Annotated in this window: 62 protein-coding genes (2 of these 62 cut by a window edge); 24 read left to right on the forward strand and 38 right to left on the reverse strand. The window is 45.2% G+C overall.

The annotated features are described in order from the left end of the window. The 6 genes from malK to CP943_RS17555 all read left to right on the forward strand — a co-directional run. Window positions 1–349, forward strand: partial view of a malate sensor histidine kinase MalK gene (gene malK, locus CP943_RS17525; RefSeq protein ID WP_023856146.1) — the 3' portion only. 1253 nt of this gene lie to the left of the window's left edge; the window shows 349 of its 1602 coding nt (coding positions 1254–1602); its start codon lies off the left edge, out of view; the stop codon is at window positions 347–349. Further along, window positions 342–1049 carry a response regulator gene (locus CP943_RS17530; RefSeq protein ID WP_020452779.1) on the forward strand — a complete coding sequence of 236 codons (708 nt, stop codon included), beginning with the start codon at window positions 342–344 and terminating at the stop codon, window positions 1047–1049. Before malK ends, CP943_RS17530 begins: the two co-directional genes overlap by 8 nt. A 526-nt stretch (window positions 1050–1575) precedes the next feature. Beyond that, a complete protein-coding gene (gene pssA, locus CP943_RS17540; RefSeq protein WP_020452780.1) occupies window positions 1576–2112 on the forward strand; it encodes a CDP-diacylglycerol--serine O-phosphatidyltransferase in 537 nt (178 codons plus the stop codon). Window positions 2113–2118: 6 nt separating this feature from the next. Next, window positions 2119–2601 carry a DedA family protein gene (locus CP943_RS17545; RefSeq protein ID WP_020452781.1) on the forward strand — a complete coding sequence of 161 codons (483 nt, stop codon included), beginning with the start codon at window positions 2119–2121 and terminating at the stop codon, window positions 2599–2601. Between the two features lie 42 nt (window positions 2602–2643). Beyond that, window positions 2644–3435, forward strand: a complete 792-nt coding sequence (locus CP943_RS17550) for a phosphatidylserine decarboxylase (protein ID WP_039072956.1) — start codon at window positions 2644–2646, stop codon at window positions 3433–3435. 272 nt (window positions 3436–3707) lie between these two features. After that, the gene (locus CP943_RS17555; RefSeq protein ID WP_023856149.1) at window positions 3708–5051 is read left to right on the forward strand and encodes a 2-hydroxycarboxylate transporter family protein; all 1344 of its coding nucleotides are present in this window, start codon (window positions 3708–3710) and stop codon (window positions 5049–5051) included. Between the two features lie 59 nt (window positions 5052–5110). Here the strand turns inward: CP943_RS17555 and CP943_RS17560 are convergent, their stop codons facing one another. After that, a complete protein-coding gene (locus CP943_RS17560) occupies window positions 5111–5344 on the reverse strand; it encodes a hypothetical protein (RefSeq protein WP_023856150.1) in 234 nt (77 codons plus the stop codon). Between the two features lie 245 nt (window positions 5345–5589). Here CP943_RS17560 and CP943_RS17565 point away from each other — a divergent pair, with 245 nt between their 5' ends. The 7 genes from CP943_RS17565 to mnhG are packed head-to-tail and all read left to right on the forward strand — an operon-like array spanning window position 5590 to window position 11356. After that, window positions 5590–7992, forward strand: coding sequence for a Na+/H+ antiporter subunit A (locus CP943_RS17565; protein ID WP_023856151.1), 2403 nt, complete (start codon window positions 5590–5592; stop codon window positions 7990–7992). Then, window positions 7989–8420 carry a Na(+)/H(+) antiporter subunit B gene (locus CP943_RS17570; protein ID WP_003184834.1) on the forward strand — a complete coding sequence of 144 codons (432 nt, stop codon included), beginning with the start codon at window positions 7989–7991 and terminating at the stop codon, window positions 8418–8420. The genes CP943_RS17565 and CP943_RS17570 overlap by 4 nt, the downstream gene beginning before the upstream one ends. After that, entirely contained in the window at window positions 8420–8761 is a 342-nt protein-coding gene (locus CP943_RS17575; RefSeq protein ID WP_020452785.1) for a Na(+)/H(+) antiporter subunit C, read from the forward strand. The genes CP943_RS17570 and CP943_RS17575 overlap by 1 nt, the downstream gene beginning before the upstream one ends. Continuing rightward, entirely contained in the window at window positions 8754–10232 is a 1479-nt protein-coding gene (locus CP943_RS17580; RefSeq protein WP_026580052.1) for a Na+/H+ antiporter subunit D, read from the forward strand. Before CP943_RS17575 ends, CP943_RS17580 begins: the two co-directional genes overlap by 8 nt. A 5-nt stretch (window positions 10233–10237) precedes the next feature. Then, a complete protein-coding gene (locus CP943_RS17585) occupies window positions 10238–10714 on the forward strand; it encodes a Na+/H+ antiporter subunit E (protein ID WP_020452787.1) in 477 nt (158 codons plus the stop codon). Then, window positions 10714–10998, forward strand: coding sequence for a Na(+)/H(+) antiporter subunit F1 (locus CP943_RS17590; RefSeq protein ID WP_003184842.1), 285 nt, complete (start codon window positions 10714–10716; stop codon window positions 10996–10998). The genes CP943_RS17585 and CP943_RS17590 overlap by 1 nt, the downstream gene beginning before the upstream one ends. Continuing rightward, entirely contained in the window at window positions 10982–11356 is a 375-nt protein-coding gene (gene mnhG / locus CP943_RS17595; RefSeq protein WP_023856153.1) for a monovalent cation/H(+) antiporter subunit G, read from the forward strand. Before CP943_RS17590 ends, mnhG begins: the two co-directional genes overlap by 17 nt. Window positions 11357–11392: 36 nt before the next feature. On the opposite strand, the gene CP943_RS17600 is transcribed toward mnhG, so the two are convergent. From CP943_RS17600 to degQ, 6 genes are all read right to left on the reverse strand, one after another. Continuing rightward, window positions 11393–11782 carry a hotdog fold thioesterase gene (locus CP943_RS17600; RefSeq protein ID WP_009329508.1) on the reverse strand — a complete coding sequence of 130 codons (390 nt, stop codon included), beginning with the start codon at window positions 11780–11782 and terminating at the stop codon, window positions 11393–11395. A gap of 16 nt (window positions 11783–11798) precedes the next feature. Then, window positions 11799–12437 carry a two-component system response regulator ComA gene (locus CP943_RS17605; RefSeq protein ID WP_003184849.1) on the reverse strand — a complete coding sequence of 213 codons (639 nt, stop codon included), beginning with the start codon at window positions 12435–12437 and terminating at the stop codon, window positions 11799–11801. Window positions 12438–12523: 86 nt separating this feature from the next. Continuing rightward, entirely contained in the window at window positions 12524–14845 is a 2322-nt protein-coding gene (locus CP943_RS17610) for an ATP-binding protein (protein ID WP_023856154.1), read from the reverse strand. Window positions 14846–14884: 39 nt separating this feature from the next. Next, window positions 14885–15049, reverse strand: a complete 165-nt coding sequence (gene comX / locus CP943_RS17615; protein WP_023856155.1) for a competence pheromone ComX — start codon at window positions 15047–15049, stop codon at window positions 14885–14887. A 14-nt stretch (window positions 15050–15063) separates the two neighbouring features. Further along, complete coding sequence (locus CP943_RS17620; RefSeq protein WP_023856156.1) at window positions 15064–15933, reverse strand: polyprenyl synthetase family protein; 870 nt, start codon at window positions 15931–15933, stop codon at window positions 15064–15066. A 186-nt stretch (window positions 15934–16119) separates the two neighbouring features. Then, window positions 16120–16260, reverse strand: coding sequence for a degradation enzyme regulation protein DegQ (gene degQ, locus CP943_RS17625; protein WP_003184860.1), 141 nt, complete (start codon window positions 16258–16260; stop codon window positions 16120–16122). A 611-nt stretch (window positions 16261–16871) separates the two neighbouring features. Between degQ and CP943_RS17635 the strand changes: the two genes are divergently transcribed. Then, window positions 16872–17093, forward strand: a complete 222-nt coding sequence (locus tag CP943_RS17635) for a YuzC family spore coat inner layer protein (protein ID WP_230368259.1) — start codon at window positions 16872–16874, stop codon at window positions 17091–17093. Window positions 17094–17135: 42 nt separating this feature from the next. Here CP943_RS17635 and CP943_RS17640 read toward each other — a convergent pair whose 3' ends face one another. The 7 genes from CP943_RS17640 to CP943_RS17670 form a co-directional block, all read right to left on the reverse strand. After that, window positions 17136–18356 (reverse strand): EAL and HDOD domain-containing protein, encoded by a 1221-nt coding sequence (locus CP943_RS17640; protein ID WP_020452793.1) that lies wholly within the window; start codon window positions 18354–18356, stop codon window positions 17136–17138. Window positions 18357–18533: 177 nt separating this feature from the next. After that, window positions 18534–19943 (reverse strand): nicotinate phosphoribosyltransferase, encoded by a 1410-nt coding sequence (locus CP943_RS17645; RefSeq protein WP_229029889.1) that lies wholly within the window; start codon window positions 19941–19943, stop codon window positions 18534–18536. A gap of 77 nt (window positions 19944–20020) precedes the next feature. Beyond that, window positions 20021–20572, reverse strand: a complete 552-nt coding sequence (locus CP943_RS17650) for a cysteine hydrolase family protein (protein WP_020452795.1) — start codon at window positions 20570–20572, stop codon at window positions 20021–20023. A gap of 185 nt (window positions 20573–20757) precedes the next feature. Continuing rightward, window positions 20758–21159, reverse strand: coding sequence for a YueI family protein (locus CP943_RS17655; RefSeq protein ID WP_026580054.1), 402 nt, complete (start codon window positions 21157–21159; stop codon window positions 20758–20760). Window positions 21160–21252: 93 nt separating this feature from the next. Continuing rightward, entirely contained in the window at window positions 21253–21501 is a 249-nt protein-coding gene (locus CP943_RS17660; RefSeq protein WP_059231524.1) for a YueH family protein, read from the reverse strand. Between the two features lie 73 nt (window positions 21502–21574). Then, window positions 21575–21796: a spore germination protein gene (locus tag CP943_RS17665; protein ID WP_020452798.1), complete on the reverse strand. Its 222-nt coding sequence runs from the start codon at window positions 21794–21796 to the stop codon at window positions 21575–21577. Window positions 21797–21852: 56 nt separating this feature from the next. Continuing rightward, window positions 21853–22962 carry an AI-2E family transporter gene (locus CP943_RS17670; RefSeq protein WP_059231522.1) on the reverse strand — a complete coding sequence of 370 codons (1110 nt, stop codon included), beginning with the start codon at window positions 22960–22962 and terminating at the stop codon, window positions 21853–21855. 187 nt (window positions 22963–23149) lie between these two features. On the opposite strand from CP943_RS17670, the gene CP943_RS17675 reads away from it, so the two are divergent. From CP943_RS17675 to CP943_RS17685, 3 genes are all read left to right on the forward strand, one after another. Then, complete coding sequence (locus CP943_RS17675; protein ID WP_020452800.1) at window positions 23150–23584, forward strand: Rrf2 family transcriptional regulator; 435 nt, start codon at window positions 23150–23152, stop codon at window positions 23582–23584. Between the two features lie 159 nt (window positions 23585–23743). Next, a complete protein-coding gene (locus CP943_RS17680; RefSeq protein WP_105981198.1) occupies window positions 23744–24640 on the forward strand; it encodes an alpha/beta hydrolase in 897 nt (298 codons plus the stop codon). A 146-nt stretch (window positions 24641–24786) separates the two neighbouring features. Further along, a complete protein-coding gene (locus CP943_RS17685; RefSeq protein ID WP_105981199.1) occupies window positions 24787–26250 on the forward strand; it encodes an esterase/lipase family protein in 1464 nt (487 codons plus the stop codon). On the opposite strand, the gene CP943_RS17690 is transcribed toward CP943_RS17685, so the two are convergent. From CP943_RS17690 to CP943_RS17735, 10 genes are all read right to left on the reverse strand, one after another. After that, window positions 26247–26777 carry an HD domain-containing protein gene (locus CP943_RS17690; protein WP_020452803.1) on the reverse strand — a complete coding sequence of 177 codons (531 nt, stop codon included), beginning with the start codon at window positions 26775–26777 and terminating at the stop codon, window positions 26247–26249. The genes CP943_RS17685 and CP943_RS17690 overlap by 4 nt on opposite strands. 156 nt (window positions 26778–26933) lie before the next feature. After that, on the reverse strand, window positions 26934–27665 hold the full coding sequence (locus CP943_RS17695) for a (S)-benzoin forming benzil reductase (protein ID WP_075212939.1): 732 nt from the start codon (window positions 27663–27665) through the stop codon (window positions 26934–26936). Window positions 27666–27685: 20 nt separating this feature from the next. Beyond that, window positions 27686–28141, reverse strand: coding sequence for a hypothetical protein (locus tag CP943_RS17700; RefSeq protein ID WP_023856164.1), 456 nt, complete (start codon window positions 28139–28141; stop codon window positions 27686–27688). 12 nt (window positions 28142–28153) lie between these two features. Then, entirely contained in the window at window positions 28154–28642 is a 489-nt protein-coding gene (gene essA, locus CP943_RS17705; RefSeq protein ID WP_025809752.1) for a type VII secretion protein EssA, read from the reverse strand. Next, the gene (gene esaA / locus CP943_RS17710) at window positions 28632–31667 is read right to left on the reverse strand and encodes a type VII secretion protein EsaA (RefSeq protein ID WP_025809754.1); all 3036 of its coding nucleotides are present in this window, start codon (window positions 31665–31667) and stop codon (window positions 28632–28634) included. The genes essA and esaA overlap by 11 nt, the downstream gene beginning before the upstream one ends. Then, window positions 31664–36148 carry a type VII secretion protein EssC gene (gene essC / locus CP943_RS17715; protein ID WP_105981200.1) on the reverse strand — a complete coding sequence of 1495 codons (4485 nt, stop codon included), beginning with the start codon at window positions 36146–36148 and terminating at the stop codon, window positions 31664–31666. The genes esaA and essC overlap by 4 nt, the downstream gene beginning before the upstream one ends. Before the next feature lie 36 nt (window positions 36149–36184). Beyond that, window positions 36185–37510 carry a type VII secretion protein EssB gene (essB, locus tag CP943_RS17720; RefSeq protein ID WP_048350242.1) on the reverse strand — a complete coding sequence of 442 codons (1326 nt, stop codon included), beginning with the start codon at window positions 37508–37510 and terminating at the stop codon, window positions 36185–36187. A 14-nt stretch (window positions 37511–37524) separates the two neighbouring features. Further along, window positions 37525–37764: an ESX secretion system protein YukD gene (locus CP943_RS17725; RefSeq protein ID WP_020452810.1), complete on the reverse strand. Its 240-nt coding sequence runs from the start codon at window positions 37762–37764 to the stop codon at window positions 37525–37527. An 80-nt stretch (window positions 37765–37844) separates the two neighbouring features. Beyond that, window positions 37845–38141 (reverse strand): WXG100 family type VII secretion target, encoded by a 297-nt coding sequence (locus CP943_RS17730; RefSeq protein ID WP_003184900.1) that lies wholly within the window; start codon window positions 38139–38141, stop codon window positions 37845–37847. Between the two features lie 333 nt (window positions 38142–38474). Then, a complete protein-coding gene (locus CP943_RS17735) occupies window positions 38475–39884 on the reverse strand; it encodes an alanine/glycine:cation symporter family protein (RefSeq protein WP_023856169.1) in 1410 nt (469 codons plus the stop codon). 182 nt (window positions 39885–40066) lie between these two features. Between CP943_RS17735 and CP943_RS17740 the strand changes: the two genes are divergently transcribed. Together CP943_RS17740 and ald are read left to right on the forward strand one after the other, a co-directional pair. Then, window positions 40067–41305: a sporulation transcriptional activator AdeR gene (locus CP943_RS17740; RefSeq protein ID WP_043054456.1), complete on the forward strand. Its 1239-nt coding sequence runs from the start codon at window positions 40067–40069 to the stop codon at window positions 41303–41305. 110 nt (window positions 41306–41415) lie between these two features. Further along, the gene (ald, locus tag CP943_RS17745) at window positions 41416–42555 is read left to right on the forward strand and encodes an alanine dehydrogenase (protein WP_105981201.1); all 1140 of its coding nucleotides are present in this window, start codon (window positions 41416–41418) and stop codon (window positions 42553–42555) included. A gap of 52 nt (window positions 42556–42607) precedes the next feature. Here ald and CP943_RS17750 read toward each other — a convergent pair whose 3' ends face one another. Both CP943_RS17750 and CP943_RS17755 read right to left on the reverse strand, forming a co-directional pair. Then, window positions 42608–42799 carry a hypothetical protein gene (locus CP943_RS17750; protein WP_234026547.1) on the reverse strand — a complete coding sequence of 64 codons (192 nt, stop codon included), beginning with the start codon at window positions 42797–42799 and terminating at the stop codon, window positions 42608–42610. 55 nt (window positions 42800–42854) lie between these two features. Then, the gene (locus CP943_RS17755; protein ID WP_059231512.1) at window positions 42855–43448 is read right to left on the reverse strand and encodes a sulfite oxidase-like oxidoreductase; all 594 of its coding nucleotides are present in this window, start codon (window positions 43446–43448) and stop codon (window positions 42855–42857) included. Window positions 43449–43551: 103 nt separating this feature from the next. Here CP943_RS17755 and CP943_RS17760 point away from each other — a divergent pair, with 103 nt between their 5' ends. Continuing rightward, entirely contained in the window at window positions 43552–44148 is a 597-nt protein-coding gene (locus CP943_RS17760) for a biotin transporter BioY (RefSeq protein WP_105981202.1), read from the forward strand. A gap of 78 nt (window positions 44149–44226) precedes the next feature. Here the strand turns inward: CP943_RS17760 and CP943_RS17765 are convergent, their stop codons facing one another. Further along, a complete protein-coding gene (locus tag CP943_RS17765) occupies window positions 44227–45555 on the reverse strand; it encodes a Na+/H+ antiporter family protein (protein WP_025809768.1) in 1329 nt (442 codons plus the stop codon). 152 nt (window positions 45556–45707) lie between these two features. Beyond that, window positions 45708–47198, reverse strand: coding sequence for a leucyl aminopeptidase (locus tag CP943_RS17770; protein WP_023856174.1), 1491 nt, complete (start codon window positions 47196–47198; stop codon window positions 45708–45710). A gap of 165 nt (window positions 47199–47363) precedes the next feature. Between CP943_RS17770 and CP943_RS17775 the strand changes: the two genes are divergently transcribed. After that, the gene (locus CP943_RS17775) at window positions 47364–47840 is read left to right on the forward strand and encodes a divergent PAP2 family protein (protein ID WP_003184918.1); all 477 of its coding nucleotides are present in this window, start codon (window positions 47364–47366) and stop codon (window positions 47838–47840) included. A gap of 43 nt (window positions 47841–47883) precedes the next feature. Here the strand turns inward: CP943_RS17775 and CP943_RS17780 are convergent, their stop codons facing one another. The 4 genes from CP943_RS17780 to CP943_RS17790 form a co-directional block, all read right to left on the reverse strand. Continuing rightward, window positions 47884–48549, reverse strand: a complete 666-nt coding sequence (locus tag CP943_RS17780; RefSeq protein WP_023856175.1) for a 3D domain-containing protein — start codon at window positions 48547–48549, stop codon at window positions 47884–47886. Between the two features lie 133 nt (window positions 48550–48682). Continuing rightward, window positions 48683–49003 (reverse strand): YuiB family protein, encoded by a 321-nt coding sequence (locus CP943_RS17785; protein WP_011198260.1) that lies wholly within the window; start codon window positions 49001–49003, stop codon window positions 48683–48685. Between the two features lie 74 nt (window positions 49004–49077). Then, complete coding sequence (locus CP943_RS22330) at window positions 49078–49206, reverse strand: YuiA family protein (protein ID WP_033155022.1); 129 nt, start codon at window positions 49204–49206, stop codon at window positions 49078–49080. Between the two features lie 189 nt (window positions 49207–49395). Continuing rightward, entirely contained in the window at window positions 49396–50613 is a 1218-nt protein-coding gene (locus CP943_RS17790; RefSeq protein WP_026580067.1) for an NAD(P)/FAD-dependent oxidoreductase, read from the reverse strand. Between the two features lie 357 nt (window positions 50614–50970). Between CP943_RS17790 and yumC the strand changes: the two genes are divergently transcribed. Further along, a complete protein-coding gene (gene yumC, locus CP943_RS17795) occupies window positions 50971–51969 on the forward strand; it encodes a ferredoxin--NADP reductase 2 (RefSeq protein WP_023856177.1) in 999 nt (332 codons plus the stop codon). 34 nt (window positions 51970–52003) lie between these two features. On the opposite strand, the gene CP943_RS17800 is transcribed toward yumC, so the two are convergent. After that, window positions 52004–52204 (reverse strand): hypothetical protein, encoded by a 201-nt coding sequence (locus CP943_RS17800; protein WP_020452822.1) that lies wholly within the window; start codon window positions 52202–52204, stop codon window positions 52004–52006. Between the two features lie 142 nt (window positions 52205–52346). On the opposite strand from CP943_RS17800, the gene CP943_RS17805 reads away from it, so the two are divergent. Beyond that, window positions 52347–52571, forward strand: coding sequence for a cold-shock protein (locus tag CP943_RS17805; protein WP_020452823.1), 225 nt, complete (start codon window positions 52347–52349; stop codon window positions 52569–52571). A gap of 104 nt (window positions 52572–52675) precedes the next feature. On the opposite strand, the gene CP943_RS17810 is transcribed toward CP943_RS17805, so the two are convergent. The 5 genes from CP943_RS17810 to CP943_RS17830 form a co-directional block, all read right to left on the reverse strand. Then, window positions 52676–53155: a GNAT family N-acetyltransferase gene (locus CP943_RS17810; RefSeq protein WP_020452824.1), complete on the reverse strand. Its 480-nt coding sequence runs from the start codon at window positions 53153–53155 to the stop codon at window positions 52676–52678. A gap of 102 nt (window positions 53156–53257) precedes the next feature. Then, complete coding sequence (locus tag CP943_RS17815) at window positions 53258–53623, reverse strand: HesB/IscA family protein (protein WP_020452825.1); 366 nt, start codon at window positions 53621–53623, stop codon at window positions 53258–53260. Between the two features lie 73 nt (window positions 53624–53696). Further along, window positions 53697–54554 (reverse strand): diaminopimelate epimerase, encoded by an 858-nt coding sequence (dapF, locus tag CP943_RS17820; RefSeq protein WP_101561510.1) that lies wholly within the window; start codon window positions 54552–54554, stop codon window positions 53697–53699. Between the two features lie 126 nt (window positions 54555–54680). Further along, on the reverse strand, window positions 54681–55898 hold the full coding sequence (locus CP943_RS17825) for a NupC/NupG family nucleoside CNT transporter (protein ID WP_020452827.1): 1218 nt from the start codon (window positions 55896–55898) through the stop codon (window positions 54681–54683). Window positions 55899–56054: 156 nt separating this feature from the next. Further along, window positions 56055–56291, reverse strand: a complete 237-nt coding sequence (locus tag CP943_RS17830; protein WP_003184941.1) for a YuzB family protein — start codon at window positions 56289–56291, stop codon at window positions 56055–56057. A 271-nt stretch (window positions 56292–56562) separates the two neighbouring features. On the opposite strand from CP943_RS17830, the gene CP943_RS17835 reads away from it, so the two are divergent. Continuing rightward, window positions 56563–56971, forward strand: the start of a protein-coding gene (locus CP943_RS17835) for an NAD(P)/FAD-dependent oxidoreductase (RefSeq protein ID WP_020452828.1). It continues 659 nt past the right edge of the window; 409 of the gene's 1068 nt are visible here — the first part of the coding sequence; its start codon is at window positions 56563–56565; its stop codon lies beyond the right edge, outside the window.

The raw sequence follows: 56971 nt of genomic DNA on the forward strand, positions 1-56971 counted from the left end.
AGCGGTGATACACGATTTAATCACCGTTATCGGGAACCTTCTCAACAATGCCCTGGATGCCGTTTCCGCAACTGATAAGAAAAATATCTCGATTTCATTCCGCCACCATGACGGACAGCTTGATATTGAAGTCACGGATACGGGAGTCGGCATATCCAAGGAGGAACAGCAGAAAATGTTTGATCAAGGCTTTTCAACAAAGGGCTCCAACCGGGGGTTCGGGCTTTATTTCGTCGAACAAAGCCTTGAAAATTTAAATGGACATATCATCGTGACAAGCGAAAAGAATGAAGGAACGACATTCAGTCTCCGCATTCCGTATGAACCAAAGGAGGATGACCATGATTGATGTATTAATTGTTGAAGATGACCCGATGGTAAGAGAGCTGAATAAACGTTACCTCAGCCAGGTAGAGGGATTTCAGCTGAAGGGAATTGCCGCTTCTTTTCAAGAGGCTCTCACCTTCCTCAGGGAAGAGCACATCGATCTGATCCTGCTCGATATTTATATGCCGGGCAGGAACGGCGTCGAGCTGCTCACTGAGATCAGACGCCAGAATCAAGCTGTCGACGTGATCGTCATCTCAGCGGCCAGTGAAATGGATGTTGTTCAAAAAACGCTGCGGTACGGGGCTGTCGATTACTTAATCAAGCCGTTCGAATTTGAGCGGTTTCAAAGCGCCCTAACCGATTACAAACGGAAGCAGCAGCTTTATGCAAGCAACCGGAATATCAGCCAAAAAGAGCTGGATTTCGAACTTTTTCAAAAAAAACGCGCGCCCGAAAAGATGCATTTGCCAAAAGGGCTGACCAAAAGCACGCTGAATCTCATTTGGTCAAGCATCAGATCGTTTGACAGCTTGACGTTCACAACAGAAGATTTGGCCAATCACACGGAAATCTCTCAAGTTTCAATTCGCAAATACTTGAAGTTTCTGGAGGAAATCGAAGTTCTCAACGTAGAAATGGCCTACGGCACGATCGGCAGACCGGTTTTCCAATATAAATTAAATACAAATGACTTGAACGTGATTAACCAATATCTATAACATGTCCCCTCCCCGCCCGCTGCTTCCTAAAGACAGCGGGCGTTTTTTTGTGACGGTCACGCTTGACTTCTCGCATGCCGCCGTTACCGGACAAGGATTTATCGCGCTCGCTGCGCTTAGGGTTCGACCCAATCGAATCCGCTCTGTTCTTCGGCTTCGCTCAAAGCTATCAACAGCATCGGGTCCACGCTTCCCTTCTTTAAAGAAATACCAAGCGTCTGATGCTGATTTCGCCTTGCGTTTGACGATTCCCGCGCTGGCCTGATATATCGGCTTATATTAAAGGAAAACGCGAACCGAACGATAGAATAAGAGAGCGTCTGCTCTCTTATTCATTTTTTTGTTACCTTAACAAAATATAAATTTTTTTGACGCCGCCAGTGTCTTTACCACTTTTATGGTATGATGAAAAAGTCTGGTTATCAATCATTTCAGGAATTTTATTGCAGACAGGAAGCAAATCGTATACAATTTAATATTGTTTAATTTCTATATAAAACGTTTTTATTTAAAGGATGCGAAAACATTGAATAAATCAGTCATACCTTCTTTAATTACGATTGGAAACTTTGTTTCGGGCATCTCTTCAATATTGCTTGCATTCAGAGGGTATTTATTCTTAGCCATTATATTTGTTCTGATCGGCGCTATCTTGGACAGCCTTGACGGCATGGCCGCGCGCAGATTAAATGCCGTCAGCCCGTTTGGAAAAGAATTGGATTCTTTGTCTGATATTATCACTTTCGGAGTCGCCCCGGCCATCATCACCTATTCAATCGTTTTTTATGATGCACCGATCTTAGGCCTTCCTTCGACATTGTTATTCCCTGTTTGCGGAGCGCTTCGGCTGGCGCGATTTAATATTCAATCAGAGAACCAGGATTATTTTACAGGCCTTCCGATCACCGCAGCCGGAACAATTCTGGTTTGCTTAAACCTTTTATCAGAGATCCTTGGCAAAAAGCCGTACATTTTGATTATGCTGTTCCTGTCCTTTCTCATGGTCAGCAAAATCAAAGTCATCAGCCTGAAGGGGAAAAAACTATTGAAGAAAGTGAGCTAGTTTTTCATGGAGTTGGCAAAAGAATTGATTTCCCAATACGGGTATTTTGCGATATTCGGGATGCTTGTTCTCGGAATTGTAGGCCTGCCGATACCCGATGAAGTCATGATGACATTTGTCGGTTATCTGTCTTCTATTCATCTATTAAACTATGAGCTGTCTCTTTTGATCAGCTTTTCAGGTGCGGTATCAGGGATGCTCATCAGTTACTTTCTAGGGAAGAAAATCGGTAAACCGCTGCTCGATAAGTTCGGGAAATGGATCGGTCTGACGCCGAAAAGACTGGACACCGTGCACCGCTGGTTTGAAAAATACGGCCCGTGGACGATTCTTTTCGGCTACTTTGTTCCCGGAATCCGCCATGTGACATGCTATCTGTCCGGCATGAACGAGATGGACATGAAAAGGTTCCTGATTTATGCCGGATCAGGGGCTTTTATTTGGTGTCTCGTTTTTATTACGATCGGATACACAATCGGCGTGATTTAAATACCGCTTGCATCCCGTGTGATCAGTAAAGGAGTGAACAGCTTGAAAAAGCGGCTTTACCGGTTTTTGATCGAGTTGACGAATAAAAAGGGCGTGTCCCGGATGCTGAAAAAGTTTGCTCAGTCAAAGCTCAGCAAACCTCTCATCCCCTCCTATATCAAAACCTTTCATATCAATACAGAAGAGATGCAGGAAGATGTCCGCTCTTTTAACAGCCTGCACGAGCTGTTCATCAGAAAATTAAAGAGCGGTGCACGCCCCCTTCCCGCTGAACCAAACAGCCTGGTCAGCCCTGTGGACGGAGTCATCGAAGAAATGGGCGCCATCACGCGCGACAAGCAATTTACCGTCAAACAAAAGCTCTATTCCGTAGAAGAAATGATCGGGCGATCCGAGATCGTGAACCGCTATATCGGTGGAACCTATATCATCATCTATTTAAGCCCGAGGGACTACCACAGAATTCACAGCCCGGCTGACGGTACACTTGAAACGCAATATTCGCTGGGAAGCGCGTCTTACCCCGTGAATCAAATCGGTTTGACCTACGGGAAATCGCCGCTGACAAAAAACTACCGGATGATTTCCGAATTTAAGCATCAATATGGGTCCGCCCTGCTTGTGAAGGTCGGGGCGATGTATATTAACTCGATCGTGATGCTCGAGGAGTCAAAAGAATGGCGTCAAGGCGACGAAATCGCATATTTCTCTTTCGGCTCGACCGTTATCCTGCTGTTTGAAAAGGATACCTTTATTCCTGATGAGCGCCTTCACCCCTCTCTTCAAGTGAAAATGGGAGAGGCGTTAGGATCTCTTGCCAAAAGAAAATCATAATGCAAAGCCCCCGAAAACAGCTTCGGGGGTTTTTTAAATTGCTGCTTTAAAAAAGCTTTCTCCCCGGACAGGGAATTCCCTTTTTTACCTGGATACGACTCCCTAATAAACCAAAAGACCTATAAATTGATCAAAATCAAGCAGATTCCTCCTCTTTTCCCGCTCTTTTTCGCTTTAATTTAATTATCAATCGATTATTTTAATTTAAAAAACGCACAGAATTGACACTTTTCTTCTACAATTGAACACATACAAACATGGGGGTGTTTTTGATGGAAGCAGCAAAAGATTTGAAACCGATTACAAATCACGGTCATAAAGAAAATAAAAATTTTTTCCAGAAGTTGATCAATTGGAAAATCGGCGTGATTCCGTTTCCGCTATACATTGCGCTTGCGCTGATTATTTTTCTGGCAGCTTACTATAACGAATTGCCGAATGACATGCTTGGCGGTTTCGCGATCATTATGATTCTCGGTATTATTCTCGGGGATGTTGGACAGCGCATTCCGATTTTAAAAGATATCGGCGGACCTGCCATTCTCTCGCTGTTTGTTCCTTCGTTTTTAGTCTTTTTCAAAGTGCTTAACCCCGCATCTATGGAAGCGGTTACGACTTTGATGAAAACGTCGAATTTTCTGTATTTTTACATCGCATGTTTAGTCGCGGGAAGTATTTTAGGAATGCATCGCACGGTTCTGATTCAAGGTTTTATGAGAATGTTCGTTCCGTTGTTGGCCGGGACGGTCGCAGCGGTTGCCGCCGGTATTCTCGTCGGTCTGTTGTTTGGCTACAGCCCTTATGAAGCTTTCTTCTTTATTATTGTACCGATTATTGCCGGAGGCATCGGCGAAGGAATCCTGCCGCTGTCACTCGCTTACTCGCAAATTTTGGGACAATCCACAGATGTATTTGTTTCACAGCTCATTCCGGCCGCTATTATCGGAAACGTCGTTGCCATCATCTCAGCCGGACTGATGAAAAAGCTTGGCGAAAAGCGGCCTGAGCTGAATGGTAACGGCAGGCTCGTCAAATCGAAAAAAGACGATGAAATTTTCAACCAAAAAGAAGAGGAGCCGAAAATCGATTTGAAATTAATGGGTGCCGGCGTTTTAATCGCATGTTCCTTCTTCATTTTCGGCGGTTTGGTCTCCAAGTTCATCGCAATTCCGGGAGCGATCCTGATGATCATCGCGGCGGCTGCCGTAAAATATGCAAAGCTTCTGCCTGCAAGCATGGAAAAAGGCGCACACCAGCTTTACAAATTCATGTCATCAAGCTTCACTTGGCCGCTGATGGTCGGGCTCGGCATTCTTTACATCCCGCTTGATGATGTGGCGTCCGTTATTTCCCTGCGCTTCATCGCCGTCTGCGCTTCAGTCGTCATTGCCATGGTGACATCAGGCTACTTTGTCGGCAAATTAATGAACATGTACCCTGTTGAATCAGCGATTGTCACCGGCTGTCACAGCGGTCTCGGCGGTACGGGGGACGTGGCTATTCTTTCGGCTTCAGGCCGGATGGGGCTGATGCCGTTTGCGCAAATCTCAACGCGTCTCGGCGGGGCAGCAACCGTCATTATGGCGACCGTTTTACTAAGGTTCTTCACCTCGTAAGGGCCGCATAAAAAAACAAAAAGGAGTCTGATCTATACGATCGGATTCCTTTTTTGTTTTCAGCGTTTCTCAACTCTGATATATTCTCTCGGTTTAAAGGGAGCTCTTTCTTTTCCCGTTAAGGACTGATCTTCCGCTCCCGTCTGAAGCGGCGTATAATCCCCGTGATATTGAGGGCCTTCGTCCGTTCCTATCCCCGGAGTCTGTTCACGCGTCATTTCCCTGTTGATCATAAACGCTCCCGCAAAAAGCGAACAAAATAAACTTAAGCTGATAAAAGCTTTCCTTCTCATCTTTCATCACCTCAAATTCATCTTGTTCAAAAAAACTTTCCATTATACAAATGCCGCATTTTTTGTTAAAATTGTTTTCAGGTTCATAAGACCGCATAAACCGCGGTTATCATGAGATCATGCAGCCGATTAAAATTTGAGTTATAATTTGTCTAGGTCACCAGTTCTAAAAAAGTACATAACGTTTGAAAATTTTAGTATGGAACAGAATGTATTTATACATGCTACCTTAAAGGGAGGTTAATATGACGGCTTTACATATTGCAATTTTATCGCCTTTTGCACTCGCCTTTTTGATTCCGCTATTGGCGAAAAACGTCAGAAAGATTCATACAGGCTGGTTTGTCCTGGTTCTTCCTGTTCTATTATTTATTTATTTTTTCCGCATGATCAAAATGACGGCGGATGGCGGAACATTAAAGGCTGTACTGGAATGGATTCCGTCCTTTGGCATTAACTTTACCGCATACGTTGACGGACTCGGATTGCTATTCGCCCTTCTGATTACAGGGATAGGGTCTTTGGTTGTCCTTTACAGCATCTATTATCTATCTAAAGAAAGAGAGCAGCTCGGACCGTTTTACGTTTATCTGCTCATGTTCATGGGGGCAATGCTCGGCGTTGTTCTCGTTGATAACGTCATTGTACTTTATTTATTTTGGGAATTGACCAGCATATCGTCTTTTTTGCTCATCGGCTATTGGTACAAGCGGGAAAAATCAAGATACGGCGCGACAAAATCGATGCTTATCACCATTTTCGGCGGTCTTTCCATGCTTGGAGGCTTCATTCTTCTTTACACGATTACGGGTTCATTCTCGATTAGAGAAATGATCAACCAAGTTGATTTAATTTCGGGCCACGGCTTTTTCATTCCGGCTCTCGTGCTGGTGTTAATCGGAGCCTTCACTAAATCTGCGCAGTTCCCTTTTTACATCTGGCTTCCTGACGCGATGGAAGCACCAACGCCTGTAAGTGCTTACCTGCATTCCGCCACGATGGTAAAAGCGGGAATTTATATCGTTGCAAGATTCACCCCTGTGTTCGCTTTTTCCGGGGAATGGTTTTGGATCGTGTCCCTCACGGGGATTGTCACGCTTTTCTGGGGTTCGTTCAACGCCGTCAAGCAGACTGATCTAAAAGCGATACTTGCCTTTTCTACGGTCAGCCAGCTCGGAATGATCATGTCGATGCTCGGCGTCGGTGCCGCAGCTCTGCACTATCAAAATTTTGAATACTATATGGTTGCAGTAATCGCCGCCGTTTTTCACTTGATCAACCACGCGACATTTAAAGGCAGCCTGTTCATGGCGGTCGGAATCATCGATCATGAAACGGGAACGAGGGATATCCGCAAGCTCGGCGGTCTGATGACGATCATGCCGATTACGTTTACGATTACGCTGATCGGCGCGTTTTCAATGGCTGGTCTGCCGCCGTTCAACGGCTTTTTGAGCAAGGAAATGTTTTTCACCAGCATGCTCAGGATTACGGATTTTAATTTGTATAACGCCGACACATGGAGTTTTGTGCTTCCTGTTCTGGCTTGGATCGGAAGCGTGTTTACGTTTATTTACTGCATGGTTCTGCTGTTTAAAACGTTCGGGGGGAAATATCAGCCTGAAAAACTTGAAAAACAAGCGCATGAGGCTCCACTCGGCATGCTGATTTCGCCGATTGTCCTCGTCTCTCTCGTGGTGATTTTTTTCTTTTTCCCGAACATTCTGTCATACAGCATCATTGAACCGGCTGCATCGTCGATTATGCCGACCCTTTTGGACGGAGACGAAAAATTCAAGGTTCATATTTACATGTGGCACGGCTTTTCATCTGAACTCTACATGACAATCGGCGTCGTTGCTCTCGGCGTTCTCGCCTATTTGACCTTGTCAAAATGGCGGAAGGTCTACGGCCTCTTCCCGGAAAAACTGACGCTCAACAAACTGTACGACAGCTCGTTGTCTGGGCTTGAAAAAGGCTCCAACAAGATTACAAGAACGTATATGACCGGGTTTCTTCGCGATTATCTCGTCTATGTTTTTGTCTTCTTTATCGTGATCATCGGCGGATCGCTCGTTGTTACCGGAGGCTTTTCATACGATGTGAAAGGCAATGCTTCAATCGGCATCTATGAGCTTGTTCTGTCAGCCGTCATGATTGCCGCAACATTTACCACCGTTTTCGCAAGGTCAAGACTGACGGCGATTATCGGGCTCGGCGTCATCGGCTACACGCTTGCGCTGTTCTTCGTCATTTTCAGAGCGCCGGATCTCGCGCTGACGCAGCTGATTATCGAAACGATTTCAGTCGCATTGTTCCTGCTTTGCTTCTATCATTTGCCGAAGCTCAGATTCAAGCCGAAGTCGGCTAAGTTCAGGGTAACAAATGCGCTTGTCTCGGTCGGAGTCGGAACTGTTGTGACGCTGCTCGCACTTTCTGCAAACAGCCAGCGCTCCCTTGAAAGCATCGCATCGTATTTTATTGAAAACAGCTATAAACTCGCAGGCGGCCACAATATCGTCAACGTGATATTGGTCGACTTCAGGGGATTTGATACATTGTTTGAAATTACTGTACTTGTCATAGCCGCTTTAGGAATATACGGCATGATCAGGCTCAGAATGGGGAAAGGAGGGGAAGAGCATTGAAAAAGGTTCAGACGAATGATGTGATCCTGCAAACCGTTACAAAGATTGCATCCTTTATCATTCTGCTCTTTTCTTTCCATCTGTTTTTTGCCGGCCATAATAACCCGGGCGGCGGTTTTATCGGCGGATTGATGACGGCGTCTTCGCTCGTCCTTCTGCTGCTTGCCTATGATTTAAAAACGGTGCAGAACATTTTGCCCGTCAACTTTATCTATGTGGCGGCCGTCGGCTTATTCATTTCCGTTTCCACCGGAATCGGCTCATTTTTATTCGGCGCTCAGTTTCTTTCCCACGCGTTTGATTACTTTAACCTTCCGCTCTTGGGGAAAACGGAGCTTGCCACCGCGGTATTGTTTGATATCGGGGTTTATCTCGTAGTGGTCGGCGTGACCATGACCATTATTCAGACGATTGGGGAGAGAGAATAATGGAGATTTTAATGTCTTTTATTGTAGGAATTTTGTTTATGGCGGCGACATATCTCTTGCTTTCAAAAAGCCTTCTGAGGGTGATTATCGGAACTGCCGTTCTCAGCCATGGCGTCCATCTGCTTCTGCTGACAATGGGAGGGTTAAAAAAAGGTGCGCCTCCCATTTTAAATGAAGAGTCGTCAACCTATGTCGACCCTCTCCCTCAGGCGTTGATTTTAACGGCGATCGTCATTGCTTTCGGGGTCACCTCGTTTCTCCTGGTCATGGCTTTCCGCGCCTACCAAGAGCTGAAAATGGATGATATGGATCAAATGAGGGGAAATGATCAACATGAATAATCTTGTAATTCTGCCAATACTGATTCCTTTAATGGCCGCAGTTCTACTCATCTTTATGAACAAGTCGATCGTGCTGATGCGTGCATTCAGCGCCATATCTTCCATTGCGGCGATCGCGGCGGCCGCTGTTCTTGTGCAGACCGTCTATACGGACGGAATCCAGACCTTATATCTCGGCGGGTGGAAGCCGCCGTTCGGGATCAGCCTTGTCGCTGATCAATTCGCCAGCCTTCTGGCGTTAACGACAGCCATTATCGGATTTCTGACGGTTCTTTATTCGTTTCGCTCCATCGGGGAAAAACGCGAGCGTTTCTTTTATTATCCCGCGGTCCAGTTCCTGCTTGCCGGAGTTAGCGGCGCTTTCTTAACCGGGGATTTGTTTAACCTGTTCGTATTTTTTGAGGTTCTCCTGATGGCTTCGTATGTGCTGATCGTCATTGGCGGCACGAAGATCCAGCTGCGGGAATCTCTGAAGTACATCGTCTTTAACATTATCTCTTCCGCCCTCTTTGTCATCGGAGTCGCTTATTTATATGCGGTGACGGGCACATTAAACATGGCGGATTTGAGCGTTCGGATCAGTGAATCGGGCCAAACCGGGCTGATCACGGTCATCGCTGTTTTATTTTTGATCGTCTTCGGTTTAAAAGGCGGCATTTTCCCGCTGTATTTCTGGATGCCTGGTTCTTATTATGCGCCGCCTGCCGCTGTGTCCGCACTGTTTGGCGCACTTCTGACCAAAGTCGGCCTATACGCGATCACAAGGGTGTTTACATTAATTTTCACCCAAGACGCGGCTTTTACTCATCAATTAATGGTCTGGCTTGCGGCCCTTACGATCATCTTCGGTGTCATCGGCTCGATCGCCTACTGGGATGTTCAAAAAATCATTATCTACAATATTGTGACTGCGGTCGGTGTGATCTTATTCGGTATCGCCGCCAATACGCCGGCTTCGATCGAAGGATCTGTCTACTATCTGATTCATGACATGATCATTAAAGGAGCGCTGTTTATGCTTGGCGGAGCGCTGTTTGCTCTGACAGGGACAAACAACCTGAAAAAAATGAGCGGCCTGATCAAAAACCATCCGGTGCTCGGCTGGATGTTTATGATTTCAGCTGTTTCATTGGCAGGGGTCCCTCCTTTCAGCGGATTCATCGGCAAGCTGAAAATTGCAGAGGGCGGCTTTCTAAGCGGTGAATTCGTGATTACGCTGCTGATGCTTTTATCCAGTCTGCTCGTCTTGTATTCCGTCATGAAAATATTTATCAACGGCTTCTGGGGGGATGAACAGGAAGATGCTCCGGCCAAAAGACCGCTAAAAGGCTATATGTATCCGGCAGCGGTACTGCTCTTTCTGTCGCTTGCCATCGGACTCGGAACCGAGCTTATCGCGCCGTATTTCCATCAGGCGGCTGATACGCTCGTCAACCCCGAAAAATATATTGAAGCCGTTTTGAAGGAGTAGATCGCATGGCATTACAAATATTGTTGAACTTTATTCTTGCGTTGTGCTGGATGTTTCTGAACAATGACTACACCGCTGCCGGGCTTGTCGTCGGTTATGTGATCGGATTATTCTCGCTCTTTCTGATGAGGCGTTTCTTCCGCCGCCGCTTTTACTTAATTAACATTTGGGCGATCATTAAACTGCTGTTTATTTTTATTAAAGAGCTCGTTCTCGCAAACGTCAGCGTATTAAAGACGATCTTATCCCCAAGGTTAAAAAATAAGCCCGGCATCTTCGCCTTCAAGACAGACCTTAAAGCGGACTGGGAAATCACGACATTGGCGAACCTGATTACGCTGACACCGGGCACATTGGTTGTCGATATCTCTGATGACCGTTCGATTCTTTATATTCATGCGGTCGATATCGATGATGCTGAGAAAGCCATCAGTGATATCCGCATTTCGTTTGAAGAGGCCATTAAGGAGGTAAGCCGCTGATGTTTGAATTTATTTTGCAATTGTCACTCGGCATTTTGGCGGTCTCCACTTTTCTGTATGTCCTGAGGGTCATTAAAGGGCCGAGCATCCCGGACAGAGTGGTGGCGCTTGATGCGATCGGCATCAACCTGATCGGAATTACGGCTCTCGTGTCCATCTTGTTAAATACGACAGCATATTTGGAGGTCATCCTCTTGATCGGTATTCTGGCCTTTATCGGCACCGTCGCATTTTCTAAATTCCTTGAGAAAGGAGAGATTATCGAAAATGATCGAAGCCGCTAAATTGCTTATCGCCGTCTTGGTCCTTCTTGGCGCACTGATATCGTTAGCCGCTTCCTTTGGAACGCTGCGGCTGCCTGACGTATACTCAAGAATCCACGCCGCTTCTAAAGGAGCGACATTGGGGATCATCAGCGTGCTGCTCGGCGTATTCTTTTACTTCTGGTTTCTGCACGGCTTCATTACGGCCAAAGTGCTGCTCGGTATCGTCTTTGTATTTCTGACGTCTCCTGTAGGCGCCCACCTGATCGCAAGGGCCGCCTATAACACCGGCGTAAAAATGGAAAAGAAAAGCGTGCAGGACGATTATGAAGGCAACAGAAATTTTCTGATTAAAAAGAAGGAAGATTCCTATTTATAAAAAGAAAACTCGCCCTAAAAGGCGAGTTTTTTTGGTTTACGATGAAGGGCGGCTGATGACCGCCATCGTGCACCTGGACGTGCAAATCAGGCTGTCTTGCTCATCGCGTATTTCAATTTGAAACACCATTGTTGATTTGCCTACATGCAGAGGCGTTGCGACCGCTTTAACCGTTCCGTCTTTCACCGATTTAATATGGTTGGCGTTGATCTCAAGCCCGAAGCATGCCTGCTCTTTTGGATCGATATGCTGATATGCCCCGATGCTTGCCACCGTTTCAGCAAGCGCAACGGACGCACCTCCATGCAGATAACCGAATGGCTGACGCGTTCTTTCGTCGACAGGCATGACCGCAACACACCGCTCTTTGCTGCATTCCTTCAACTCGATTCCCAACGCTTCAAGAAGTGTATGTTTCGTTTCCATCACAATCGTCCCTTCATCAAAGTACGCCTTCAGATTTCGCGATTAAAACAGCCTCTGTCCGTGATCCTACATTCAGTTTGCTGAATACGGAAGTCAGACTGTATTCGATCGACCGCTTGCTTAAATGAAGCGCATCAGCGATTTCCTGATTTGTATAGCCTTTTTCGACTTCTTTTAAGATCAGGCATTCCCTTTCAGTCAAAAGATCGTGCTGGGTCTGCTGGCTGTTTGACTTCGATTTTTGCTGTGTTATCAGCTGCTTGAAATAATCATAATCGACGACAATTTTATTATCCAGTACCTGATATATGTACTCTATAATCTTTTCCTTCGATTCCGTTTTGCTGATGGCGCCGTGCATGCCGGAACGAATCGCCTCTTCAAAATAATCTTCGACTTCATAGCCTGTGTAAACGATAATTTTGCATGATGAACACGTCTCAAGGATTTTCTTAGATAGGTCCATGCCGTTGATTTCACCCAAATTTAAATCCATTAAGATCAGGTCATACGCAGAAAAATCATGCTTCTTGAGAAATTGTTCGCTGGCTTCAGGGCTGAGGCAATCGACAACAAAGTCCTGGTTCGTTTCAAGAATTGCCTTCGTCCCCTCCATGACAGCCGGATGATCATCGATCACAAGTAATCTTCTCATAATTTCCTCCCTTTTGCGTAACCTTGCCCTATCACCATTTTATAGAAAAAACTTGGCGGATGCCAAGCAAAAATGTTAACTAAACATTACAATTCCATTTCAATGGCGACCCTGAAGCCTTTCCCTTCTGCTGTCTGTATATCCAGACTGCCGTTCAGCGCGCGGACTCGCTCGCGAATGCCCGACAGCCCCATGCTTGCGCTGTTTTGATAAAGCTTGTCCGGATCAAAACCGATGCCGTCATCTTCATAATGAAGAACAACTTTTTCTTTTATGCAGACAAGCATAATCAAAACCTCATTAGCTTTCGAGTGTTTAACCGCATTGCTTAAAAGCTCCTGCACAATTCTGTACAAATTCAGCTGCGTGTCCAGGTCGAGCACCTTTGAGAACCTTTCCGTATTGAGGCGGATCTTATCGATCGATGAGGACTCCTGATGCTGTGCCGCCAGTTTCGAAAGGGCTTTGACCAGTCCAAGATCGTACAACAGCTGCGGCCTCAGCTCCTGACACGTTTCCCTTGTCGTCTGGATGACGGTGGACATTTGCTCATTCATATTGATGAGCCTTTGCCTGATTTGATTCGTACAGACTTTATCTTTTTCAAAATCAGCCAGAAACATCTCGCTTTGATGCTTCAAGGAAATCATGTCCTGCAGCACAGAATCATGAAGATCACGGGCCAAATCAGATCTCTGCTTCTCTTCAATCGCAAACATCAATTTATTCAGCCACGCCGGATTCGGCCCTTCTTTTTTCACATGTTCCAGATGCTCCATCAGCTCGCCGATTTTCAAGACGTTTTCCAGGGAAACACTCGTATAAAACGCCAGCGTCTCAAGCCACGAAATCTCATCGCGCGTCAGCCTAGGCGTATTTAAAACCGACAAACACAGCATGACATAAGAAGTCCCGCCCCGTTCACCGATCTTAATCAAAAATCCGCGGTCGACTTCGACGATTTTGCCGATGTCGGTGATAGCCCTAAAAGCTTCTTTTTCATAAGGCTTCCACACTTGATCGTTTGCATTATTTTCAAGTAACCCTACGGTTCCATCACTCTTTAACTCCAGTACATAAGCCTGACTTACAGGTAAAACATCAAGAATCGTTTGAGACAATTCCCTTAGCACTTGAGCTAACGATGTCGAGCTTCGTATAAGCTGTGTAAACTTAAATACACTATCTTGGTAATTAAATTTTTCAGAAAACCTTTTTAAACGGAAACGAAAATCAAGAATTTCCTTGAGATAAAAAACACCTAACATAATAAAATAGATAAATATAGTGTTTTTAACTGTATTCAAACTATTACTTAATTCTTGTGTTAAAGTAAATACACCTACAGCTGTCAAGCTTGGTAAAATGGCTAACAATCCGTAGTATTTAAAACGTCCCAATAAGAATTCAATGTCATATATTTTGGTAGCAATAAATTGATACACTAATGAGAAAGGAATAATCAACAAAAAAGGAACGACAAACATTGCCGGGAATATATAATCCCCGATAAATACATATGGTATGACATAGAAAATTAAGAACGGAATAAACGCAACAAAATTTGTGATAACGAGTATCCTTAAAAAATAGGCTTGCTCTGAAGCTTTATTTTTTATTACACCATAAATGATAAGAGCAAAGGCTATAATGGTAACAAACAAGAAAGATACCAAGTTAAAGAGCTTAATGGAACTATAAGAAATCTGCAAATTATCACTGAAAATTTCCAATAGCAAATTCAATAAACCCACCGGATATAGGAAAAGAAATATTTTATTATTGAAAAACTCTTTTCCTTTTTCCTTGAAATATTGATAAATATAGTGGAGATACAAAACAGGAACGAATTGAAAAGTTATCATTGTTATATAGATACTTAAACTATCTCCCTTTGCAGATCCCACAGAACAAGAATAAGCTGTTGATGTAACAAGCAGAAAAACAATTAAAATAAAAGCGGAAGCCGAATTTAACCTTTTGTTTGATTTTATTATGAAATAAACACAAAAAAGAGAAAGGAGATAAAACATCATTGGAATGATAAATAGAAATAGGCTTTCATAACTTACCAATTCATATCCGGTCTCTACAAACCCTATCTCTCCATCTCTTTCAACGATCATAGATTTAACATCACTTAATTCATCAGCTAATTTTCCATCATCGGCCCTTAATTTTTCTACACTTTTTCCATTTATCTCTAATATAACATCCCCTTTTTCAAAACCTAGGGATTGGGCTAGTGACCCTTTTTCAATCTCGAATACTTGATATTCATTTTTTTCATTAAATTGCATTGTCATTCCAAGGTAACTAGAATGCAGATTTACATAGATAATATAAGGAACCAAGGAGAGGCTTAGCAAAATAATAATTAAAGATAGTTTGTTATAATTAACACGCATTAATTTTACATCCTTATAGTAGATAGTATAGGAAGAATTTTAAATCCAAAATCCTCCTCCACCCCAACTCTTACCTAATAATCTAATACTGTCAACCACTACTCCTGTTTTTTCTGGGTCTATGCCTAGTAAACAAGCATCCCCATCAACAACTTTTTTTAAAACATCGGGATTTTCCATCAAAAAGTTCACAACATCTTGCATATATAGTCTCCTCTTTAATTGTTATTAAGCAGGGCAGACATCAAACGTTCTTTTTCCATATCCCCCAACTCCAACTCCTCAATCCCCTTCTTAAATTTCTGAATAGCGAGCTGATTCATAACATACATATACTGAGTGACGCCTGCTGCTTTCAATTTCTCTTTATAGCATTTTATTTCTTTATCGGCAATTTTATCCTCAGTTTCAAATGTTTTTAATAAATCAATCGACGGCTGGTTAAATTTTCTTGACAAATATAAGTACGCAAGCGTCCGCTTTTTCTTGGCGATATCGCTTTTTGAATCATAAAAAAGTGCTTTATAATCATTTTCGATTTGTGAAGCAATGCCCAGCTGATATGCGTACTTCTCCACCGCCGGGTCAAATTTGCCCGTGGCAAGCATCGCCCCAAGCACGCATGGCAGAGCCGTCAGTGCCCCGGACTTACGCTTGATCATGTCAAGGCATTCATCTTCAGTGGCAGGCCGGTTGCTGAGATCGTCATGCTGTCCCTGCATCGATTGAAGTATATATTCCATCAGTTTTTCAAAAAACACCGGTTCTTTCGACACCGAACTGATCACTTTAATGCTTATTGTATAAAGCGCAGTCGCCGCATTCATTGCGACTGAACGGTTTATTTTCATCCAAGGTTCATCGGGGCTGTCTTCATCCTCTAAATCATCGAATATATCAAACGCAAGAATCAAAAGTTCTATGCCCGCTCCAAGCGTTTCCGCCGCATCAGTGTCCGTGCCGCCGAAACTTTGGTAATGATAAAAAGCAAGCTCGCTGAAATGCAACTGGTCCTTTGCATCTAGAAAAGCGTGCAGCGTCCGATTTAAGTCCGCGTTGGGAATCTCAACGTCTATAAAATGATTCATTCTTTGCTTGATTTTACTGTGATCTAGACAAAAAAGCTTAGAGATGGTGCTCCCTCCTTTCTTAATATTTTACTAAATCAAATTCCCGATTGACAGAGCAATTTTTTTATTTAACAATTATATAATAATATATCCTTTTTTTGGATTTGTTTGCAAAAAAAAAAGACTTGTCTGAAACAAGTCTTTTTACGAGGTTTTTAGATATGTGTACTTATCGTATTGATCAATGCTTTTGTTAATCTTGCGCAAGGAGTCCTTTGTTTCTCTGATTTCATTCTCTAGCCGCCAAAGCAGTTGTTTTAATTCTTCAATTTGTTGCTTTTCCACCGATTCCACACTCCTTTTGGAAGATCAATCAATTTGTGTATAGTGAACGAGTCATAGGTATTTGATCTGTTAATACAAGTTTAAAGGGAATTGGTCTCTTTTTCACCGAAAAGTTGCATATAAATTCATGCGTTACACCGCAAACTTTAAATAGACCATAACACCCATTCTACACGACTTGCGATTAGTTCTCAATTCCTGATGAAACATAAAATTTTAGTTTGTTTTTAAAGGGATCAAATAAAGATCACTAATAAACCCCTTTAGCACCGCAAGTTCAGTTATTTTTCGTTCGTTTTGCGACATTGAGTCTAAAGTAATAACTAGCGGGGAATAGAAAAACTTGATTGTTCAAGGAACGCAGATCGGGTATGCACCACCGAAAAACACGCAATAGACCGACACGCATTTCGGCCCTTAAAAAAAACCGACCCTTCGCCTTACACCGCAAAAACCGCAATTTGACCCGTAAAAATTGAAACGAGGTGTTCATATTGCTTCCTTCTCATTGCTTTTGGATGCATCCATACCAACATATCCGCTGCCGGCAGGTCTATCCGGAAGTTGAAGCCAGCGCCTTTTCGCGTTCGGCAAAAGAAGCGGAGGGCTTGATGGCTGACGGACAAAGAATTTTAAGCAGGCTTTCAGCATCGCGTGCTTTGGCTCACCAAATCATGACGGCTGCCCAAAGCAACCAAAAAAATACCGTCCTTGCCCTGCTCAGACAAACCGGCGTCCGCAGCCAGCTTGATGCCTCTTTCGATCCCGACGGCATCCGCATCATGCTTATCAGCCCCCGCAGCAGAATATTCCTCCTCCTGCGTTGGTCTTAGCGCAAAAAAAATTCCGATCCCTAAAAAGGAGCCGGAATTTTTTTATAAAAGTTTTTGACACCAATCAACGGCTTCAAGATAGCATTGATACGCTTCATCTTTTGTTAAGCCTTCTGTTTCTGGCGTGCTGTCTTCCCATTCGTTTCGTTCGATCGATTTTGCAAGCCGCAAGATTTTTCGATAATCGTTTTCTTTGCCGAGCAGTGCTTGTCCTACTTCGTCCGTCAGCGGCAGTTCGCTGATGACTTCCGCCAGTTCTTTGTGAAGCAGTGTATCGATAAATGAAAACATGCCTGTCAGCATATAAGAAGCCGGCTGAGGGCGATTCGTTTTTTTCGCCAGCAATTCGCAAAGCTTCGCGCGGATCAGCGAAATCTTGACGACTTCGTTCTTGCTGGAGTTTTGTTTTTTCGTTAAATCCTTAAATGAGAGGATGAAGATCCACCTTTTGATTTCTTTAAATCCGAGAAGCACGATAGCCTGGCGGATGCTTTTAATCTTTTGAATCGGCCGATTGGCCGGAGAGTTCAACAGCTTCAGCAGCTGGTAGGAAAGCGACAAATCGCGTTCTATAATATTTGTGACGTTTTCAATATCAGGCTGATCTTCGCTTAATTCATGCAGCAGCTCATAATAAGCATGGAAATGATATGTAATGTCCTGACCGTCAATCACAGCGGGCTCGCTGAAGAAATAGCCTTGAAACAGTTGAAATCCGTCTTTTACAGCCTGCTCATAATCCTTTCGCGTCTCCACTTTTTCAGCGAGGAACGTCAGACGGTGGTTCCGGCATGATCGAAGGATGCTCTGTCTTTCCTGCCGCGTCGTTTTGAAAAAATCGATCTTCAAAATATCAATGGATGCCAAAAGCTGATGGAGCAAGTCCCTCTCCACGCGATGCTTTAAACAAAAATCATCAAGGGCAATCGTGTAGCCGAGGCTTTTCAAATGCCTGCACCTTTCGATAAGCTCAGGGGTGATCGGCACATCTTCAAGGATTTCTACAACGAGCTGGTCCGGATCAAAATAAGTCGGCAGCCCTGATGCCAAAAGACCTTCGGTAAAATTCACGTAATACCTTTTGCCTTCTGTCAATTTATCGATTCCAATGTTTAAAAAGCTGTTAATCATCAATTCTGTTGTCGCTTGATCACCGTCAATACCGGAAAAAAAGTTTTTCTCGCTTTCTCTGTATAAAAGCTCGTATGCGACAACTTGTTCTTTTCTGTTGAATATTGGCTGTCTGGCAACGAATACCCTCATTCTTCTTCCCCCTAGCGACTGAGGTGCCTTCGCTTTTAAGTATATCAATTAAATGAGCAAATCCCGTCCGCTTAAAAAATCCGCCCAAATATTGAACTTAATATTGAAAAACAGATAATCCCCGAAGAAATTATCTGTTTCAATCCCCAGTTATATTAAAAACTATCGTTTACAGAGTCAACCTTGATCCAGACCTTTTTTCGCCTTGATTTTTGCTTCGTGAATTTGCTGCATCTTGTTGTTCCAGCAAGCTTCGCTTAAATCGACAGGATATTCTTCGGGCTTGCTGATCCGCTTATACTCTTCCCAAAGCAAACTGAGATTTTCTTGAACATACCGCTTAATATCCTGAATGCTCGGATTCTCATAAACAAGCTCGCCTTTTTCAAAGATCGGCTGGTGAAGGTCTTTCGCATCAAAATTCGTCACAAACTTGCTGATAAACGTATGAACGGGGTGAAACATCTTCAGCCGCTCCTGTTCATTGACCTTTTCATAGTCCAAAGCGATATAATCGCCTTCTGAATGATGGTTCAGCTGATTGATGATTCTGTACACCTTTTTCAAGCCTGGAGTCGTCACTTTTTCCGGATTCGAAGAAATTTTAATCGTGTCTGCCATTTTTCCGTCTTCTTCGATGGAAACGAGTTTGTAAACCGCGCCGAGAGCCGGCTGATCATAAGCGGTAATCAGCTTTGTGCCGACGCCCCAGACGTCGATTTTTGCGCCCTGGGCTTTCAGGTTCATAATCGTATACTCATCAAGATCGCTTGAGGCGACGACTTTTGTATCTGTAAATCCGGCTTCATCCAGCATGGCTCTCGCTTTCTTGGACAAATAGGCGAGGTCTCCGCTGTCCAGGCGGATTCCCGAAAATTCAATTTGATCACCGAATTCCTTCGCCACTTTGATTGCATTTGGAATGCCGGAACGCACCGTATCATATGTATCGACCAAAAAGACACATTTTTTATGGGTTTCCGCATATTTTTTAAATGCCGTGTATTCGTCGCGGTAGGCTTGAACAAGCGCATGGGCGTGCGTGCCCGATACCGGAATGTCAAAACGCTTGCCGGCGCGGACATTGCTTGTCGCATCGAACCCGCCGATAATCGCGGCCCTTGCTCCCCACATCGCCGCGTCCATTTCATGCGCGCGCCTTGTTCCAAATTCGAGCGCCGTCTCATCTCCTATCACACTTTTGATTCTCGCGGCTTTTGTCGCGATCAATGTTTGGTAATTCACAATGTTGAGCAGAGCCGTTTCAATCAGCTGCGCTTCGGCCAAAGGCGCTTCGATCCTCATGATCGGTTCGTTTCCAAACACGATTTCGCCTTCCTGCATGGAATAAAGCGAACCGGTGAATCTCATATCTTTTAAAAAGCTGAGAAAGTCATCTTTGAAGCCCAGCTCTTCTTTTAAATAAACTAAATCGCTTTCAGTAAATCTGAAATCCCGCAAAAACTCAATCGCTTTTTCAAGACCGGCAAAAACGGCAAAACCGCTGTCAAAAGGGAGCTTTCTGAAAAACAGTTCAAAAACGGCTTTCTTTTGATCAATGCCGTCGCGCCAATACGTTTCCGCCATATTAATTTGATATAGGTCTGTGTGTAGTGCTAGACTGTCGTCTGTAAAACGGTGTTCCAACCTTCATTTCTCCTTCCTCAATCTGACACTGAGGCTCCCAGGGTGTTTGCAAAATGAGAAAGAGCCCAGTCGTGCCCGTCCGGGTTAAAGCTAGCCACTGCGTTTTGATGAATGACAAGATTAAACCCTTTATTATAAGCGTCTACTGCGGTATGGAGCACGCATATATCTGTGCATACGCCAACGAGGTGCAGTTCTTTAATATCCCTTTCACGAAGCTTCAGCTCGAGGTTTGTCCCGGCAAAAGCAGAGTACCTTGTTTTTTCCATGTAATAGACATTCTGATCATGTTCGTGTTTTCGATAAAGCGCTTCAAGCTTTCCGTATAAATCCTGTCCTGATGTACCTTTTATATTATGTGGAGGAAACAAACGGGTTTCCGGATGATGCGAATCGCCGGCCTCGTGTGAATCGACTGCAAATACGACGTAATCGCCGTTTTGAATAAACGTTTCCGCGAGACGCGTCACGGCGTCTTCGATTTCCCGGCCTGGTTCTCCGCACGTCAGCTTTCCGTCAGCTGCGACAAAGTCATTTGTATAATCTATACATATAAGAGCTTTTTTCATTGCCGCCCTCCCCGCCTTTTGTATGATAGGTAACATTATAACTTATCTAAACGGACAAGTGAATGGCGAATCAAGCGGATATGGCTGCAAAGCCGCGCCAGCAGCGGGTTTTTTCTTTTTCAGAAAAAAACAAAAACCGCGGGTTTTCGCACGCCCTGTGGAAGACGCGTGCGAAAACCCGTGCCTCATCTCTTGTTTAAAACCGACTGCTCAAAGATGTCGTCCTGAACATAAATCGATTCTTTCTCTACAGCCTCGCGCGCTGCGAGGACAAGTCCAAGGGGAGTATCCGATTGCTGGTCGGACACGATGGAAAAAGAAACACCTTGTTTATTGGACTCCTTGATGTAAGGAGATAAATGAGAGTAGTCGATTTCACCGTTCAGCAATAATGTCGCATCCGCTTTTGAGCCAAGCGCATCGATGACTTCGCGGTATGCCTGCGGACGCAGCACTTGTCCTTTCGTCAATGCGATGATAACCCGTTCCCTCAGCGAGCCTAAAAACAGTCTGCGTTCATCCGGCTTCGTTTCGCGTGGTCCATACATTCCCTGCTGTAAATATTGATCCATTGATTGGTCGCTCACGTCTTAGACCCTCCAGTTTATCTTGCTGGCAGCTTGTTTTAAGCTGCGTTTTTTTATCAGTATGCCCATGAAAACAGCGGGCATGAGCCCGGGCTACATTTCGGTCACCCATTGTACAATCTTTTTGGACAGCTCCTCGGCCGCATCCGCTTCAGCCACTTTCGACAATGACCGGTCAAGCTTTTCGGCGAGCTCTGCTTTTTCTTCCTCATAAGAAATCAGCTTACTCCACTCCAGTTGCGGCACAGCCACAAGCGTATGAAATTCCTTTTTATTTTCATGGAGGTAAACGTCTGTGATCATCTGATCTTTGTTCAAGGTGTTTGCCTTCCTTATTTTCATCTTTGTCACCTGCCTTATCTATCTTTTTTCCCATTATACTATAAAAAAGAAACAGCCTCTTTAAAAGAGGCTGTCACAGGTTCAATGACTTGAAACCGTCGATCACATCCGCATCTGTGAAGGATGTTTTATTGCTATTGTTTTGAATCAAACCGTAGTCCCCTGTTAAAAATGTACCCGCTCCTCCTCCGGAAACATCCGTGCACTTCGGGGAAATGGCAAACACATCTCCAAAGAAGGCTGCGCTGTCATCAACGACTTGCCTGATAAAAATCGGTCCGACGATCGCCGGCATCTTCACACCTCCGCCATTCAATTTATTACCATCATATGTGAAAATGGGCAAAACGTTCAGACTTCAGCATTTTCCGCCGTTTCTTTTTTATACCTCTGCCTTAAACGGACAAGGCGGACGATATTCAATGTAAAAGCCTTGAGCAGGGCATAAGCCGGAACGGCCAGGATCATGCCGAGAATGCCTCCGAAGCTTCCGGCGCCGATTAATAAAAGGATGATCGTCAGCGGATGCGTATTCAGACGGCGGCCGATAATCAGCGGCGACAGCAGATTTCCGTCTGTCTGCTGAACGGCAACGACGATGATCAGCGCGATGAATGCTTTCGTCGGCGAGTCGAGAAAAGCGATAATGACAGCCGGTGTCGCTCCAAGAAACGGTCCGACATATGGAATAATATTCGTCACGGCAATAATCACGCCGAGAATCAGCGCGTATTTCACACCGGCGATCCAAAAACCGATGAAGCACGCCGTTCCGACAAACATACAAACGATCAACTGTCCTTGAATGTAAGCCGCCAGCGTCTCATACAAATCCTTAAAAATTTTCAGTCCTTCATTTTTGTACTTGTCAGGCAGAATCTTGACAGCCAAATTCGGGAAACGGTTGCCGTCCTTCAGCATATAAAACAGGATGAACGGCACGGTAACAGCCGTGATCGCAATGTTGGTCACAACACCGAATACAGAAGACAGGCTCCCTGTAATATTCTCAGGCAGGCTCGTCAGATATTCGCCGATTGAGCTTTCGATTTTGGCAACCGATACGAAGTCCTGATTCATCATCCAAGTGAACCACTGCGAATTCGACATTTGCTTAATGAAAATCTGGATCTGTTTCACATAGGACGGGATGCTGTTAAACAGATCGGTCACCTGCTTTGTAAACACAGGACCGACAGCTGACAGCACAAACACGATCAATGCCACAAACGCCAAATAGATCAGCAGAATGGACAGCGTTCTCGGCAGCTTTTTCTCAAGAAACCGCACGATCGGATTGAATATAAAATACAAGATTCCCGCAATTAAAATCGGAGTAAATAAAGTCGATGCAAATACAATGATCGGTTCGAAAAGAAAAGACACTTTTGTCGACACATAAATAATAAGAAGAACCAATAAAATTTGCAGCGTCCAAAAATGGGTTTTTGATTTAAACAAGCTTTGTTTCCTCCCGGCTTTTTTCATTAATCTAAAAACTACTATTCCCACTAACGTCTGTCAACTGTTTTCCTTCCATTCATACGAAAAAGCTTTGACAGGGTTTCATTTCAACACCTTTTTGAGCAAAAAAGATTGACAGCTTCATCCGTTGTAAATACAATAATTACAACGGAAGGGTGATTTGATGAAGATCAGCAGCAGATTTACGATAGCCGTACATATGTTATCCTTGATGCAAGTCCGAAGCGACCATTTGACATCAGAGCAAATCGCAGACAGCGTCAATACCAATCCGGTCATCATCCGCCAAATCAGCAGATTGCTGAAAAAAGCGGGCTTGATTGAAGTAAAGCGCGGCACAGGCGGCGCGCACTTATTACGGGATGCCGGCGCCATTTCTTTGTATGATGTCTATAAAGCCGTCGAAGTTGTCGGTGAAGGCGAACTGTTTCACACTCACGAAAATCCCAATCCTGATTGCTGGGTCGGTGCGAATATCCACCAGGTTCTTGAGCTTATTTTATTAAAAGCGCAAACAGCCATGGAGACTATACTCAAAGAAATTTCTATAAAAGAATTGACTGATCTGATTATCCAAAAAAAGAATGCTTCTCAATGAGGCATGATTTTTTCCGCCTTGTTGTAACACCCACGCTTACAACGGGCGTCTGGCATTATATTTTTTCGCCTCGTTGTAATATTTTTCATTACAACGGTGGGTACCATGTGATCAACACAGACGAATTCGGATTTCCAGCACATTAAGGGAGGACTTAACATGACGAATCATATAAAAGAAATCAACTGGGAGCAAAACACCAACTCTTACATTCAGCTCATACCGAATATTGAGTACACAAAAGTGAAAGACACTTCTTTGACATTACATTTGCTGGCGCGCCGCAATCCAATGGATGCGTTATTTAACCGGGAAGGCAATCAAGAAACATACCCGCTGATTATTTATCTGCAAGGGTGCGGATGGGGGTGGACAAAACAGGATACATCCGCCTTTATCCCCCAGCTGGTTCCATTTGTCGAGCAAGGCTATGTCGTGGCAAGCGTTCAATACAGAGGCAGCGGAGAGGCGCTGTTTCCGGCTCAGCTTCATGATGTGAAAACAGCTGTCCGCTTTTTAAAAGCAAATGCCGAGTGCTATAACATCGATCCTGATAGAGTGGGAGTCTGGGGGGATTCTTCAGGCGGCCATTTGGCTCTTTTGCTTGGATTGACCGAAGGAATTGAAGAATTAGAAGGCCAGGACGAATACCGTCATGTATTGAGCAAAGTCGATGCGGTTGCGGACTGGTTCGGCCCGGTTGATCTTCTGTCCATGAGCAAGTATCCGTCCATCTTCGACCATGATTCACCCAATTCACCGGAATCCAAGCTGATCGGCGGACCTGTTCAAGAAAACAGAGAACAGGCGAAACAAGCGAGTCCGATAAGCTATGTTCACAGGGACGCGCCCCCCATTCTGATCATGCACGGGGATCAGGACGATGTCGTCCCTTATGAACAAAGCGTCCAATTGTTTGAAGCCTTAATAAAAGAGGGCCATGATGCCCTTATGTATAAAATAAACGGGGCCGGACATAACGGTTTTACCCAGGCTCATACCCTTGACATCGTCAAATCGTTCTTCCGCAAACATTTAAAGCCTGGAAAAGCATGAACATTGAAGGCCGGATATCCGGCCTTTCAGTGTATATTCCTATCTTTTATGAATATTTTCTAAATTTTTTTCAGTATATCGGTATAAAGTTCACCTTCAGAAAATAAGATGAAAACGCTTACAACAAAACCATGAGGTGAACAACGATGAAAAAACTGGTACTGCTCATGCTTGTTTTGCTGGTCGTGTATCCGCATGTATCGAAAGCGGGAGGATTTAAAGGAGGAGGAGGCGATCCGGGCCACTGGTTCGCGGGAGACCCTGTTGAACATCCTGATCCCGCAAAACCGCCGATTGTATTTGTCCATGGATTAAACGGCTCTTCAAGCGCTTGGTTTGACGAAAATGACATGGCGGAGCAGGCGTGGAAAAACGGATATGATGCGGCTTTTATCGATCTCCACCCCGATAAAGACATGCAGGATAACGGAGCGATGCTGGCCGCGAAACTGCGCGAAATCTACCAGCATTTCGGCCGCAAGGTCATTCTCGTTTCCTACAGCAAAGGCGGAATTGACAGTCAGTCGGCGCTGATTCATCACAACGCATACCATTATGTCGAGCGCTTGATTACGCTCGGAACCCCCCATCACGGTTCGCAGCTGGCAGACCTTGCCTACAGCAGCTGGGCAGGATGGCTCGCCGATATTTTAGGCCAGAAAAATGCCGCCGTTTACTCTCTCCAAACAGGGTTTATGAAATCGTTCCGCGATCAGACCGACAATCATCCCAATCGATCGAAAACCAAATATTTCACCTTGGCAGGCAATAAAATCGGCGGGTTCGGCAGCGTTTTATTTTTTGGAGGCGTCTATTTAAACATGTTTGGCGAAAATGACGGTGCCGTCACCGAAAAAAATGCGAGACTCCCTTACGCCACAAACCTGAATACAGGGAAGTGGGATCACTTCTCGATTATTAAAGGAAACCTCACATTTCCTGTATTTATGCCTTTATTGACGGTTCAGGCATATGCAAATGAAACAGCGGCCATCAAGGAAAACCTATCGTACCCTTTCATCAGAGGAGGGGAAAATCATGGATTGAGAGAAGAGGAATTCGCCGTTGAAAAAGGCGTCAAGGAAATAACCGTTCACTGGCTGAGCAATCATTCCTCGGGAAATATCAAATTGACAGATCCGCACGGCAAACCGCTCAAAGATTTTTCAAAAGCAAAGACGGCGGATGTTTTTGAAGGGGGATTCGTCCATTCCGCTGCCATTAAAAATCCGGCAGCAGGTACATGGAAGATCGCATCATCTGTCAAACAAAAAGAGGCGTTTTTGTTCATTGTGACGTTCGATTCTCCTCTGAACCAGCAAATTAAAAACGCAGTCACCAGAGAATCGGCAAATCTTGCGAATGTTAAGACGTCCGTTCGTTCTATCCGCTATGAAAACGGAAAACAGGCCGAGAAAAAGTCGCTGAAACCAGCTTCCATCAATGCGCTGCAAAACAGCCTGTCATTCAAAAAAGCGGGCTTGTATTCGGTGACGATCGACCTTTCAGGAAAAACGGCAGACAACTCGCCGTTTAACAGGACGATCATCCGCTCTATTTATGTAAATGACAAAGGGGAGAAGTTTGAAAACAGCCCTTTGTCCGATTAAACCGTTCTTTTCATGGGAGATAAAGATTCATCGACCATGCGGTCAAGTTTTCTGATCTTTTCAAGCGCCAGCTTATGATCGATTTTGCGGTAATGGTGGTTTCCGCCCGGCTCTTCATCCAGCTCATCCGCTTTTTTGACGATTTCCTGCAGCTTGTTTTTATCGAGGTCCCCTTCTGGCAAATAGGAATCCGTATGAAGCAAAATCGCCAAAGCAATCTCTTTTGCCGCTTTCCGATCTTCGCCGAGGCGGATCAGCAGCTTGTGAGCGCGCTCGGCACCCTTTATCGCGTGAATGTCGTTTTGCTTGTATTTTTCATAATCCCATTCCCCGTCGGTATACCATTCATAATGACCGATATCGTGCAGCAAAGCCGCTTTTGTCGCGATATCAGGGTCTACTCCCGCTCGCACCGCCAGGCGGTATGCGTGGTAAGCGCAGGCTACGGCATGAGCTACACCGGAGCGTGTTAAATATTTTTGTGCGATTGGATGGGTGAATACATCCACTAATGTTACGTTTCTCATGTAAACCCCTCCTTTATATATTTTTAGAATCCTAACATATTTTCATGTAAATCTCAATTGATCTGACACATCATATTTAAAATTCCGCTATATGAGCCGGCGCCATAATAAAATAAAAACAAGCACAATCGATTTGATGTGCTTGTTTTTTATTTTTCACAAAAACTCTTTAATGTCATACACTCTGCCGTTTTCAAAGTCGGTCTCAAGCAGATCGAGCAGAACGCCAGCGACGTAAGGCGTGCTTCTCAGCTTTCCTTCTGTTTGATAGATTTTGAATCGTTCAATTTCATGAAAGTCTTTTTTCGATGATGAACGTATTACCTCTTGCATGCCGGTATCCATGATCCCCGGTGAGAAAGAAATCATTTTCACCGGATCAGATTGATCTTCCTGTTCAAAGCCGAATGTTTTCGTGAACATATCGAGCCCCGCTTTTGAACTGCAGTAGGCGCTCCATCCTTTATAAGGGTTTTTGGCCGCACCTGATGATATATTGACAATCGATTTTTTGCCTTTGTATGGCTTGAGCCATTTGGTAAACAGCTGGCTGAGAATCACCGGAGCTAACAAATTTAAGTCATAATGCAGCCTCAGCTCTTCCGGTTCAGCTTCACCGGCGCGTTTGATCGGCGTCACCATACCCGCATTGTTGATCAAGGTGATCGAAGTAAAATCGCGGGCTTGGACAGATTCTGTCAATTGCCGAAACCACTTTTCTGTTTCGGCGAGCTGTGTCAGATCAGCCTCATGCCGGATCAGCCTCTCATGACTGACTTCAGACTTGGTCCTTGAGACAGCGTGAACAATATGGCCTTTTTGCAAAAGCCCTTCGGCAATCGCGGCGCCAAGCCCTTTTGACGCTCCGGTAACAATGGATAAATGCATACGGCGTCCCTCCTTATCCATTATTGTACTGATTCATCAGCCTGCTTCTCAAGTGCAGCGGTTTTCTGTTCCGGAAGAAACGCGGCGAGCACGTAAAAAACCGCCGTCAGTAAACTGAACCATTCGAACACAATCAGCTGGAGAGCTGCCCCAAAAACAAGCAGACCTTGCGTCCATGAACCGCATTTCCCTTTTAAAATGCGAATCAAAGCAAAGATCATGATGGCGAGTGCCACACCCGATCCTAGCAAGCCATAACCGTAGTGGACAAAGTCCGCCATTGCCTGATCGTGTCCCTCCCTCATCGATGGGTATATCAGTAAAATGATGCCTAATGTGCAGATGACCACAATGTAATAGAAAATGGATTCTAATATGAGCAGCCCGTGTACTGCCACAAGCATTAATAACCAAATCGACGCCAATGCAAAAGCTAACCATGCAGATAGCACCTTATAGAACCTCGGATTTTTCATTGTTGAGCGCTCCTATTTTTTCTGCTGCCCGCTGACTTTCGGAATCAAAAAGAACAGACCTGCGATGCATAAGAGGATCAGCAGACCGTATAAAATGGGCAGGAAGATGGATTGCCGGCTTTCCGCAGCGTCATCTTCCCGTCCCGATAAGGACGGATTTGCCGAGAATGACAGGTCAAGCTGCTTCAGCTTTGACGCCACGGAATTGCTTTCATTCGTGAAGCTTCCGGACAGGCTTTTCAGCTTTTCGATGGCATCTTCTTTTTTCGAATCTGTAAATGAGAATTCCTTCAGTTCTTCTGGAATTGATATTTCTTCCTTGTATTCCGTCTCTTCTTCCTGAAGATAGTCCGTCTCGATTTTAATATCCTGCTTTTCATACTCGTTTGGCTTTACATCGACTTTATCGGTTTCCTCCGCCTTCACGAACGGAGTGAAAAGAAAGAAGGAGAGCATGACTGCCATGATCCCCTTCTTTCCCCATTTCGCATTAAGCATCATGGTCAGTCTCGCTTTCTTCTGTTCTTGATTTTGCAAAATCGATAATAAAAGGAACAGCAATCGCGATGATCGTGATTAAAATTAATGCACCGATTCCGAGTGCAAACTGGCTTCCAGTTCCGTACTGAATCGACATATATACGGTTGATACCGGATTGTTAAAGCTGAAGTTCGGCATCGCCAAGTCAAGCAGCGGCGCTACATAGAACAGCACCATAGCGGCTGTTGCGATTCCGCCTGCGATCGATCCCAGCATAAACGCCGTCCGGATGATGGCTGAACTTGCGACCAGCAGCAAGATCGTAAAGACCGACCACATGACGGCCTGATCGTCTGCGAGTGAGTAAATGTTCAAACCGAACAGACTGATCATCAGTCCGACAATAATATTCAAAATGCCAAACAGCGCGCCTCTGACTAAGAGCGGAGCATTTTGATAATGGTGGCTGAAATATCCGATCAGCAAGCTGGAAAGCATCACAATCACGAGAATGACGACCGGCGGTACGTTTTGCGCTTTCGACTCTGGAACATCCCCGCTGATTTTCACCGGACTTGCCAGATGATCGTATACATATCCGTCGTTTCCTCCGAACGCATTGCCGAGAATGCCGTACACGTCTCCGCGGATCAGCTTTGTCGTCGCGACATTTTGGCCCCAGTTTGAATTCAGGGTATCCGCTTTTTTCTGAACATCGTTCACACTTTCCTGAATATTGCCCGTGTACTCGATGACGCCTGATTGCGTTTCCGACAAGGAACCGAGCATGTTAGACAGCTGCAAAATGTCATTTCCGAGCGTATCCTGCATGCTGATGACCATCGTTCCATCTGTCGCGTCTCCCTGCATGACCGCCGTTCCGGCGCCTTCCGGATTGCGCAGCTGTTCAGATACGGCATTTGCTCGTTCTGAAATCGTGCTGAGTTCATTCAGCACGTCAGTCTGCTTCTCACTAATGAAATCGCCGTAGCTTTTGACGAAATCGGTCATGTCTGTTGTGTAATTTTCAATGTCTTCATTTGTAGACAGCATATTATTTTTTAAATTGCTCCATTTTTCCGCTTCGGTTTCACCGATTTTAAGGACGGTATCCACGCTGTCTTTTTTCGCGGAGATGACATTGCTCTTAATTGAATAATCTACTGATCCGTATAGCGTTGTTCTATATACAGACAACGTATTATGATATCTGAGAAGGTCGCGGACATCTCTTGTATTGATTTTAGAAGCAAAAGCCTCTTTTAATGCTTCTTTTCTCTCAGTACCCATCGGGTAGCTTAATATTTCGTTTTCAAGTGTTTCGATTTGACTGTAAATCGTCTTAAAGTCTTCATTCTGGCTCTCTTCAAGCTTTGTAATTCGCCCGTTCAGCTTTTCGACATTTTGATTTAAGTCTTTAATCGTATTCGTTAATTCAGCGACTTTATCATCAAATTTTTCTAGCTGTTTTTTCAACTCTTCATTATGCGTTTCCTGTTTTTCGCGAAGATCTGTTTCCACCTTTTCAATTCTAGCGGCGGCTTCATTGAGCTGTGCTTTTAACTTGGTAATTTCGTCTTCAGGCTCGTCTCCCGGGTTCTCCGTTTGGCCGTCTTCGCCTGTTCCCTTATCGCCTGCATCATCTGCAGAAGTTGAACCGTCCTGCTGACCGATTTCCCCGGTTTCAGGAGAAGGTTCTTGACCCTGATTCGGCTCTCCGGCAGATGGTTCTTGATCTCCTGAACCGCCATCATTCCCTGAGGAATCCTTTAGCCCGTCCGATAATTCTTTAAGATCAGCCGCTATGTTCTTCAATTCATCTTGCTGTTCTTGAAGATCGATTTTTAAATCTTTCGGCTGTTCTTCGTCGTCATTTTGATCTTCATCATCGTTATCTTGATCATCACCAGGATTTGTGGTGCCTGGATCTTCCTGTGGAACGGTTAACACTGAGCGCCTCTCTATTAATTTAGGTTGAAGCACGCTCAGATTATAGCTTCTCGTTTGGGCCTGATAATCATCGATCAACTCATTCTGAATCCTGTCAATTCCGCTCATTTGTAACGGCACCTGATTTTCACGCGTCGTTTGCAGGTTTTGAAAAGAGTTCGCAGTCAGGCTGAATTGATTTTGCAAACCGTTGAATGAAGCGGCCATGCCGCTCATTTGTTCATTGAAACGGCTCGTTGCGCTGGACTGCTTTTCCTTAATCACCGTAAGGCCGTCTTGAATTTGCTTTTCACTGTCCGCTTGTGCAGCTTGAAGCAGTTCCGACTGCTTTTCTTGATATTGTTTGTACTGATTGACGTTGTCGACGAAGCTGTCCAGTTGTTTTTTGGATTCTTCGACGCCTGCGTTGCGCTCTTTTGATGTGCCTTCTGTTTCATTGATCGATTCTTTCAGTCTGTCGATCATCTCTTTTTGTCTTTCTACTTCGCCCGCTAAATTGTTGGAGCTCGGCTTGTAAAAATTGTACATCGCGTTTTGGAATTCTGATTCTTTGTTTACGATGCTGTCAAACTCTTTTCTGACCTTTTTGACTCCCTGTTTGACAAAGCGCCAATACAGGGAAGACATTTTTTTGCTCACCGTTTTTTGCGCGTCTTGAAGTTCGCGCTGGACTTTTTCCTTGTTGACGGCGTCAAGCTGGTCCTGAATTTTAAATTCCAGCTCCGCTTTTTGTGGACGCTCATGGTTGTAGCTTAAAATGTTTTGCGAAAAGTCCGACGGAATGTAGACAATCGCATCGTATTGCTTCTCCGAAAGTCCGCTTTCTGCTGCGCTCCGGTTGACGACCGTCCATTTATAGTCCGGACGGTCAACCAGGGAAGCCGAGATTTCGTTCCCCAGCAGCGCATCTTCATCAACGGTTCCGTCATCTTTCAAAATGCCGGTATCTTCATTGACGACAGCGATTTCCCTTGTCGCGTTCGATACCTTTTTCGTCGGGTTCTCACCGATGAAATGAAAGAACAAGACGGGCAGCAAGATGATCGTGACGAAGGCGCTGATAATTTTCAGCGTGCTTTTTTGTTGTTCCGTCATTTCGTTTTCTTCCTTTCTACGGCACATAAAGGAATTTGAATTTTCCTCTCTTTGCCGTTTTCAACGATATAGCCAAAGCCCGGGAGAATTTCCGGCTCCTGGCGTTCATATGGGAGCTGAATCAAATTCTGCTCGGATTTTTTCATCAATAGCATGGCGTGTCTGACCTGCTTGACTTCGCTTGTCAGCGAATCATAGCCTTTTGTGAACTCGCTGTGATTTCCGGCAGGTATAAAGTGGAAGCCTAAATGGGCGTATGACTTCATAAACATCGCCATTTTATCCTGAATAGATGCGTCGATCGTCTGCTGGAACCGTGAAAGTCCGTCGACGATAAAGACCATCGGTGAAAAATCAAGGTTGGCGATTTCGCCTTGTTTAACGGCTTCCAAATACATCGCTTCTCTTGTCCGGCAAATTTCTTCCGTCTCAGCCAGCCAGAGCATAATGTCGTCTTTTGTTTCAAGGTAGCTGATTTGATCCTCTGTCGCATATTGAGAAAGCCCTCTGTCTATCGAATCAAACACGGCAATTTTTTTCGTGTCATGGTCAAGCAGGTGCTCGAGCATGATCTTGATGACGTTTGTTTTTCCGCGCTGCGTCTGACCCATGATGAGGCAGTGCTTATTTTTCTCAAGGTTAAAGTATACCGGTTCGACAGATTCTTCATCGAGTCCCATTGGAATAAGGCCTCTTTCAGGCTGAAGCGGATAATCTCTCACAAACTGCGTAACGGAAAGCTCCAGCGGCAGCATCGGCACAGGCGCCGGCTTTCTCATGCCTTCCGACCGTTCTGCGATCGCCTGAATGTCGGATTTGATCCGTTCAAACAGCTCGATATCATTGTCCGCTTCCACAGGCATAAACATTTGTGCGAAGTATTGGTTTTCTTTATTGATAATGACGCGTCCAGGGATCGGTTCAAGGCTGAATTCCGGCCTTCCGATGATCGAATATGCTTCAGACTGATCCATCAGGTAGTGGACAACCCTCGTTTTCAGGTTGTTCAAGAGCGACTGTCTGATCGCATTGACCCTTGTCGCGGTCAGGATTAAATAAATTCCAAGCGACTGGCCGTCGCGTGAAAACTGGATAAATTCGCTTTCAAGTTCATGCATTTCGTCTTTAATGATGTCAAAGTTGTCGACCGTTATAAAAATAAACGGCAGCTTTTCCTTATTCAGCGCATTGTACATCTTGATATGGCTGATTTCTTTTGCGCGGAAAAGATTTTTCCGGTGCTCGATTTCCGCCTTGATCCGGACCATGAATTTCTCGATTTTTCTCGTTTGGTCCATCAAGAAATAATCCGCGGTATGCGGAAGCCTTGCAAGCGGAAGCAGCGTTCCGTTGCCAAAGTCGAAAATGTAGTAATGCAATTCTTCCGGTGTATATTGTTCGGCAAAGCTCATCATGAACGTCGTAGCGGTCAGGGATTTTCCGTAGCCTGACGATCCGACGATGCCGATATTGCCGTCATCCATCATGCGATAGCTGATCGGCTCCTGGCTTTGCTTTTCAGGTTCATCGATATAAGCAAAGTTAAAGGCATCCGCTTCCTCAGACGGGTAGCGCGTTTTAGGTATGCGCTCTTCAAGCGGCGGCAACCAAGGGCTCGGAAGCTTCTCGATTCCCATTTCCTCTTGAATCCGTTCAATTTGTTCGACGACTGCGGAAATTTCCGTTACGGCCTCTTTTTTCGCAGTATGATCGGCGTCAACGTCTGACAAAGGAATTAAACCGGTGTCTGTGACGATCGCCACTTCATCCTCTGTGCCGTAGCCGTCCTCCATGTAAGGGGCGCCGCTCCATGCAGACTGGAACAGTTCATACACCTCATTGTTGCCGACTTGCAAATAACCGCGGCCCGTTACCGTGATGGTAGCCGCATCCCCATTTTTAAGGATTTCTTTACTGTCATTCGCATCCTGAACCTTCAAGGCAACCTTGAATCTGGAGTTGCTCCAAATCTGGTCGTCGATGATGCCGCCCGGTTTTTGCGTCGCCAAGATTAAGTGCACCCCGAGACTTCGGCCGATCCTTGCCGCGCTGACAAGCTCGCGGATAAATTCCGGTTCTTCGCTTTTCAGCTCGGCAAATTCGTCTGAAATTAAGAAAAGGTGCGGCATCGCTGTTTTCGCTTTTTTCTGTTTGTAAAGCTTTGTATAGTCATTGATATGGTTGACTTTATACTGATCAAAGAGCCGCTGCCTTTTCTTCAGCTCACTCTTAATGGACGCCAGCGCCCGGTTGCTGAAGTTCTTGCTGCCTTCAATGTTAGTAATCGTTCCGAGCAAATGCGGGATGTTCCGGAACGGCTGCGCCATTCCGCCCCCTTTGTAGTCGATTAACAAAAATGCGACTTCATGCGGGTGGAAGTGAACGGCCAAAGACAAAATATAAGTCTGCAAAAATTCACTTTTACCTGAACCGGTCGTTCCGGCAAGCAGCCCGTGGGGGCCGTGGGCTTTTTCGTGAAGATTTAAATGAACAATGTCGTCTTTTCCTTTATAGCCGATCGGTACGGCCAAAGATTTGGCCGATTCGCTTGTCAACCATTTTTGGCCAATACCGATGTCATCGACTTCCTTCACTTGGAACAGTTCGAGAAACGATACGGTATCAGGAATCGAATTCGTCATGCCCGTCTGGTGGTCAAGCGTTCTCAGCGTCCGGGAAAACAGTTCGTTGTCTTCCCTGTTGTGGTGATCCAGCTGAAACGGGATCTGTACGGCTTTCTTTTGCTTGATCAAAATGTCGCCTTCCTGTTCAGTAATATAACGAACAAGGGTATGAATGTTTTCGGACAGGCTTTCTTTCGTCTCTGCCGCCACGATTGTCGACACTCCGAGGTTTTTCTGCTTGCCTTCCAAATATTCTAAAATGACGTGTTCCGCGATGAGCTGCTGATTTGTGATGATAAACACAAAGTGCGGCTTATACAAAGTATTCTTTTTGTTTTCATCTAAATCCCGTTCTCTCAAAATTTCATATATGCTTGAAAGGAGCTGATCTCTTGTCTGTTCGTTGTAAATAAACCCTTTCGCATAAATATGAGGCATCTGAAAATGCGGAAGCCACTTCATCCATTCCCATTCTTGATACTCGGCTTCGTCAAAAATAAAGACAAAGCGCAAATCATGATAGCTGTGGAAAAATGCGAGCTGGCCGACAAGCTGATGAATTTCATTTTTGACGACGGACAATTTTCCGACGACACCCATCGGGCCTTCAGCAAGATTCACGGTGATCGGCGCATTTTTCAGTTCTCTGTAGACCTCTTCCATTTTTTGCGTTTGTTCAAGGAGATGGTCTGTATCGCGATTGGCCAAATCTCCGCCGTTCAAATTGATTTGGTATGAAGATGCAACATTTCCCGTTCCAAGGCGGATTTGCAGAAAATCGGCGCTTTCAATCGATTTTTCCCAAATCCGTCCGCTGATCTCCTTTGTTAAATATTTCATTCTCTCAAATGTAGGAAAATGGAAATCAAGGACGAACTTTTGCCTTTCTGCAAGTTCGTGCAGCTCTTTCTTTTTGTTTTCAAGGTAAAGGGTGTAGACCCGCTCTCTTTTTTCTTCTCTTTTTTTACGCTGATTTTTGTCGCGGAAGTACTGCACGGTTGACGTAATCAGCGTCATCATAAACATCGCAAGGGAGACGATGATAAAAATTCCCCGCGGCTGAATGAGCGCCACGATCCCCATGACAAGCAGCATGACGATCGGAGGCAGAATCATCAGCCATAAGCCTCTGTTGTCTCCGTCGCTTTCCTGTGCCGGGAAGCTGAAGGATATCTTTTCATCCGGCAGATCGTAAATCATTCTCGGCGGCCTGCGGTATTGCGGATATTTATTTTTTGTCTCGGAGCTCGGCTTGAGAATGTTCTCCAAAGACGTATCATATTGCCCGAACCCCTCGATTTCCAAGAGGTCATCTTCAATGATGCGAAGAATATTCAGTCCAAATGCGATTTCGTCTCCATTTTGCACGGAGACCGAAGCGGACACTTCTTCTCCGTTCAAATAAATTTTGGCGCCATTCGGCAGGACATTCCATCGCCCGTCGAGGCGGATGAAGGAGAATGTACCTTTTTCTCCAAAGAATGAATCCGTTTCATTGAAATAAACATCCGCTTCTTGATCAAGGGAAGAAATGACGACTTCCTGTCTCTCTCCCAAATAGTAGGCGGGAACGCTGTCGGATTCTTCGGCTAAAAAAAGTGTCAGCTGTTCAGCGCCGCTTTGGACGGACGCCTTTCCGCCAAGCTTTAAAGAAGAAACAGTCTCCCCTCCCAGCTGCACGTTGAAAGCGTCTGAGTCCTTCTGCTTTTCCAGTACCACCGGGCCTTTTTCAAACGAAAAATGCTTGATCGTGACAGAATGTTTCAAATCCGGCCCGATGGTGAGCGTGCGGCTGTTCTGATCATCCAGTTTTATTTTTTGATAGTTTTTATGATAAAAAATCCATAACAGACTCATTTCCCCGCCTCCTGCCAACAACAGGTGTTTTCGCTTTTATTTATCATCTTTTTTCTTTTTGTCTTCCTTTTCTTTATTTTCTTTTTTCGCCTGCTCTTGCTCGGCTTTCTCCTTTTCAGCCTTTGCGGCTTCTACGTCCGCCTGGCTTTGCTCGGTGTTTGCCTGCTGGTTTTCATCAGTATTCTTCTGCTCTTTTTTATTTTGTTCCAATGTCTTATATAATTCGTCAAATTCCTTTTGCAGCGGCTCCAGGAGCTTTTCTCTCTCATCGCTCGACATTTGGTCATCCGCTTTTATTTCACTCATATATTTTGTGATTGCGTAGATAATTTGAAGGTCGTTTTCCAGTTTCCTGCCTGTCTCAAGAGCCCCCTTATTATCCCCCCGTCCGATCTGAATCCAGTAAAGGAAATTATTCGGATCGACTTGGAGCGTCAGGCTTTTTAAAGCATCTTCCTGCCAGTCCAATTCCTTCAATGCGCTCTCAACAAGCACATACGAATAAGCCAGTTGATATTGAACAGAATCAGGCATCTCGCCGGCATCATATTTATCAAGCGTACTGATGACTTTGCTGTACTGTTTATTTAAGAAGTAGCGGTTGCTTTCGATAAACGCCTGCTGTTTCGGTTGTGCAAAGAATAATGAGTAGAAGGAAAATAAAACAGCCGGTATTAAGCATAAAATAAGTCCTAACCCTATGTACCTTTGAATCTTCCATTTCTTCTTCGGAAGATGGACAAGCGTTTTTTCTTCGGCATCCAGTTCATCGATCCTCTTTTGAATGACGGCTTTCAAATCGCCGTACGTCCCGCTTGTGATGATGTCTTTTACCTGATCTGAAAACTTGATGGTTTCGCTGTATTTTAAATACTCTTCAAAAGTAAACTGCCCATCGACAGCAAGCGCAGCAGCGGCTTTCACTTCATTGAAAAGTCTTTCTTCGTCGTGTTCATATGGCGGAATGCTTTCTTTCACTCCATAATGTAAAAATTTAGGTGTTAATCCTTTGTCAAAAACAATGTTTTCAGGCGCAGCGATCAGGTGCAGCCTTTTAATTGAATGTTCTTCGACGGCTTTCACGAGCTGGTACGCAAAAAGCCATTTGCTTTTTTTATTTTTTCCTTTTATATAACGAAATTCTTTATATTCGGAAGGAGGCTGAATCAAAATTTGGACTTCATCATCGGTCATGACGGTTTCTTTATTAAAGGAAGGATCGACTTCTTTGATGACGTTTGCTTCCAAGCCGTTCACAAGATTGATCTTTTCTCTTTGAAAACGAAAGATATATGAACCGTCTTCTTTCGTCATGACGGCCTCTAATTGGTCTTCGAGATACGTTTTCTTTTTCTCTGCCATTCACCCAGATCCTTTCATAAAATTTCCAGGCGGTCACCTGTCGTAATTCCGCATTGCGATAATGTATATTCGCCTGAAAAAACGGCATCTTTATTTGTCACCCTTACCCAGTAGCCTTCCCGGGGAGGTACCGGTATGCTTTTGGCTTGCCACGCGATGTCGATTACCTTTTTAACAGAATGGTAATCTGACAGTCTGAGGTCAAAGGCGCTGCCGTCGTAATGTTTTAAATCGATGGTAATGTCAACATACACCAGTTCATCACCTCTCAATAGAAAAAGCGCCGTCATCTTCTTTTGAATTAGGCGCTTCTCTCATTCTTCTAATCTGTAAATTAGCCGCGGATTTGGCTAGCGATGTCTTGGTCAGTGCTTTCAAGAGTGTTAGCAGTCTGATGAAGTTGTTTAGAAACGTCGCTTAGAAGTTCAGCCATTTTAATAAAAGAAGGTCTTAGCTCTTGATATTGCTCTGAGAACGCACGGCTTGATTCACCTTCCCACATATCTTGAAGCTGGTTGATCATTTGATCAAGGCGCTGATTGACCTGTTCAGTCACATCTCCGCTTTCTTTTTGATATCTGTCAGCCATTTGCCGCAATTCAGCCGGCGTAACACGAATGATTCCTGACATATTCCTTATACCTCCTGCGCTATTCGCCCTAGATATGGGCTAAATAACTTATTTTTTTGAACGCTTTTATTATAAAAACAAGATTGAGGCACAGTCAAACAAATCTGTTGTTATTTTACAAAATGAGTCTAAAGGTTTATCATTCCTCTATTTCCACCCAGCAAAAATTATAGAAATCTAGTAAAATTATCTCAATTTTCTTCTCTCGTAACATTTGAATCAAATGACATGGTTCTGTGTACCCACTTGGGTCTGAACCGTTTCCATAGGATAAAGGAAGGATTGCATAAGCGCAAAAAAAGCCCGCCTCTAAGAGAGGCAGGCTTGTCTCGATCAGCCCGCTTTCAAGCCGGCTGATTTTTGTTTTTCCTTATTATAATGGTGCAAAAAGAAATCGTCAGTTTCCGCCCGAATGACTTTCCATAAGAGCACAAGGGCGATTAAGTTCGGGATCATCATTAATGCGTTCGCCATGTCGGCAAAAGCCCATACAGTATTGAGGCTTGCGACTGCACCGTAATATGCAGCGATGACATAAACGACACGGTAAACCGGCACCCATTTTAAACCAACTAAATATTCCAGACATTTTTCTCCATATACATACCAACCGACAATGGTTGAATAGCCGAAGAAAATAACTGAAAACGTCACAATGTATTTACCCGCGGCTCCGAGCGAAGAAGCAAACGCGGCGTTTGTCAGCGCGCCGGCGTCAAGCGATGTATCGTGGGCAACACCAGAAAGCAGACCGCCTGAAGGATCCCAAAATCCCGTAATAATGAGGACGAGCCCGGTCATTGTACATACGATCAATGTGACGATGAATGTTCCCGTCATCGCAACCAAAGCAGCCTTGACGGGGTGATCGGATTTCGCGTTTCCTGCGATCAAAGCAGCGGTACCAAGACCCGCTTCGTTTGAAAAGATTCCTTTCGACATGCCGTTTCTGATCGCCTCAGACACGACTACACCTGTAAAGCCCCCAGCGGCTGACACCGGATTGAAGGCGTGATAAAAAATCAGCTGGAACGCCGGAATGATTTGATCATAATGAAGGAAAATAATGATCAGTGAGCCGCCGATATAAAGAATCGCCATGACCGGCACGAAAATGCTCGCCACCGTGCTGACACGCTGAAAACCGCCGAAGATGATCGCGGCTGTCAATATCGCGAGCACAAGACCGATGATCCAGCCTGGAATTCCGAAGCTGTGTGTGACGACTTCCGAAATCGTGTTGGATTGGACGGAATCCCCGATTCCAAAAGAGGCAAGCACACCTGACAATGCAAATAAAACGGCAAGCGGCTTCCACTTCTTCCCGAGCCCTTTTTCGACATAGTACATCGGTCCGCCCGAATATTCGCCCCGCTCATTTTTGACGCGGTATTTCGTGGCGAGCAATGCTTCGCTGTATTTCGTAGCCATCCCTAAAAGACCGACGAGCCACATCCAAAACAAAGCCCCCGGACCTCCAACCGTAATCGCCGTGGCTACACCGGCAATATTCCCGTTTCCGATCGTTCCGGCAAGCGTCGTCATCAGCGCCTTGAAATTGCTGACATCACCGTCTGCTCCGGCTGATTCTTTCTCTTTCCCGAATGCAAGTTTGAATGCATATATCAATCTTTTAAATTGAAGCCCCCGCAGGATGAACGTCAAAAATAAACCGGTTCCCACAAGCAGAATGATGCCCGGGACTCCCCATAAAAAGCCGTTGATTTTCTCTAGAATCGCCAATGTTCCTACTCCTCTTATTTCAGAATAATTAAATTTGGTGTAATACATCGCTACGTTTATGAAAAATAATAAATCGCCAGCGACTTTTTTGTTGATTTTAACAAACAACTATATTCATAATAAAAGTAAGATGGGTATATGTCAAAATTTTTTCATGCAAACATAAAAGTAGGGGTTTTTTTATGAACAATCGAAACAATCCTTTTAAATATCAATATGACCGTTTAGAAGATGTGGCAGATCATATCAGCGAGGTGCTGGACTGTCCGATTACAATAGAAGACATCAACCACCGTCTCCTTGCTTACAGCACCCACAGCGACTACACGGACCCGGCGAGAACGTCAACGATCATCGGAAGACGCGTGCCGGAAAAGGTCATCAACAAGCTTTGGAAAGATGGAACGATTCCCGCCTTGATGAAAACCGACGAACCGATCAGGGTCGAGCAAATCGATGAAGTCGGCTTGTCGAGCCGCGTGGCGATATCAATCTGGAAAAACAGCGAGGTTATCGGTTTTATCTGGGCGCTGGAAAGCCAAAAAACGCTGTCGGAAAACGAGCTTCATCTTTTGAAGCTGGCTGCGGATTCCGTCAAAAACAAGCTGCTGCCTTATCAAGTCCGAAAAAGAAAAAATGAACAGCGCAGCCAGGAATTTTTCTGGAAGCTCTTGACCGGGCATATTTCGGAAGATCAGGAGATCTCCGACGGCTTTCATCAGCTTGGTATCGGGGTACCTTCAACTTACTCGGTCATCATCATCCGGCTGAAAGACGAAATCGAAGAAAAAACCGAAAAACAGCTCCACTACTTGCTGGAGACGACGCAGCAGGTGCAAATTCTTCTGGCTACAATCGATTATAATGAGCTGATTGTCCTCGCTTCGCCAAAAACGGGGCAAAAGGGACAGCCGTTCAATGATTTAAAGCAATTTGCCGCGAATATACAAAAGCAGCTTGAAGAGCGCTATAAACTGAACAACTGCACGATTGCGATCGGCGGAATGTACAGCTTGATCACCCTTGTACACCAGTCTTATCAGGAAGCGCTCTCGGCGCTGAAGGTCAAGGAGCGTTTTCCCGAAGAAACAAGGCAGCTCGTCAGCTTTTCAGAACTCGGCATCTATCAGTATCTCGACGTGCTCAGCGAAAAACGAAAACACGCAAGCTATCCAAACTATTCTTTAATGCAGCTTGAAGCATATGACAAGGAGCACCACTCCAATCTTGTCGAGACGCTTGAGCAGTTTATCGAATGCGACAGCAACGTCAACACCGCCGCCAAAAAGCTGAACATTCACGTCAACACGCTGAACTACAGGCTGAAGCGCATCAGTAAAATCGCCGAAATCGATTTAAAAAACATCAATGAAAAATTTACGATTTATCTGGAAATCAAGCTTCGCAACATGCATTTGTGAAATTCCACAAATGCATGTTTTTTTATTTTCCGATCCAAACAAAGAAAATTCTAAAAAGTCAGTATAAACTAAAACAACAGCATTTTTACAGAAAAAGGAGGAATGATGGGATGATTATCGGCGTACCGAAAGAAATCAAAAACAATGAAAACCGTGTTGCCTTGACTCCCGGTGCAGCTTCTCAACTGATCGCTGCAGGACACCGCGTCATCATCGAAAAAGACGCGGGGGCTGGAAGCGGGTTTGAAAATGAAGATTACGTCTCTGTAGGAGCGGAGATCTCAGAACAGGCGAAAGCCGTCTGGGAAGCAGCTGATATGGTGATGAAAGTCAAAGAGCCGCTTCCTGAAGAATATCCGTATTTTAGAGAAGGGCTTATCTTGTTCACTTATCTGCATCTGGCCGCAGAGCCTTCCCTGGCTGAAGCATTAAAGCAAAAAGGCGTGACAGCCATTGCCTATGAAACGGTCAGCGACGGCCGCTCCCTTCCTTTACTGACGCCGATGTCAGAGGTAGCCGGGCGGATGGCCGCTCAAATCGGCGCCCAGTTCCTTGAAAAGCCGAAAGGCGGAAAAGGCATACTATTGGCCGGGGTACCAGGAGTCGCGCGCGGGAAAGTGACGATCATCGGCGGAGGCGTTGTCGGCACAAATGCGGCAAAAATCGCGGCGGGTCTGGGAGCTGACGTGACGATGATCGATTTAAGCGCGGAACGTCTGCGCCAGCTTGATGATCAATTCGGCAACCAAATCAAAACTTTGATGTCCAATCCGGTCAACATCGCTGATGCCGTCGCTGAAGCCGATCTCCTCATCTGCGCGGTGCTGATCCCGGGTGCCAAAGCGCCGACTTTGGTGACGGAAGAGATGGTCAAACAGATGAAACCGGGCTCGGTGATCGTTGACGTCGCAATCGATCAAGGCGGCATCGTCGAGACGGTGGATCACATCACAACCCACGACAATCCGACCTATGTCAAACACGGAATCGTCCATTACGCCGTTGCCAACATGCCCGGGGCCGTTCCGCGGACATCCACAGTCGCACTGACGAATGTAACGGTTCCGTACGCGCTTGAAATCGCAAATAAGGGCGCGGAAAAAGCGATACTTGAAAACCGTGCGCTAAAAGCCGGCGTAAACACAGCAAACGGCCATATCACTTATGAAGCCGTAGCCAGAGACTTAAACTATGATTACGTTCCGGCAGAGCTTGCGATCGAAAATTCGTCGTCAGCCACCGGTGCATAGCATCAAAAAGACAGAGCCTCGGGAAACAGCTCCGAGACTCTGTCTTTTTCTTTTATTCCGTTTTCCGCCGATCCTGAATCAATTTTGCGGTAATCACAGAAACAGGGATCGCGGCAAACAGAACAATTCTCCACAGCGTCCTGTCTGAGGCATCGCCGGCTGCGGCAAAACCGCCGCAGCTGTCAGCGCTAATAAAACAGCAAAAGCCTTTTTCTTGAATGATGCGATCAAAAGCCAAAAACATACGGTCAGCATGCAAAATATGAGCAGCTGTACGAAAAACATTTCATCCTCCCCCGCTAATCAAAGCTGTACCTTTCTTCTTTCCAAGGATTTCCCCTCATATGGTACCCGTTTTTCTCCCAAAAGCCCGGATGGTTTTCCTTTGTAAACTGAATGCCCCTCAGCCATTTGGCGCTTTTCCAAAAATACAGATGCGGCATGACCGCTCTGAGCGGAAAACCGTGCTCCGGTGTGAGCGGGGCGCCGTTGTGGGAATGAGCCAAAAGAGACGAATTTTTTAAGAAGTCTTCGAGCGGAACATTCGTCGTCCAGCCTTCCTCTGCATGCAAGATGACAAATTTGGCTTCGGGAAGCGGCTTTACTCTTTCAGCGATCTCCTTTGTTTTGATCCCTTCCCAGACATTATCGAGCCTGGACCAGCCTGTTACACAATGAATATCATTGGACACTTCGCTCTGCGGCATGTCATGCAGATCATTCAAAGACAGCAGGAGCGGCTGTTCGACAAGTCCGTAGACTTGCAAATTCCATTTTGAGAGGTCTTTGTATTCCGGAACATCGCCTGCATGAAGAACAGGAAAAGATGTCGTGACATTTTGGTTTGGAGGCACCCTGTCGGACTTGTGCGGTTTTGTTTTTCCAAAAAACACGAAAGAACCCCCTTTGTTAACTTTGTTTAAAAAGTGGTTGACAAACTATTTTACGATCTCTTACGATAAGGTTGTGTTGAATCACTGAGGAGGAACAAAGATCATGAATAAAAAGAAACTTCGCGCCGCTGATATGGCGCTTGTCGGAATGTTTGCCGCCCTCATGGGGATCGGCGCTAATATCACTTCGTTTGCCCCGTTTCTGCAAATCGGCGGTATTCCGCTTACGATGCAGCCTTTCTTCTGTCTGCTTGCCGGGCTTCTGCTCGGCCGCAAATTAGGTGCGCTATCCATGATCGTTTATGCGTTAGTCGGCTTTGTAGGCGCTCCTGTATTCGCTTCTTTTTCAGGCGGTATTTCCGTTCTTTTCAAAGGAAGCGCTGGATTTATTCTATCCTACATTCCTGCCGCATATGCCGCGGGCTGGATCACGGACAAAGTATCAGAACCGAGAACAGGCCACTTTTTCACAGCTTCATTGATCGGTACACTAATCATTTATCTGATTGGCGTCAATTATACGTATCTCGCGTTTTCAACTTGGCTCAATACACCGTTGTCTTATTCAGCCGTTTGGAAGATGATAACCTGGTTCTTCGTGAAAGACTTGGCATTCTCCGTTCTGCTCGCCGCGCTCGCCTCAAAGGTTTTCCGGGCGGTTCAAAAAGGCGCAGGCTTCAGAAGAAACCCGACCTATTAATTAAGAGCAGGCGGTGCGGTTCTCTTTTTATTTTAACAAACATAGAAAAAAATTCCCCTCAAAGTGAGGGGAATTTTTTTAAAGAACAATCGCCGCGATCCAGCCAAACAAAATCAGCGGAATATTATAAAAGATGAATGTCGGAACACAAGTGTCCCAAATGTGGTGGTGCTGTCCGTCTGCATTTAAGCCTGATGTCGGGCCAAGCGTGCTGTCGCTCGCAGGTGAACCGGCGTCCCCGAGAGCCGCCGCCGTCCCGATAATAGCGATGGTCGCCATCGGACTGAAGCCAAGCTGCATGCAAAGCGGCACAAATATCGTTGCGATAATCGGAATCGTCGCAAATGATGAACCGATCCCCATTGTGATCAATAAACCGACAATCAGCATCAGCAATGCGCCGATCACTTGATTATTGCTGATGAAACCTGTTGACGCTTCAACAAGGGCTTTGACATCGCCCGTTTTCTCAAGCACATTGGCAAAACCGGCTGCGGCCAGCATCACAAATCCGATAAACGCCATCATGTTCATGCCGTTTGTGATCAATTCGTCCGCTTCGCCGCGCTTCATCGCTCCGCTTAAAAACAAGACCGCCAAACCGCTGAGCGCGCCGAAGATCATTCCGTCGACGTCTAAACTTTGAGACAAATAAAGCTGTACGCTTAATGATACAGCGATGGCCAAAGCGGCAATCGAAAGGCTTTTTTTCGTATAAGCCGCCGATTTTTGACCGGCGATTTCCTTCATTTCGTACGTGCGCGGTTTGCGGTACACAAAAGCAGCAGCAGCCAAACCGGCAATCATCCCGGCGATCGGGATGATCATGGCGATCGGAATATCAGCCAATGTGACCGAAAGGCCGGCATCTTTCATATTGTCTTTCAAAATCCCCTGGAAAATCTGACCGAAGCCGACGGGAAGCAAAACATACGGAGCTGTCAATCCGAATGTCATCGCACACGCAATCAGGCGGCGGTCCACTTGCAGCTCATTCAAAATTTTCAATAGCGGCGGTATTAAAACAGGGATAAATGCGATATGAACCGGAACGATATTTTGAGACATACAAGAAATGATTAAAATCACGAAGACGATCAGCGCTTTTGAAAGGGTTTTGCGCCTTGTATCGCCTTCTTTGCCGATCAGCTTGACAGCAGCTTCAACCATGGCATCCGGAAGACCCGTTTTCGTCAAAGCGACCGCAAATGCGCCGAGGAGCGCATAGCTGACAGCGACGGTTGCGTTCCCGCCGAGTCCTTCCGTGAATACGCTGACCGTCTGGCCGAGACCGAGACCGCCCGTCAGACCTCCTGCAAGAGCGCCCACAATCAAGGCAAGAACAACATTGACTCGCAGCAGGCTTAATATAAGCATGACAATAACAGCAATCACAACTGCATTCATATTTGAAACCTCCGAACAAACGCTTTAGTTTGCTAATGTAGTAGATAATTAAAGTAATGAACGTATATTACCACATGTTTTATGAATGCGTCAATGAGGCTCTTCTGTATTTTTCATAAAAAAAATCCCCTTCTGTCAAAGGGGATAAAAACCTACAATTGATCCGAAAACCGCTCGACAAACGTGACAAGCGTCCTTACCATCACGCCCGTTCCGCCTTTCGGTCCAAAGCAAGAACTTTGAGATGTCGTTGCCGTTCCGGCGATGTCAAGGTGAACCCATGGCGTCCGCTCGGCGAATTCACCGAGGAACGTTCCGGCCATAATCGCATGGCCTTCCCTGCCCGGTGAATTGTTAAGGTCGGCCATTTGGCTGTTTTTTACTCTTTTTTTGTCTTTTTCTGTAATCGGAAGCTGCCAAATCGCTTCTCCCGCTTCTTCAGCCGCCTGTCTCACCTGCTGATAAAGCGGATCATGATTTGTCATCGCGCCTGTCGTTTCCGTTCCCAAAGCTACGACGACACCTCCGGTCAGTGTCGCGACATCGATCAACACGGAGGCTCCGTGGTGCTTTGCATATGTCAGTCCGTCAGCGAGCGCCAGCCTTCCTTCGGCGTCCGTATTCAAGATCTCAATCGTCTTGCCGCTCAAGGAAACGATAACATCGTCCGGCTTCATTGCGCTTCCCGAAATCATGTTATCAGTCGATGGGATCACGGCAAGCACGTTTTGTTCCGGCCTTAATTCACCGATCGCTTCCATCGCTCCCAAAACGCTGGCGGCTCCGCCCATATCTGACTTCATGCCGACAATGCCGCTCTTCGTCTTAATCGAATAGCCGCCGGTATCAAACGTGATCCCTTTACCGACTAAACCGATGACATCATCCCATGCTTCCTTTCCCTGATATTTTAAGACGATCATTTTCGGCGGCTCTTCTGATCCTTGGTTGACCGCGAGGAGACCGCCCATCCCGAGCTCTTCCATTTCAGCCTTTTCGAGAATTTCACATTCAAATTCGTATTTTGCTGCCAATTCAGCGGCGTATGACGCGAGATCCGCCGCTGTCAGCATGTTCCCCGGCATGTTCACGAGGGTTCTCGCCGAATTCGTCGCATTTCCGTACACCTGCCCGACATGCAGACTCGCCTGAATTTCCTTCAGGTCATGGTCTGTCAAAACATAGACGCTTTGCAGGCATTGATCAGGTACATTTGCTCTGTGCTTGTAATCCTGCACTTCATAGCATGACAGCATGCACGATTCAGCCAATGCATGCGCGGCGTCAGCGGCTGGTACCTCTTCAGATACGAAGCTGTCGAGCATGACGGTTAACTCCTGCTTTCGATCTTTGTGAATCTGCTGAACAGCTTCGGCAAAGCAATGTTTCGCATCCTCGAAGGTAAATTCCGCTTCACGGCCCAATCCGACGATATAGATGCGTTTGACTCCCTGAAGGGAAGGGGTAAATATTTTAGACACTTTCGTTTTTTTGGAAGATACATCCCCGTCTTTCAGCAGCTGAGAAAGCTGGCCGTCCAAAAGGCGGTCGATTTCTTCCGCCTTCCCGTACAGCTGGCTTTTTTTAAACAGTCCGATTAAAAGCGTTTCTTTTTTTTCGAAGTCTTTAAAGGCATAAAACATGCGTTCACAGCTCCTTATCAGCAAAGTGAGTAAAATTGAAACAACAATGTTATAATAGGAAAAACATTTTTTCCCGATGGGGTTTCATATTATATATTTTAGCAAATAACTGAGTGCTTTTTTGAATTCATCTCTATTTTCTTTATAGAAAGGATGTTCTGCAAAATGGAAATCCTCACAAACTTTCCTTTACTGGCGAGCTTTGCCGCGATCTTTTTCGCTCAGTTTATCAAGGTGCCCATTTACTTTGTCGTCTCGAAAAAATGGGATTGGCGGCTCGTCACAAGCACTGGCGGAATGCCGAGCTCACACTCAGCAGCCGTTACGGCGCTTTCAACCGGCGTGGCTCTTGATCACGGGATGGATTCTTCTTTGTTCGCCGTTTCCGCAATATTTGCCGTTATTACGATGTTTGACGCAACCGGAGTGAGAAGACATGCCGGAGAACAAGCAACAGTGATCAACCGGCTTGTCCGCGATTTTAACCGCTTTGTCAACGAAGCGAAAGATTTCCCTAAAAGCCATCAGGAAGAAAAACAGAAGAAGCTGAAGGAACTGCTCGGCCATCAGCCGATTGAAGTTTTTTTCGGCGGTTTGACCGGCATTGCCCTGACGCTGCTTCTCGATTACTTATTGATGTAGAGCAAAAAAACGTTTAAGACGCACAGGTCTTAAACGTTTTTTCTTATTCTTTCGCCATTTTATATTTTTGTCTGAATACTTGCATCGATTTATTTTCATTCAGTTTCAGGAGATCCTCTTCGGTAATGGTGCCGTTTCCTTTTTTAATGACATACACATCAAGTGTTTTTTTGCCCCACTCTTTATAAACATCTTCAACCGTCTCATAGTACAAATCAAGCCGGTTCCCTTTGATGGCTGATCCGGTGTCCGCAACAACGCCATAGCCGTAGTCCGGTATGAACAATATCGTGCCGATCGGAAAGACCGACGGGTCGGCAGCAACGGTTGAATATAAATCTCTTTTAACTTTGACTCCCGAATATGTAATCCCGTAATCTGGATGATGAGGCTGTTTTCCCGTCGATTCCGCCCCTGCTGTATATCCGGTCGCGGTGACTTTTTGCTTCGGATACTTGGTCCAGTCAAAGGCATCTTCAAGCGATTTCGGTTTGTTTTTAATTTGTTCTGCGGCAGACAGAGACGTTTTTTCCGCTTTTTCTTTCGGAAGTGATTTAAAGGTGAGCATCAGCTGTTTCAAGGACAGATCGCGTTCTTTCGCCCAGCTGGATATGTCCTGTGCTTCCACGCCTGAAACGGCAAAGAAGGTCGTCATAAAAGCAAAGACAAACAAAACTGTCATCAAGAAACGCCGGAACATTGTCATCACTTTTCTCAAATCTTCCACTCCTCTCACCATCTAGTTGTTTCCAAGCGGAAACAGAAATATTCAGATGGCGGAAAAATTTTAAGAAAAGTGAAAAAATTAAATTCAAAAAACCCTCTCCCTTGAAGAAGAAGGCTTAAAACATTTGATATCCCCTTTTTCGCAACGCTTTAATCGTAACACCCGACAACAGGGCTCCGGCCATTCCGCTGGCTAAAATGATGATATCGGCAGCTGCCAATGAAGCCACTCTGTCAAAAAGGCCGGAAAATGCCTCTCCCGGCGCCTCTACATAGCGAATCAGCTTTTCTTTATTCACAATGAAAAGGCATACAATTGGATAAATGACAGCCATGATCCATGACATCCTGAGCAGCATATTCAGCAGAAAACCGATGCCGAAAAACAGGACGAAAAATAAGACAACTGAAATGATGACAACTGGTAAACTAATCAAAGCCTCCACCCCCAATTCACCTCTTTTAGTGTACATTGGGGAAGGAACTTGAGTCAATCATTGGAAAGCGGCGATCAGCGGTCTTTTCCCGTTCCCTTGCAGTTGTTGCACGTTTCCGAACCACCGAGCAGAAGCTGAAAATAGCCTTTTCCCGAACAAAATGTACAGGTTGATTCAAGGCGATGGGTTGATGTCGTCTTCATTAGATACTCACCTTTTTCTTAATTTTCTGATAATATATCATGAACATTGTCAATAATAAAGTCAGAAAATATAACAGATCATTTGATGTAAGCGCTTAAAAGCTAAGCTTTCTTCCTTTTTCTTTCGTTTTTGAAGTTTTTAACCCCGAATAAAAAGCCCGCAGCTTCCGCTGCAGGCTTCGATTCCGCTTAGAAAAATTTAAACTTTCCTTTTTTCAGAACAAGTCCCGGCCCGCCGATCAGGAACAGCGAGCGGTTGTCGATAATTTTTTTCATCATGGACGCCGTCGTTCCCGTCATCTTTCTCCCGAATGCGACGCCGATTGCATCATGTTCGCCGAGAGAAGCGACAGAGCCTTTATTATCGAATGAGAACGTTTCCGTTTCTTTGCCGTGAATCAGTGCGGCCAAATTGTTTGCGCACGTTTCGCCCTGCTGCATGGAAATCTGCGCAGTCGGCGGATAAGGCCTTTCGGTTTCTTCATTTATGATCAGCGAGCAGTCTCCGATTACAAATATATCATCATGGCCTTCAACGCGCAGATCAGGTTTTACCTTCACACGGCCGCGCATGTTTTCAAAGCCTGATTCTTCTATGATCGGGTTGCCGCGGACACCTGCGGCCCATACGACAGTGCCTGCTTTGATTTCTTCGGTCTGATCGTCTTTTCCACAGATGATTCCGTCAGGCGTGCATTCTTTCACAGCCGTGCCGATTTTGAATTCAACGCCTTTTCCTTCAAGGTAGTTGACCGCATAATCGACAAGCTCAGGATCAAAGCCCGGGAGAACGGACGGCGCGGCTTCCACGCATATTAAACGAACCTGCTGGCGATCGATATCGTATTCGCGGCACAGCTCAGGAATGCGGTTGCCCAATTCGCCCAAAAATTCAATGCCGGTAAAACCCGCTCCTCCGACAACGATCGTCAGGCGTTCCGGGCGCTTCTCGGCTTCTGTGTTATACGTCGCAAACTGATATTCAATGTGCTCGCGAAGCTGCCGGGACGAGTTGATGTTTGAAATGGAGAAAGCATACTCTTTCAATCCAGAAATTCCGAAAGTTTCAGGGACGGCCCCCAGCGCTACGACAAGATAGTCGTAACTAAGCTCGCCGGTTTCAAGGACGACTTTCTTTCCTTCTTTATCGATTTTCTTTACCGTATCCTGAACGAAATTGACACGGGATGTATTGATGACGTCTTTAATCTGATAGCGGCATCTGTCATGATGAAGTGTACCTGCGCTCGCTTCGTGCATCCAGGTTGTCTCATAATGATAATTGTGCTTGTTGACAAGCGTAACATCCGCTTCATTGACGCCGATTTTTTTAACAAGTCTCGTAACGGTCATTAATCCACCATAACCTGCACCTAATACTACTACTTTTGGCTTATTCAACGGAATCACATCCACCTTTTCTGTATTTTACTGCTAAGCCGGATTAAAAATAGCCTTTGGGTTATCTTCTGCCGGCTTCAGGCTTTTTATGAAAAAAAGTTTGTGAAACCCTTCACTTTAATTTGCCGAACAACGGAATGTTTTTCGGCTGTGCGTCGAAAAATATTCACGAATCTTTAACAAAATGTTCACAACTACATCATAGCCGCTCGCTTTTGCTTTTTCAAGATTAAATATGCTCGGGCGGCAGACTTTAGATCAGACGGTAATATTTTCCGATCTTAAAAAAACAGACGCGCTCGTATTTATTTTATGTGATATGATATAATTAAGAACAATTTTCATTTAGGGGGCATTATTTTCATGCGTGAAGACTCAAAAGTATATGACATTACAATTATCGGGGGCGGCCCTGTCGGCTTGTTTACCGCATTTTACGGCGGAATGCGGCAAGCGAGCGTCAAAATTATCGAAAGCCTGCCGCAGCTAGGCGGTCAGCTGTCCGCTTTGTATCCCGAAAAATACATATACGATGTAGCCGGGTTCCCTAAAATCCGCGCTCAGGAGCTGGTCGACAATTTAAAAGAGCAAATGGCGAAATTTGATCAGACCGTTTGTCTGGAACAAGCCGTCGAAAGCGTTGAAAAACAAGCAGACGGCATTTTCAAGCTCGTCACCAACAAAGAAATCCACTATTCCAAAACGGTGATTATTACAGCTGGAAACGGAGCATTCCAGCCGAGAAAGCTCGAGCTTGAATCTGCGGCTCAATACGAGAATGCAAACCTTCATTACTTTATAGATGATCTGAATCAATTTGCGGGCAAACGCGTTGCGGTGTTGGGCGGCGGCGACTCCGCCGTCGACTGGGCGCTCATGCTGGAACCGATCGCTAAAGAGGTGTCAATTATTCATCGCCGCGATAAATTCCGCGCACATGAACACAGCGTCGAAAACCTGCACAATTCAAAAGTCAATGTGCTGACACCGTTTGTTCCGACCGAACTGATCGGCGCCGAGCGGATTGAACAGATCGTCATCGAGGAAGTGAAAGGCGAGAGAAAAGAAATCATCGATGTCGACGATGTGATCGTCAACTTCGGCTTTGTTTCATCTCTCGGACCAATCAAAAACTGGGGGCTTGAAATCGAGAAAAATTCGATCGTCGTCAAGTCCACAATGGAAACGAACATCGAGGGATTCTATGCAGCCGGCGACATCTGCACATACGAAGGAAAAGTCAAGCTGATTGCCAGCGGATTTGGAGAAGCACCGACCGCTGTCAATAATGCAAAAGCTTACATGGATCCTAAAGCGCGCGTGCAGCCGCTGCACTCTACAAGCATGTTTGAAAACAAATAAAAATGAAAAGGAGCCTGACACCGGCTCCTTTTCATTATATGATATTCAAATATGAGAAGATCGTTCCCAAAATCAGCACAATCGTTAAGATACCGACCACTCCCGCCGCAGTCAAGACAATCCGGTCCGTAATTTTCTGTGCTTTTGGAAGCGGTTTTTCGCAGCCGCATGCTTCACAGACTTTTGAATCGTAAGGCGTAAGCCCGCCGCAGCTTCTGCAGTTGATTTTTTCCATGGTTGAACCCCTTTTCTTTACTGGGCTTGGACTCTAAATAAACCTGTCCAGTATAGAATAACAAATTGACGAATAGAATGTCTTAAGATTCACAAAATATTCTTAAATGAACTCCAAAAAACCCTTGTTAGGAAGTGACGATATGTCTTACTACAACAATCGCAATCAAGAGCCTTTGCCAAAGGAAGATATCAGTACGTGGGAATGTACCGCTGAGGACTGCAACGGATGGATGAGAAAAAATTTCACGAGCAGCGATCGCCCTCTATGCCCTCTGTGCAACAAGGAAATGGTAAGCGGAAGCCGCTATATCACCTCAATCACCAACAACACGAGCAATCTCAACCGAATCTTTAACCAGAAATAAACACGATTGTTCCGGAAGCCCCGTTGCAAAAACCTTGCTCAGCACTTGAGCGGGGTGGCTGCATTGCTGCCTTCCGGCATTTCCCGAGCGAAGCGGAAAACAGATTATGTTAAATCTTTTACCAAAAGAATCTCATCCCGAATCGGAATGCCGTTATCAGCGGCAAAGGGAATTTCAGGCTTTACTTTTCTTGCTTCTTCAACTGCGTTTACATACAGCTCGGCCATTGTATAGCCTCTCTTTTGATAAAACATAAACGCCCGCATATTATCGTTCGTCGTGATCAGTTTAATCGATTGACACTGTTTTCGCTTTGCAGCACGTTCCACTTCGTTTAAAAGGAGTGAGCCGATCCCTTTGTTTTCGGCAATACTGTCCAAGGAGACGACTTCACATTCGTTTCCGGCGATGAAGTACGTAATCAGGCCTTTTATATCGCCTTTTTCATCTGTCACAGCGAATCCTTCCAATTCATCGCAGCGGAATGTTCCGTGTGAATTGACCATGTCCGGACTTCCCCAATGCTTATGAAAAAACGCGGTAACGTCCGCTTTTGACAAGCCGAGCGTTGATACGAGTTTCATTTCTTTCCCCCCAGATCATAATAAAACGCCTTTTCGTCACGATGATGCATCGCAATGAAAGGCGTTTTTCTCATTCCATATCGTTGACCTGATGCCAATATGTCAGCACTCTTCAGGCTTCCCTGCATTCACTGCGGTTCTGAATGATGATCCGCAGCCGCATGAAGCGATGGCATTTGGATTATCGATGGTGAAGCCTCCGCCCATCATCGATTGTTTAAAATCAATGACCGTACCGTTCATAATATCCAGGCTTTCTTGATCTACAAGCACTGTGATTCCATGCTGGACGAATTCATTGTCGTCTTCGTTTTTTTCGTGTTCAAAACCCATGCCGTATGACAGACCGCTGCATCCGCCGCCTTTTACTCCGATTCTCAAGAATGCGTTCTCCTCTTCATGCTCTTTCATCATATCCTTGATATGAAGAGCAGCCGCTTCCGTGACCGTAACTGTTTTTTCGCTCATAACATCACACCTCCTAAAAGCTCATGTGTACTTTATTATAAAGTCGCACGCCCGATTTCTCAAACGGACCGACTCATGATATAAAAAACTCGCCTTCACATACCGTTTCAGCGGGTCCTGTCATCATGACGCGTCCGTCATTTTTCCAATTAATGATCAGATCGCCGCCGGCGAGATGGACAGTAATGTCCGTGTCTCGTTTGGAATAGCCGTTGAGTATCGAACTCACTGCGGCTGCGCAGGCGCCCGTTCCGCATGCCTGGGTAATTCCTGAACCCCTTTCCCATACACGGAAATGGAGTTCTTTGCCGTTTTCGACTTCAACAAATTCTACGTTAACCCCTTCCGGAAACCTTTCATCTTTTTCAATGAGCGGTCCCATCGACGTAAGCGGCGCTTTTTCAATATCGTCTAAATAAAAGACGATATGGGGATTGCCCATGGATACAGCGGTACCTTTCATTTCCCGGCCGCCGAATATCATCTTTTCATTGATCGTCTCCGATCCCTGTTCACCGAGCATTGGCATATCTGATTTGAGAAGGCGCGGTTCACCCATATCGACTGTAGCCGATACAACTTTTCCTTCCTTCACTTCAATCTCAGCCTTTACCAAGCCTGAAAGAGTTTCAATTAAAAAGGATGTTTCCTTCACCAGTTTATGTTCATACGCGTATTTTGCAACGCAGCGCAAACCGTTTCCGCAGTTTTTGCCTTCAGATCCGTCGCTGTTGAAAATCCTCATTTTAACCGGCGCTTGATCTGAAGGACAGATGAGTATCATTCCGTCTGAACCGATTCCGGTGTAAACGGAAGACACTTTGACGGCCAAATCTGACAACAGCTCCTCAGGGAGATGTTCTTCAAACTGATTGACGTATATATAGCTGTTTCCTAAGCCGTGCATTTTAGTAAAACGAAAAGAATTCATAGCCGCCTCCACATTTTTTTACTTTCTTCTAGTATAAAAGCTGAAAGGGATGGATACAATATGGCTATCCCCCGTTTTTCATACATAAAAGCTCCCTGCGTTCATTTGCAGGGAGCTTTTATCATGTTATCCGATAAACATACCGGCGATCGCCGCGCTTGTAAGGTTGGCCAATGTTCCGGCAGCAACGGCTTTCAAGCCGAGACGGGCGATATCGGAACGGCGGTTCGGCGCCATTCCTCCCAATCCTCCGAGCAAAATCGCCACAGAAGACAGGTTTGCGAAACCGCACAGCGCAAAGCTGATAATCGAAGCGGTTTTGACGGAAAGCTGATCAAACATCGGAGCAAAATTGGAATAAGCGACAAATTCATTCAGTACGAGCTTTTGACCGATAAAGCTTCCGGCCTGAACTGCTTCATCCCAAGGGACGCCGATGACAAAGGCGAGAGGTGCAAATACATAGCCGAGAATGAATTCAAGCGAAAGGTCTTTAAAACCGAACCATCCACCGATTCCTCCAAGAATTCCGTTTAAAACGGCAATCAAAGCAACAAATGCAAGCAGCATCGCACCGACATTCAAAGCAAGAGAAAGACCTGTTGATGCCCCTTTTGCAGCGGCATCGATGACATTTGCTGCGTCTTCGTCTTCAGCCATTTGAATATCTTTTTCTTCAATTTTCGATTTTTCAGTTTCGGGAATAAGCATTTTTGCCATAATCAAGCCCGCGGGTGCAGCCATAAAGCTCGCTGCAAGCAAATATTCGAGAGGAACCCCAAGAAGGGCGTAACCGAACAAAACAGAACCGGCCACTGATGCGAGTCCGCCTGTCATAACGGCAAACAGCTCCGACTTTGTTAAGTTTGCAATAAACGGCTTAATCACAAGCGGCGCCTCAGTTTGTCCGACAAAGATATTGGCAGCTGCAGAAAGAGATTCCGTTTTGCTTGTTCCGAGCAGTTTTGCCAATCCGCCGCCGATAAAGCGGATGATGACTTGCATGATCCGTAAGTGGTAAAGAACCGCAATCAGCGATGAAAAGAAGATGATAACAGGAAGAACGCTTAAAGCGAAGGCAGCGCTGTCTCCTACTTGCAAGAGAGGCCCGAAGAGAAAGCTGATTCCTTCATTCGCATAATTGACGAGATGCTGAACGGCTTTCGTAAACGAAAGAAACACTTCCCGCCCCATTTCCCATTTGAGAACGATGAATCCGAACAGGAGCTGCATCGCCAAACCGATTAAAATCGTTCTTATGTTAATTTTACTCTTGTGCTCAGAAAGCAGAAAAGCAATCGCGAAAATCGCCAGAATACCAAGAAGTCCCCATAAAATGTTCATGACCACACCTCTTATTATTTTTTAAACTTTTATTAAGATAACAATTAATGATTGGCCTGTCCACAAAAATTTTTAAGAATTTTTTCTCTTTTTATGTAAACCCTTTCAAACGAAGGCTTTGCATGAAAAAACGAGATCACCAAGATGACCCCGTTTTTAAATAAGTTCATTTTCATCAATGAACTTGTATATATTTTCGACCAATTCAGCCGGATTATTCGCTGTCACCATTTCTCCGTTTACAAGAGCATACATGGTCTGCATGCATTGTCCGCAGTAACTCAGGCAGCCGTATTCGACGACGTCCAGATTCGGATCTTTCTCCAATATTTCTTTTGCTTCCTGAGAACCTTGGGCAAGATTGCTGACGCAAAACTCAACGATTGGAAACACTTTATTTCACCTCACATCGCTTTTTTATCGTACCCTATTTACGTTTCAATAGTCAAAGTTTTAGGCTGAGGAATAAAGCTTTTGTAACATATTAATACCTTAAAGGGTTTTACTAATTATCGATTTAAAGCCGATATGTAGGTTATTTTCCCGAGAAATATTGTGATTTTACATCAAATTAGATATAATTCTAGAGGGTATTTACATAGTTTTTTAATTTTGCAATGAAAAAGGTTAGTTTCTTAATCTGAGGGGAAAAGGGGAATTACCAATGAGAAATTTAGTCTTGCTCGGCGGCGGGTACGGAAATATGCGGATCATTCATCGTTTGCTGCCTAACCAGCTGCCAGATGATGTGATGATCACTTTAATCGACAAAAACCCTTACCATTGTTTGAAAACGGAGTACTACGCACTGGCTGCGGGGACGATTTCCGATCATCATATCAGAGTGTCCTTCCCGGATCACCCGAAGTTAAAGATTGAATACGGGACGATTTCGTCTGTTGATTTGGAAGGAAAAAAAGTTTTGTTTCATGACAGGGAGCCGATATCTTATGATGACGCCGTCATCGGGCTGGGCTGTGAAGATAAATATCACAACGTTCCCGGCGCGCCTGAACATACCTACAGCATTCAGACAATTGATCAATCACGCAGCACTTATCAGGCGCTCAACA

Origin of the sequence: Bacillus paralicheniformis (assembly GCF_002993925.1) — a bacterium.
GTDB classification, from domain to species: Bacteria; Bacillota; Bacilli; order Bacillales; family Bacillaceae; genus Bacillus; species Bacillus paralicheniformis.

Excerpts from the sequence above, each read along its gene's own strand:
- CP943_RS17765 (WP_025809768.1), bottom strand. The coding sequence starts at position 45,555 with ATGAATGCAGTTGTGATTGCTGTTATTGTCATGCTTATATTAAGCCTG.
- CP943_RS17695 (WP_075212939.1), bottom strand. The coding sequence starts at position 27,665 with ATGCATTTATCCATTGTTACCGGAGCGTCAAAAGGGCTTGGCGCCGCG.
- CP943_RS22330 (WP_033155022.1), bottom strand. The coding sequence starts at position 49,206 with ATGAAGACGACATCAACCCATCGCCTTGAATCAACCTGTACATTTTGT.
- CP943_RS17680 (WP_105981198.1), top strand. The coding sequence starts at position 23,744 with ATGACGAATCATATAAAAGAAATCAACTGGGAGCAAAACACCAACTCT.
- CP943_RS17560 (WP_023856150.1), bottom strand. The coding sequence starts at position 5,344 with ATGAGAAGGAAAGCTTTTATCAGCTTAAGTTTATTTTGTTCGCTTTTT.
- CP943_RS17730 (WP_003184900.1), bottom strand. The coding sequence starts at position 38,141 with ATGTCAGGAATCATTCGTGTTACGCCGGCTGAATTGCGGCAAATGGCT.
- mnhG (WP_023856153.1), top strand. The coding sequence starts at position 10,982 with ATGATCGAAGCCGCTAAATTGCTTATCGCCGTCTTGGTCCTTCTTGGC.
- CP943_RS17810 (WP_020452824.1), bottom strand. The coding sequence starts at position 53,155 with ATGAAACTCGTATCAACGCTCGGCTTGTCAAAAGCGGACGTTACCGCG.
- CP943_RS17770 (WP_023856174.1), bottom strand. The coding sequence starts at position 47,198 with ATGTTTTATGCCTTTAAAGACTTCGAAAAAAAAGAAACGCTTTTAATC.
- comX (WP_023856155.1), bottom strand. The coding sequence starts at position 15,049 with ATGCAAGATGTTGTGAACTTTTTGATGGAAAATCCCGATGTTTTAAAA.
- CP943_RS17590 (WP_003184842.1), top strand. The coding sequence starts at position 10,714 with ATGTTTGAATTTATTTTGCAATTGTCACTCGGCATTTTGGCGGTCTCC.
- CP943_RS17640 (WP_020452793.1), bottom strand. The coding sequence starts at position 18,356 with ATGAGGGTATTCGTTGCCAGACAGCCAATATTCAACAGAAAAGAACAA.
- CP943_RS17650 (WP_020452795.1), bottom strand. The coding sequence starts at position 20,572 with ATGAAAAAAGCTCTTATATGTATAGATTATACAAATGACTTTGTCGCA.
- CP943_RS17825 (WP_020452827.1), bottom strand. The coding sequence starts at position 55,898 with ATGAACATTTTATGGGGACTTCTTGGTATTCTGGCGATTTTCGCGATT.
- CP943_RS17805 (WP_020452823.1), top strand. The coding sequence starts at position 52,347 with ATGTCTTACTACAACAATCGCAATCAAGAGCCTTTGCCAAAGGAAGAT.
- yumC (WP_023856177.1), top strand. The coding sequence starts at position 50,971 with ATGCGTGAAGACTCAAAAGTATATGACATTACAATTATCGGGGGCGGC.
- CP943_RS17700 (WP_023856164.1), bottom strand. The coding sequence starts at position 28,141 with ATGAAAAATCCGAGGTTCTATAAGGTGCTATCTGCATGGTTAGCTTTT.
- CP943_RS17620 (WP_023856156.1), bottom strand. The coding sequence starts at position 15,933 with ATGAATCATTTTATAGACGTTGAGATTCCCAACGCGGACTTAAATCGG.
- CP943_RS17645 (WP_229029889.1), bottom strand. The coding sequence starts at position 19,943 with ATGGCGGAAACGTATTGGCGCGACGGCATTGATCAAAAGAAAGCCGTT.
- CP943_RS17685 (WP_105981199.1), top strand. The coding sequence starts at position 24,787 with ATGAAAAAACTGGTACTGCTCATGCTTGTTTTGCTGGTCGTGTATCCG.
- dapF (WP_101561510.1), bottom strand. The coding sequence starts at position 54,554 with ATGAATTCTTTTCGTTTTACTAAAATGCACGGCTTAGGAAACAGCTAT.
- CP943_RS17660 (WP_059231524.1), bottom strand. The coding sequence starts at position 21,501 with ATGAAAATAAGGAAGGCAAACACCTTGAACAAAGATCAGATGATCACA.
- CP943_RS17750 (WP_234026547.1), bottom strand. The coding sequence starts at position 42,799 with ATGTTTTTGGCTTTTGATCGCATCATTCAAGAAAAAGGCTTTTGCTGT.
- CP943_RS17545 (WP_020452781.1), top strand. The coding sequence starts at position 2,119 with ATGGAGTTGGCAAAAGAATTGATTTCCCAATACGGGTATTTTGCGATA.
- essC (WP_105981200.1), bottom strand. The coding sequence starts at position 36,148 with ATGAGTCTGTTATGGATTTTTTATCATAAAAACTATCAAAAAATAAAA.
- CP943_RS17600 (WP_009329508.1), bottom strand. The coding sequence starts at position 11,782 with ATGGAAACGAAACATACACTTCTTGAAGCGTTGGGAATCGAGTTGAAG.
- CP943_RS17665 (WP_020452798.1), bottom strand. The coding sequence starts at position 21,796 with ATGCCGGCGATCGTCGGACCGATTTTTATCAGGCAAGTCGTTGATGAC.
- CP943_RS17555 (WP_023856149.1), top strand. The coding sequence starts at position 3,708 with ATGGAAGCAGCAAAAGATTTGAAACCGATTACAAATCACGGTCATAAA.
- CP943_RS17800 (WP_020452822.1), bottom strand. The coding sequence starts at position 52,204 with ATGGAAAAAATCAACTGCAGAAGCTGCGGCGGGCTTACGCCTTACGAT.
- CP943_RS17635 (WP_230368259.1), top strand. The coding sequence starts at position 16,872 with ATGGCTGACGGACAAAGAATTTTAAGCAGGCTTTCAGCATCGCGTGCT.
- CP943_RS17565 (WP_023856151.1), top strand. The coding sequence starts at position 5,590 with ATGACGGCTTTACATATTGCAATTTTATCGCCTTTTGCACTCGCCTTT.
- CP943_RS17530 (WP_020452779.1), top strand. The coding sequence starts at position 342 with ATGATTGATGTATTAATTGTTGAAGATGACCCGATGGTAAGAGAGCTG.
- CP943_RS17775 (WP_003184918.1), top strand. The coding sequence starts at position 47,364 with ATGGAAATCCTCACAAACTTTCCTTTACTGGCGAGCTTTGCCGCGATC.
- CP943_RS17610 (WP_023856154.1), bottom strand. The coding sequence starts at position 14,845 with ATGCGTGTTAATTATAACAAACTATCTTTAATTATTATTTTGCTAAGC.
- essB (WP_048350242.1), bottom strand. The coding sequence starts at position 37,510 with ATGGCAGAGAAAAAGAAAACGTATCTCGAAGACCAATTAGAGGCCGTC.
- CP943_RS17585 (WP_020452787.1), top strand. The coding sequence starts at position 10,238 with ATGGCATTACAAATATTGTTGAACTTTATTCTTGCGTTGTGCTGGATG.
- CP943_RS17580 (WP_026580052.1), top strand. The coding sequence starts at position 8,754 with ATGAATAATCTTGTAATTCTGCCAATACTGATTCCTTTAATGGCCGCA.
- CP943_RS17575 (WP_020452785.1), top strand. The coding sequence starts at position 8,420 with ATGGAGATTTTAATGTCTTTTATTGTAGGAATTTTGTTTATGGCGGCG.
- ald (WP_105981201.1), top strand. The coding sequence starts at position 41,416 with ATGATTATCGGCGTACCGAAAGAAATCAAAAACAATGAAAACCGTGTT.
- CP943_RS17740 (WP_043054456.1), top strand. The coding sequence starts at position 40,067 with ATGAACAATCGAAACAATCCTTTTAAATATCAATATGACCGTTTAGAA.
- esaA (WP_025809754.1), bottom strand. The coding sequence starts at position 31,667 with ATGACGGAACAACAAAAAAGCACGCTGAAAATTATCAGCGCCTTCGTC.
- CP943_RS17605 (WP_003184849.1), bottom strand. The coding sequence starts at position 12,437 with ATGAGAAGATTACTTGTGATCGATGATCATCCGGCTGTCATGGAGGGG.
- essA (WP_025809752.1), bottom strand. The coding sequence starts at position 28,642 with ATGATGCTTAATGCGAAATGGGGAAAGAAGGGGATCATGGCAGTCATG.
- CP943_RS17690 (WP_020452803.1), bottom strand. The coding sequence starts at position 26,777 with ATGAGAAACGTAACATTAGTGGATGTATTCACCCATCCAATCGCACAA.
- CP943_RS17675 (WP_020452800.1), top strand. The coding sequence starts at position 23,150 with ATGAAGATCAGCAGCAGATTTACGATAGCCGTACATATGTTATCCTTG.
- CP943_RS17815 (WP_020452825.1), bottom strand. The coding sequence starts at position 53,623 with ATGAGCGAAAAAACAGTTACGGTCACGGAAGCGGCTGCTCTTCATATC.
- CP943_RS17760 (WP_105981202.1), top strand. The coding sequence starts at position 43,552 with ATGAATAAAAAGAAACTTCGCGCCGCTGATATGGCGCTTGTCGGAATG.